This is a genomic window from Pseudomonas sp. Hz4, assembly GCF_054898165.1.
The window spans coordinates 4,472,971-4,530,012 of the sequence record NZ_CM142719.1; the positions used below are offsets into that span (position 1 = coordinate 4,472,971).

Genomic DNA, 57,042 nt, shown 5'->3' on the forward strand with positions numbered 1-57,042 from the left:
TAACGCATGCACGGTGCATTGAACGTCTGCTGCATCTCGTACTGCTTGAGCTCATCGCGCGAGAACACCACCACCCGCTTGGGCTGGTATTGCTCCAGCAAGTGGCGGATGAAATTGCGCCCGAACGAACCGGTGCCGCCCGAGATGAAAATCGATTTACCGTTGAACATGCCTTGAGTCCTTATACCTGTCATCCAGGCTTATGCGAGCAACTGCGCCCAGTCCACCGGGGCGGTTTCACCCAGGACGAAACCCTTGCCGGTCAGTGCCAGGTTGGCGTTATAGGCCTGGTCCTGAGCAAACGCGGCGGCCCATTTTTCACGCAAGGCGTCGAGCACCTGCGGCCCTTGTGGCACCACGCCCGAATGAACGACCTGGACCAGCGGTGTCCACACGGTGAGGTAGCCGGCCCGACCGGCCTTGAGGCACAGATCGACGTCACTCAAGCCTTCGGCAAATGTCACGTCATCCAGGCCACCGAGGGCGTCGAACAGCTCTTTGCGGACCATCAGGCACGCGTTCGACACCGCCGAGTAGTTCTGTTCCAGCACCAACCGCTGCAGATAACTGCTGTCAGCGTCATAGCGTTCGCCAACGAAGGCCGAACCAACGCCGCCATTGAATCCCAGAATCAGACCGGCCTGGGTGACATTACCGTCGTGATCGACCAGCTTGGCACCGACGATGCCCACTTCCGGACGCTGGGCGTGGTTGAGCAGCGATTCGATCCAGTTCGGGTTGACCAATTCACTGTCCGCGGCCAGCAGCACCAGGTACTCGCCTTGCGCTTCCTGGCTGGCGGCGTTGTACAGCGCCGTGTCGCTCAGTGACCGGTCGGCGTGCAGCACGCGGACCTTGGCATGCTGATAAGTACCCAGCCAGTCGTTGACCACGGCCGACTGATGCGGGTTTACCGCGATCAGCACTTCGTATCGGGTGTAGCGGGTACGCAGCAGCACACCTTGCAGGCACTGTTGCAGCGCAGGCAGATCATCCCCGGCTGGAACGATGATCGACACCAGCGGACGTTCGGTGTGGCGGTAATCGATCTGGTAAGTACCCGGCACTGCCGAGCTGATTTTGGCCTTGTAGCCACGGTTGCCCAAGTGGCGCGACAACGCCAGGCGTTCATGGGTATTTTCTTCGAGCGTTGGTGCCCGGGTGATCAACAATGGCTCATCCAGGTGGGCCAGACCGCTCAGGCCACCCTGCTCGATGATGCGCAGCAGAAGGTCGAATTCCAGGGCCTTGCTGAAGTCGGCCTGATAACCGCTGACTTCGTTGAACACGTCTTTGCGAATCAACCAGTGCCGCGCCATCAGCGCTGGCAGGCTTTGCAGCAGATCAAGGTTGAAGCCCGGACGGAATACATCCACCAACGCGCCTTCGGCGGTGCGCTGGATTTCGTCAGTGGCCACGGCGCGGATGTCGGGGGCCGACAACAGCTCCAGGCTGGCGCGCAACAGGCCACCGGCGGTAAAGGCTTCCCCGACCTCGGACAGCAGCAGCCAGTCGCTGGTCGATTGACGGGCGATCTGGTTCAGCTTGTCGACATAGTTGCTTTGGGTGACGCGAACAAAATGCAGCAAGTTTTGCGCGGTGGTGGCCGCTGGCGGCTCACCGGTGGTGAAGACCACCACTTTGAACGCCTTGCTGTGACCTTCGAGCAGGCTATCAAGGGTGACCTGCAATTTGTCGACGTCGTTGTCCAGGTCGAGCAAGAGAATGCCAAACTGCGGTCCGCCGTCGTTGGCCGCCAGATGCCGGGCGATTGCCTCGGCCTGTTCGGCGTCCGGTTCGCGCGGCGCCAGCCACTGAAGTAAACGACCGGACAGCATCTTGTCGAACATCTGGCGATTGTCATCGAGGGACACCGCCTCCAGCCGCGCGTTCCAGGCGTTCAGCTTCTGCGCTTCCTCGTCCTCGCCCAGGCTATCGAGTTGCGCCGCCAAGCGCTTGATGACTGCGCGATTGAACACATTGCTGTCGTGGGCCTGCCACAAGCGGTCGACAACGCTTTCGGGCGTGTCGTTGTTGCGCGCTTGCATAAGGTCCTGCTGGCGAGTCCAGATGCCTTCCAGGCCTTTCAACTGAACACGGCCGGCCGGCATGGCGTGCAGCAGGAACTCGAATTGGGTCAACTGATCGAAAAACGCCTGATTGTAGAAAGGCATTTCGACGTATTGCTTGGGACCAAAACGGCGCTGCGGGCCCGCGTCGACATTAATCCAGCCTGATTCGAAGATCAGCTCGGCGGTCAGGGCACGGCCGGTGCGCAAGCTGTCGGTCAGGGCTTCGAAGCTTTGCAGTACAAACTGCTTGCTCTGCTCTGGGTCCAGGTCCTGGATTTGCGTCGGCAACCCGGCCAGGAAACCAGCAAAGGCTTCACGCTCGGCGACCGACTTGGTGTCGGTATACGCCAGCGAGTGGAAAATCTCGGTTTTGTGATCGGAGTGCTCATAGTTGAGTTCACGTACCACATAGGCGATCGGCAGAATCCGCGCCTTGCCCCGCGCCAGCATGTAATAGGTGTGACCGACTTCCTGCCATTGGAAACTCGTCTCGTGCGGAACGACGTTGTACCAGTCGTTCAACAGTGCCGTGCGCTGTACGGCATAAAACGGCGGGAGGTACTGATACAAATAGTCCCGCACACGTGCCTCGGCATCGTCCGACGCATAGTCTTCGCAGACTTTCTTGTCACGCCGGTAATAGCTGACGCTGTTGGGCAATGTCAGGTACATCATGCTGTAGCCATGGCACAGGCTGTAGTCAGGGTTGGCAGCCATGAACGCGACGGCTTCTTGCAAGGCGTCATGCACATGGAAGTCATCGTCGGCGGCGAACACCATGAACGGCGTGCTCACTTGCTCTACGCCATAAGCCAGCTTGGCCCGAATGCCCCAGTAACCGTATTGCGGCAGGTGTTGATAATCCACATTCGGGAATTGGCCCGCCATGCCCGGCTGAGCATCAACCGAAGAGTCCAATACGAGAATCCTGCAAGGCAAGCTGCTGTAAAAACGTACCGCCCTGCGCAGAAACGCCGGCCGTTCGTGAGATATCAGCACCACGGTCAACTGTTCGTTGAGTGCCAACCCGTATTCAGAATTGTTCTTGCCTTGCATAAACTTCCCCACAACCGGCCAGTAGCCGAAAGAACCCGACGATGTTGTTGATTAACGCATGCGACGCAGGTAGCCATCCGGCGCGACGGTGATCAGCAATTTGCTGTGAATGGCCTGGTCGATTTCGAAATCACGGTTTTCTTCCAGGTAAGCCCACACGGCGGTTTTCGGGTTATCACCCTTGCCCCAAGGACGATCCGGGAAGGCGTCTTCCGGCATGTCTTCGACCACGGTATCCATCACCACGCAATAGCTGCCCACCGAGACCATCGGCGCGTAGGCCCGCAGTTCTTCGAGTACGTGCTCGTGGGTGTGATTGGAGTCCAGGACCACCAGCACTTTCTTACCGGCGATACGCTGGCGAACCTGATCGACGATGGCCGGGGCGATACTCGATCCCTGGATCATTTCGATCCGCTTGAACATCGGGTGCGCTTCGATCGCCTCGCGGTTGTGCTGACGAATATCGATATCAACGCCCAGCACTTCGCCATGGCCAATCAGTTCAAGCATCGAGGCGTAAAACACCAGGGAGCCGCCGTGGGCGATACCGGTTTCGACGATGATGTCCGGACGCAGCGACCAGATGATCTCCTGCATGGCGACCATGTCCTGGGGGAACTGGATAATCGGGCGGCCCATCCAGCTGAAATTGTAGGTGTACTTGTGTTTGGCCGTCGTACTGATCCAGTCCTGCGATGAGGCTTGCAGGGCTTTGTCCTGTTGCAGGCCTTCGATGTTCTCTTTTACTTCTTCACGAAACTGCTCATGAGGATTCATCACACACTCTCCAGAAAATAGCCGCGGTGGTTACTTGAAAACCCGACCGTCTTGAAAGGAATCAGGATTGGACTTAATGATCTTGCCGGGGTTGCCCACCACGACCGCATAATCCGCAACATCCTTGGTCACCACCGCTCCGGCGCCGATCGTCACCCAGCGGCCGATACGCGTGCGCGGCAAGATGCTCGCATTGGTGCCTATGAACGTGCCGTCGCCGATCTCGCAGCAACCGGAGACACTCACGCCATGCGCAATGAAAACCGAGTTGCCGATGTGGCTTTCATGGCCGATCAACGCGCCCATGTGAATGCTGCTGTTGTCGCCGATCGAGACTTCCGCCTGGAGGATCACGCCATCTTGCAGGTAGTTGCCGAGGCCGATGCGGGTCATCGTCAGGTCGATATTGGGGTGCAGGAAATTACCCAACTGCCCGCCTGCCTCGACGATCTGGCAGGTCGTTTCATAGCGGGTCGCCGTGCTGCCGGTGATCAGGTTGACGAAACGCACTTCGTCGCCCTTGAGTTCAGCGACGCGATCCAGGCCACCCACCACGGGCACGCCGTAGTACAAAGTGCCCTGCTTGGCCGGGTCATTGTCGAGGAACGCAAATTCCAGGTTGGGCGTGGCTCGCTGTACCGCTTGAATCATGCGGATCGATTCAGGGTTGGCCGCACCGAGTAGAAAGACTTTCACAGTTTCCCCTTCTGCATAAGAACACCGCGCACAACATCAATGACGCGACGCTGGTCCGCGTCAGTCATGTCGTGATAGCTCGGCAGGTTGATTGCACGCACGGGCAACGCGAAGGCCACCGGCGTGTTTACAGGTACGTCACAGAACATTGGCAGCGAGGACAGCGGCCAGAAAAATACCCGGGCATCGATATTGGCGGCCTGGAACGCCGCGATCAGGTCTTCGCGCGTGATGCCCGTCGTTTCATCGAACACCACCGTGGGCATCCAGTAACCGTTTTGCGAATGTTCCGGCTGCGGATTCATCGACACACCCGGCAACTCGGTCAACGCTTGAGCGTAGTTATCGAAGATCGCCCGCTTGCGCTGGATCAACTCGTCGACCCGTTCTATCTGGGCACAACCGACCGCCGCCTGGAGGTTGCTCATCTTGTACTTGTAGCCAACAAAATCAGGCCAGAACTGACGCGTACTGCCAGCAACGCGTCCATGGTTGGACAGGGTCAGGACACGTTCGTACAAAGCTTTGTCCGAGCAGACAAAGATCCCGCCCTCGCCGGTGGTCATGGTTTTGGTGCCATGGAAGGAAAAAGCGCCAAATGCGCCCAGCGACCCGGCCGGCTGGCCGCGCCATTGCGAGCCAATGGCTTCAGCGGCGTCTTCGATCACCGGCAGGTTGAACTCGCGGCCGATTTCCAGCAGTGCATCCATGTCACACAAATTGCCGTAGATGTGCACAGCAAGGATGGCTTTGGTCCTCGAGGTAATCGCCCGACGTACCTGCTCGGGGTCCAGGCACCAACTGTCGGGTAACACATCTACGAACACCGGAGTCGCCCCCAGGTACGTAATCGGTGCCGCCGAGGCAATCCAGTTGGTGTTGGCCAGGATCACCTCGTCTCCAGCGCCGACGCCCAGTGCCGCCATGCCCATGTGCAAGGCGCCGGTGCAACTGGAGGTAGCGATCGCATAGGGCACGCCCATGTGCTGCGCAAACGCTTTTTCAAAACGCGTGATGTATTCGTAGCAGCGCTCACCCCAGCCGTTCTGCACGGCATCGAGGGCGTAACGCGCTTCCAGCTCACCGACACTGGGCTTGGTGTAATGAATTCTGCTCATCGAATGATCAACTCAGGAATGGCGATGACAAAACGACCGTTCCATGCACGAATACCGGAGAAGGCCTGGGTGATCTCATCCAGCAGATTCCACGGCAACACCAGCACGTAGTCGGGTTTCTCGATTTCAATGCGTTCAGGCGACACAATCGGAATGCGGCTGCCCGGCAGGTACTTGCCCTGCTTGTGCGGGTTGGCGTCGGCAACCCAGGCCAACAGATCCGGCTTGACCCCGGCGTAGTTGAGCAGGGTGTTGCCCTTGGCCGCTGCGCCGTAACCGACCACGCGCTTGCCCTCGGCCTTGGCCTGCAACAGGAAGCGCAGCAGGCCGTGCTTGATGCGCTCGGTCGCTGGCGCCAGGGTCGCGTAGTACTCAGCGGTTTTCACACCCGCTGCCCATTCGGCTTGCAACTGTTGCTGCACTGCCGGTTGCACATCACGGCGTTCGCCATCGAGGCGCTGGACAAACACTCGCAGCGAACCGCCATGGGTCGACAACTGACTGACGTCGAACACTTCCAGGCCATTGCGCTCGCACAAGGTTTGCACGGCAGTCAGGGACAGGTAGGAGTAGTGCTCGTGATACAGCGTGTCGAACTGCTGGCCGGCCATCAGCGTCAGCAGTTGCGGAAACTCGAACGTCGCCACGCCCGTCGGTTTGAGCAAGGTCGCAAAACCGCCGAGGAAATCATTGATGTCAGGGACGTGGGCCAGCACGTTGTTGGCGGCCATCAGGTCAGCAGCCCAGCCTTCAGTGATCAATTGCACGGCGGTGCCGCGACCGAAGAACAGTTCGCGAATCTCCAGGCCTTTTTCCCGGGCCGCTTGGGCGGTGCTACGGGTCGGCTCGACGCCCAGGCAAGGAATGCCGCGCCCAGCCACGTACTGCAACAGGTAACCGTCGTTGGCGGCGATTTCCACTACGCGGCTATCAGCCGTCAGATCGAAACGTTCGACCATCTCGCCCACATAGCGCTCGGCATGGGCCAGCCAGGTGCTGGAAAACGAACTGAAATAGGCGTACTCAGCATCGAACAGGCTGTCAGCGCTGGTGTAGTCCTCGGTCTGCACCAGCCAGCACTGCTGACATACCGCCACTTTCAACGGCACCCACTGCTCGGCCTGCTCCAGTTGATCGGCGCGCACATAGGCGTTGGACGGCGGCGAGGTGCCGAGGTCGATCAGCGGCAAGGCCAGCGGCGTAGCACACCCACGGCAGTTCATAGACGCACTCCGGCGAAGTGTTCATCGAGCACGGGATGGCTGGCGTCCCGGGCTGACAGATTATTGACAGGCAACGGCCAGGCAATCGCCAGCCGTGGATCGTTCACCGACAAACCGCCCTCGTGCGCCGGCGCGTAATCAGCGCTGTGCAGGTAGAGCAACTCGGCGTCATCGGTGAGGGTCTGGAAACCGTGGGCGAACCCGGCCGGGATCAGCAAGCTGCGCCCGTCACCGGCTCGCAGGTGTTCTGCATGCCAGTGCAGGAACGTCTCGGAATCGGGGCGCAAATCCACCGCAACATCCCACACTTCACCGCGTAGGCAGGTGATCAGCTTGGCTTCCGGCGCGTTGGCATTCTGGTAATGCAAACCCCGCACACTGCCCCGGGCGCGGGTGCAGGAATGGTTGATCTGGCAGATATGAAACGCCTGGCCGAAAGCGCTCAGGCTGCCTTCGCAGAACAGCCGGGCGAAGTGTCCGCGATCGTCTTCGAAACGATTGCGCTGCACGCTGAACAAGCCGTTCAGCGGCAACGCGCTCAACAGAAATTCGCTCACAGCGCACCTCGGTACAGGTTCAACTGACCCAGCGTAATGGCGCGCATGTCATCACCGTTTTGCCACGCCAAGTGCCAGTCGAGGGTCTGGGTCAGGCACTGCTGCAACGACCAGCGCGGCTGCCAGCCGAGCAATTGACGGGCGCGGCTGCTGTCGAGGCGCAACAGGCCGGCCTCGTGCAAATCGCTCGGCTCAATGCGCAAACCGCGGGCTTGCGGCCAGCGGCTGGCCAGCCGTTCGACCACTTCTCCGACACTGCACATGTCCGCTTCGCTCGGGCCGAAATTCCATGCACCGGCGTATTCCGGGCCTTGTTCATAGAGGCCGGCGGCCAGCTGCAGATAACCGGCCAGCGGCTCCAGCGCGTGCTGCCAAGGGCGCACGGCTTGCGGGTAGCGCAAGGTCACGGGCTCGTCGGCCGACCACGCTTTGAGCACATCCGGAATCAAGCGCTCCGGTGCAAAATCGCCACCGCCCAGCACGTTGCCAGCGCGCGCCGTGGCCAGGGTCAGGCCGTGTTCGGCATGTTTGTCGGCCGGGAAGAACGACGCCGCGTAGGACTGCGCCAGCAACTCGCAGCAGGCCTTGCTGCTGCTGTAAGGATCGTGGCCGCCGAGGGCTTCGTCTTCGCGGTAGGGCCACAGCCATTCCTTGTTAGCGTAGACCTTGTCGGTAGTCACCAGCACGCAGGCACGCACACCGCCGACCTGACGAATCGCTTCTAGCAGGTTGAGGGTGCCCATGACGTTGCTGGAGTAAGTCCCCAACGGGTCGCGATAGCCTTCGCGCACCAGCGGTTGGGCCGCCAGATGCAGAACGATTTCCGGTTGGGTCTCAGCGATCAGTTCCAGCAAGGCCCCGAGGTCACGCAAGTCGCCACGCTGATCGTTGATGCCTTCGTGCACCCGCGCCAATTCAAACAGGCTCGGCTCGGTAGTCGGATCAAGGGCAAACCCGCTGACCTCGGCACCCAGGCTTTGCAGCCACAACGTCAGCCAACTGCCCTTGAAACCCGTGTGTCCGGTGACCAGAACTCGCTTGCCGTTCCAGAATTCCGGGCTCAGTCCCATTGCTTCCATGGGGCCTCCCCGGTCTGCCACAACGCTTCGAGGTGGTTCTTGTCCCGCAGGGTATCCATGGGCTGCCAGAAACCGTCGTGCTGATACGCCATCAACTCACCGCGTTCAGCCAGGCCATCCAGCGGGCCGGACTCCCACGACGTCTCATCGCCGTCGATCAAGGGCAAGACCTTGGGCGACAGGACGAAGAAGCCGCCATTGATCCAGCCACCGTCGCCACGGGGCTTTTCGGTGAACCCGAGGACGCTGTCGCCATCGCGATTCAGCGCGCCGTAGCGGCCTGGCGGCTGCACGGCAGTGACTGTCGCGAGCTTGCCGTGGTCAAGATGGAAATCCACCAGTGCGCTGATGTTCAGGTCCGAGACACCGTCGCCGTAGGTAAAACAGAAGGCTTTTTCGTCTTCGACGTACCGTCGAGCCCGGCGCAAACGGCCACCGGTCATGGTTTCTTCCCCGGTGTCGATCAGCGTGACACGCCATGGCTCACTGTAATTCTGGTGAACATCCATGCGGTTGTTGCGCATGTCGAAGGTAACGTCAGAGGTATGCAGGAAGTAGTTGGCGAAGAAGTCCTTGATCGCATAGCCCTTGTAGCCAAGGCAGATCACGAAATCGTGGATTCCGTGCGCGGAGTACTGCTTCATGATGTGCCAGAGAATTGGCTTGCCGCCGATCTCGATCATCGGCTTGGGCTTGAGGTGCGACTCTTCGCTGATCCGCGTGCCCAGGCCACCCGCCAAAATAACTGCCTTCATCCTCTTCCTCTCTTGTTCGTCACAGAGCACAGCCAAGCTGTATCAAGCTTTTGCAGGCCTTCTGGATTAAACGCTGAATGCCGCTCATGGCACCGCTGACAACGCCGCCAGTGCTCGTTTTATGGCGATATGTAGGGGGCTTGCAGGAAACGCGCCAGCTCTATCGTCTGACGGTATGTGCCGGCGCACAGGGGGAATTGGCCTGTAATCAGTGGTGCGCAGGCATAAAAAAACAGGCGACTTTAAAGTCGCCTGTCTGTGTGTGAAAAATGCTGCCTGCTGTGGTCAGTCCGCCAACCAGCCATTTTCCCAATAACGCAGGTTGTCGCCGCGCAACCTGTAGTCGCGCAAGACGATTTCACGCAATTCATCACCCATGCGGTAGCTGGCGTCCGGGTCGGCCAAGTGCATGCGGATGGCTTGCAGCCATTCATCCGTGGAGTTGGTCTTGACCCGCGTGCACGGCAGATAGCCGCGATAGGCTTCGGTGTCGGTGCAGATCACCGGATAGCCGCAAGCGCCGTATTCCAGCAAACGCAAGTTGCTCTTGCAGTCGTTGAAGATATGGAATTCCAGCGGTGCCAACGCCAGGTCGAGGTTCAGGCTGGCCAGCTTCGCCGGGTAGACATCCAGCCCGATCACACCATGAAACTCATGCATGTACGGGCGCAAGTCATCCGGGCACATGCCGAAGAACACCCAATCGACTTCATTGGCCAGTTCGCGGACCACCTCGGCAATCACCGCCAGGTCACCGTGGTGACTGGTGCCACCGCCCCAGCCGACCCGAGGCTTTTTCGAGGTGCGACGCTGGCTGCGCAACGTGCTCCACAAGTGAGTCGCCAGCATGTTCGGGACCACTCGAATGTCGTGATGCATGTCGGACAAGGCGTTGCCCAAGGATTCGGTAGACACCACCACCCGATCACACATGCCGATCGCACGCCGGACCAGTTTCTCCATCTCGTCCTTGCCCGGCATATTGCGAATATGCGCATTGCGATGGGGAACGTTAATCACAAAGTCATCCAGCTCGTAGATCCGCCGGGCGTTGGAGTATTTTTGCAGGCTTGGAATTTCACTGATCGGGCCTTCGGAATAACGCCCCTGCAAGACGATCACGTCAGGCGAAAGACGCTCGACTTCAATGATGGTCGGCAGGTTGTAGTGGATGCGCCCGTGCGCCCTGCCCGCCGCTTCCAGTTCAATCAGCGGCTGCGTCACCCGATAGTGTCCGATGGCCGACGCATTGACCGGCAAGGCGAGCACTTTCGGCAACTGGGGCCTGGAAAAAGGACTCCAGCCGGAGCGCAAGCCTGGCTCCAGGTTGAAACTCGAACCGCTGAGCCCCTGCAACGCCAGGTTAGGGTTGTAGGCAGGATCACGCGCAACGATGGGCAACCAGCGCTTGTAGAACACCTCTTGTTCCTGGCCCTGCAACGCCTGCTCATCGGCTGGCTCGCTGGCGGCCGGTTGGGCACCGAGCGCCAGTTGCGCATGAGGCGTCCAGACTACCAGGTAGCCGTTTTGACCGACCCGCAGGCAGAGGTCGACTTCATGAAGGCTGCGGGCCAGGTCTTGCTCATCCAGCCCGCCGACGCTATCAAACAGCGCTTTTCGAACCATCAGGCAATCGGCGCCCACGGCACTTAAATCCTGCGCCACCTGCGACCGGAACATATAACCGGCGGCATGCAGGGCATCGCCGTAAAACGGCAAGCCTGCCGGGCCGCGCAAGCCCAAAATCAGCCCGGCGTGCAATACCCGACCGTCCGGATTGAACAGCTTGGCACCGACTACGCCGACTTCAGGACGCTGGGCATGATTGAGCAGCTCGTGCAGCCAGTCCCCATGGGTAATCACCGCATAAGGGTTGAGGATCAACACGTACTCGCCACGGGCCTGGCCCACGGCGAAATTGCGTACCGCGGCGACGTTGCCTTGCTGCGCATACTCCAGAACCCGCACTCGGTCAGAGCCCAATTGCGCCATGCCGGCCAGCCAGGTACGGGCCTCGATGCTCTCGCTGCCATTGTCGATCAGCAGTAACTCGAATTCGTTGTAAGCGGTTTTTTCCAGCAGGCTTTCGACACACCGCTGCAAGGCAACCGTTTGATCCTTGCTGACGATGATGATCGAGACCAGCGGCTGGCTCGCGTGTACATAGTCGATGCGATTGAGCAGCGGTGCATTACCCCTTTGAATCTCATGGTCGATTCCCATGCGCAGCAGATGCGCTTGTACCAGCGGCGCGTTGCCTTCTAGTACTTCGGGCAGCGCAAGCCACTTGGACAGGTTATGCGCCGACTCCAGCAGAATCTCAGCGACATGTTCGACGACGCTTGCCCCCTGCGCCTCGACCATGCGCCAGAGCACATCGTGTGGGGCGAGTTCGCCGTGCTGCGAATCCAGGCCGCCGAGCGCCAGGAAATGTCCACGCTCGAACGCCAACGCTCGCCCGACATAGGGGTAACTGCGCAACAGGTCCAGATTGAAATCGGGCTTGAAGGCGGGCTCCGTCGATTCGCCCTGAAACAAGCCACCTTCATCGCTGTAGATGCACGACACGTTGTCCGAGACGGCGATTCGCTCCGCAAGGATCAGCAACGCCGGCTTCACCAGACGATCCCCGGCCCGCAGCAAATAGAACCAGTCAGCGCCGTCCAGTTGCGGCAAGAGTTCGTTGATCTGCTGCTGCCAGTCGTCCTGCAACGGCAAACGGAAAACGCGGCCGTCCAGCTCGGCCTCGGTGCAGTCGCTGGACAGTACCAAGGTCAACTCGGGTGCATAGAGCTGCCCGGCGAGACTCTCCAAGGTCAGGCCCAGGGCAGAACGGCTGCCGTGTTCATCGATGATGATCGGCACAATCTTCGGCTGCCAGGACCAGCTCGCCAAGGTGTCCGGCAACAGCAGCCGCTGCGGTTCGCTCAGCGTGCGGCAGGTCAGCCACTGCGCGTACAACTGAGAAAAGCTGACACTGTCGATACCGACGTGCCATTCCTGGGTACTTTGCTTGGTCCCCAAGGTTCGAGTCAGCGGCAGCTCTTCCCAGACGCGGGGCGACTCGTCGAGCCGCGTCACCGGCAGGTAGCGAACCCAGCCCGGCGCAGGCGCGGATTCGCCACTACGGGCCTTGAGCATTTGCAACAACCATGCGCGCTCGGACTCTACCGCATCCTTCATCGCCTGCTGACCGCTCAGACGTTCCGGATACAGGCGCTCGACACTCAATACGTGATTGAGAATGACCACGTTGCCGCGGCGCATCAAACACACGAACAAGGCAAAATCGAGGCTCGCGACAAAACAATGACCTGCCTGAGTCAGCGCCGGAAGCAGCTCCAGCACATCCGCACGACGGATCATGGCGTTGCTGAAACCACCCAGAATGTTGGCCGGGAAATTCTCGAAAAGCGCCAGCAGATCGTCACCCTTGAACAGCCCGCACAACGGCGACAGCGGCGTATTCTCCAGCCGCGACGGCAGCTGCATATCATCGGCGTCCCAGAACAGCCGCTGGGCCAGCACCAGGTTGACCTCAGCGCGCGCGGTCAATAGGTAGGCCTGGCGCTCGATGCACGAAGAGAACAGCTGATCATCGTCGCAGAGAAACTTGATGAACTCGCCCTGGGCCTGCTCTAGACAGGCATGCAGATTACCCACGAGGCCGAGGGTCTGCAGATTGCGCACGTAGCGCACGGCGACCCCCGTCTGCTCCACCACCTGATCGACCTGGGTCTTGATCTCGTCGCCGCGGCTGTCATCGCAGACGATGATTTCAAGATTGCCGTAGCCTTGCGCCACTGCCGAGTGCAATGCACGACTGAAAAAGCGCGGATTGATGGCAGGGATGACAATGCTGACAAGAGGGAGTGAATTCACGGCGGACTCGCAGGCGGCGAGAGCTCGCCCAGAAAAGCGAGCCCAATTAACCGCGGAAAAAGACAGTAGGTATTGGAGAGCCAGCGGTCACCGGGCGCTTGCGCGCCCCGACTGCCGTCAGATCTTGTTGAACAGGCCCAACTGCGTGATCTTGCTGAACGCCAGTTGCGCAGCTTGCAGCATGGTTTGCTGCAAGGTCAGACGGGTCATGACTTCGGCAGGGTCGGAGTCACGAATCGCCCCCTGGGTGGCGGTGTTCGCCAGGTCCAGGCTCTGGTTGGTCGTGGATTGGTCATCCAGCGACTGACCACGGGCGCCGATCGAGGTGATGGCAGAGCCCAACTGGTCGCTGGCGCTGTCCAGATTCGCGAGGCCCGAATCCATTGCCGCCAGGAATTGCTGCTTGGCGGTCGTATTGCCATCAATCGGCACGTTCATGGCAGTGACCATCTTGCCCAGGGTATCGAGCACGTTCTGGGTCTGGTGATTGTTGGACTGGATCACAAACTGGTCGCCCGCCGCCGGCGCGCCGCCGCTCAGATCAAACGTCACGCCTGCAGCGGTGGCAGTGGAGGGAGGGCCCGCCACCACGGTGCTCGACGATACAGGACGGCTGCTGGCTGTCACTGGCGCCGCGTACAGATCAAACGCGGTGGCGCTAGTGAACTTGAGGATCGCCCCGCCCGTCGGGAACGCAGCGTTGTAGGCCACCGGGCTGGTCACGGTGGAACCGGTGATGACGGCAGTGGACGGGTTGCCGGCGCTGCGCGTGGCATTGAACGTGTCCGGCTTGGCCGACAACTGGAAGGTGTGACCGGCGATAACCGTGTCCGCCACATCGCCCGACTTGAGGTTGATGTTCAAGTTCAGGTCGACGCCACGGAAGCTGACCACTTGGTTGGCGCCGTTGCTGTTGCTGACCACACCGTTCTGGCTGGCCTCGGTCGTCACGTCAATGCCCAGCGCATCGGTGATCTTCAGCTGGGTACTGCTCAGGAAGCTGACGGTGTACGGCTGGCCGCTGGCGAACTTGGCGTCGTAAGTTGCACTGCTGCCCACCTGACCATTGGACAGGACCACTCGACCATCATCTACCGCCGGAGCGGTCATGGTGGCCTGGGTGCGGCTGGTATTGATGGTCTGCTGGAATGCGTCCCAGCCGGTGGTGTTGGTGGCCACCGTCAAACCATCGCCGATGCCCAGGTTGATGCTGGTCTGGTCACCGTTGTAAGTGTAGGTGCCGTCGGAATTTTGCGAGTATGGCGCGGTGTCGCTTTTCGAACCGGAGAACAGGTAGTTGCCCGTCGAGTCCTTGGAGTTCATCAGGCCCAGCACTTGTTGCTGGATCTGGCTCAATTCCGCCGAGTAGGCGTTACGGTCATCGTCGGTGGTAATGCCGTTCTTGGCACTGAGGGCGATTTCCTTGGCGCGCTGCAAGGCCGTACCAATGGAGCTCAGCGTGGTTTCCTGCAGGCTCAACGTACTTTTGGTCGTGCTGATATTGGTGCTGTACTGGCTCAACATCGCGCTCTGCTGACCGAGCTGCAGCAAACGCCCCGCACCGAGCGGATCGTCGGCGGCGGTGTTGATGCGCACCAGGCTACTGGCTTCGTTGCTGGTTGCGATCGCCTTGTTGAAGTTGCGCTGGTAGTTGGCAGCGGTTATTTCGTAATACTGGGCGGTGGAAATGCGCATGAATTACGACTCCTTAAAGGCTGTTGATCAGCGTGCTGAAAATTTCCTGCGCAGCCTTGATGATCTGCGAAGAGGCGGTGTAGTACTGCTGGTACTTGACCAGGTTGCCGGTTTCTTCATCCAGGTCGACCCCGGAGTGCGAATCGCGGGCACCTTTGGCGTTGGCCAGGATCGCCGTGGTGGCATCGCTGTCAGACTTGCCTTGGGCCGCCTTGGTGCCGACGTTGGTCACCAGCTTGCCATAGGCGTCAGTCAGGCTGATGCCCTTGCTCGCGCTGCCGGTGTCCACGGTCTGCCTGGTTTGCAGCGCCACCAGGGATTGAGCGTTGCGGTTGTCCGAGGACGCCGCACCGATCAGGTTGATCGTGAAGCTTTCGCCGCTCGTCGGTGTGGCACCGACCGTGGTTTGCACGGTGAAGGTCTTCTGCACAGGCGGAACGACGCTGGTGTCCATGATCGCGGCACCCGTGGAATCGACCATGCCCACTTTCAGGTTCAGGGTGTTGCTCTGACCCGGAACAATAGTCCCGGTGCCCATCGGGTTGCCTTTGGCATCGACCAGGTTATAGCTTTGGCTGCCGCCGCTCGCGGCACCGAACACCAGTTTGACGGGCGTCGAGTACTTGAGCGCAGTCTGCAATTCTGCCTGGGACGCCGGGTTGTAGATGTCCAGGGTGGTGGTCAGCGTCGGCTGGGTGTAAGTGCCGGTGTTTTTGGCACTGGTCACGCCAGTCAACGGTGCCGCCGCGGCGATTTTTTTCGGGTCGGTGAGAACGGCCTGGATGCTGCTCGCAGCGCCACGAGTCGGGGTCACCTTGAACGAGTCACCGGCGCTCAACCCGCCGCCGTTGAGCTTCAGGCTGAACCCGTCAATCACCGGAGCTGGCGTGGTCGCGGTGTTGAAGGACCCCATGTCGGTACCGTCAGAACGCTTGACGCTGTAGTCGGTCGCGCTGGTGAACGTCACCTGATAGTCGCTGGTGGTGAGCTTTCCGGTGTCATTGATAGTGACATCCAGGTTGCCGGAACCCGCGCTGTTGCCAGCCTGGCCAATGCTGCGCTGACTGATCAGGGTGGCACTGTTGATGTTGTTGAAAATCGCCGCGCCGAAGTCACCGTTCTTGTCGATGCCTTGCGCCTGCTGACTGTTGATCTGATCAGCCACCACCAGAGCCACACGCCCCAGCTCATTGAGCGAAGGGTCGAGCACTTCCTTGCGGTACGTGAGCAGTCCACCGATTTCGCCGCCGGTGACCACTGAAGTGAGGTCAATGGTGCTGGAGCCACGGTTCATCTGCAGCGCCACGCGCGACGGATCATCCTTGCTTGGCACGGTTTCCAGAGTGTTGGTGGTGTTGCCGACCACCAAAGGCTGACCGCTGCCGACGTAGATGTCGTAGCTGTTGTCGCGCTCGACAACCTGCGCACCGACCAGTTCGGACAGTTGACGCACCGCTTCGTTGCGGCTGTCCAACAGGTCGTTCGGCTGACTGCTGCCGGTGGAAAGTTCGGAGATCTTCTGGTTGAGACTGGCAATCGAAGTGGCCAGCTTGTTCACCTGCGACGCCAAGTCCGACAGGCTGCCGTTGAGGTTGGTGTTCTGGTCGTTCAACTGCTTGGAAACGCTATTGAAGCGGGCGGCCAGCGCCTGGGCACCGCTCAACACAGCCTGGCGAGACGTATCGTCAGTCGCCGAAGTCGATACACCTTGCATCGACGTGAAAAATTTCTGCAGCACACCGGTCAACCCGGTATTGGTGTCAGATAGCGTGGCGTCCAGCGGAGTGGCCTGAGCCTGATACGAGGCTGCTTCGCTGTTGAGCGAGGTCGCGGTGCGCAGTTGCGAATCAAGAAAGCCGTTGTACACCCGACGGACATCAGCCAGCGTTGTGCCGGTGCCAATGAACACATTGCCATACTGAATAGAGCTTTTGGTGCCCTGCACTGTTTGCTGACGTGAGTACCCAGCGGTGTCGACATTGGCAATGTTATTACCGGTGGTCACCAACGAGGAATGGCCAGCGGCCAGCCCCGACATCCCGATGTTGAGCAAACTCATGGTTCAGACCTTATAGCTATGCCTATAGAGGCGTGGTGGTAGCGCCCGCCGCAGCGTAGTTCTGGTAACTCGTCATCTGCTTGGCTATCTGCGAAATCTTGCTTGCGTAGTCCGGGTCGGTTGCGTAACCGGCCTTTTGCAACTCGCGTACAAACTGTTCTGGGTTATCGGCCGACTTCACAACATCTTGATAGCGATTGTTGGTTTGCAGCAGCGTCACAAGGTCATGGAAGCTGTCCTTGTAAGAGCCATAGGAACGGAACTGCGCCGTCTCCTTGACCATCTCGCCATTCCTGAATTCGCTGGTGATTGCCCGCGCCGATTCGCCCTTCCAACTGCTGCTGGCTTTGATGCCGAACAGGTTGTGGCTGCTGCTGCCATCCTGGGCGCGCATGACCGATTTACCCCAACCGGTTTCCAAGGCCGCCTGCGCCACCAAATAACGCGGATCGACACCAATGCGTTCGGCGGCCTCTTTGGCCATCGGCAGCATGGTGTTGACGAATTCGTCGGCGGAACTGAACGCTTTCTTCGCCGGTGCCAGCGGTATTTGCGCCATGGCACGACCATAAACCTGCAGGCGCCCGCTGGATGTCGTATCCGTTTGCGAAGCCAGCCAATCGCCGTTGTACAGGGGGCCGGCACCGGTCTTGGTGCTCTGCGGCATTTGGATGTTGTTCTGCGCCGCCGTGGCGGTCGCGGCAGTGGTCGATGCCGACGGCACCAGCCCTGCGAGCAAGCGGTCGGCCAGTTTCGGCGGCAGCGCCAGACGTCGCTGATTGATCAACGCCATATCATTGTGATGAGCGCCCTCGCCCGCATTTGCCGGCGACTTCACCGAACGCGAAGCCCACAACGGACGCTCGCCATTGAGGCGCGACAGCGGCCCGTTGGTGGCGACCGTACCGGCGGCAATCGGCGTTTCCACGGCGGCTTTCGCGGCAGCTTGCTTGGCGGCTGACGCGGCAGCGGCCTCGCCGGGGGCCAACGGTTTATTCTTCGACATTTGACGCATCAGCACGTCAGCCAGACCGATACCACCGCCCTCACGGGACATGGAAACGGCCAACTGCTGGTCGTACATTTCCTGGTATTGCTTGGCGGCCGGCGTATTGAGCGGATTGTCCTGGCCCAGCGCGTCGGTGGCCGAGCGCATGGACTTGAGCATTTCACCAAGGAACAGCGACTCGAATTCCTGCGCAACTTTGCGCATGTTCGCGTCACTGTCCTTGTCGCCGACCTTGAGCTGGTTCAGACGATTGAGGTCCGAATAGGATCCCGAATCGTTGCTGCTGACACCCAAACCGCCCTTGCGCATATCCATGGTCGTCGTCCTCAGATCACGATCAGGTCGGCTTGCAATGCGCCGGCCTGTTTCAGTGCTTCGAGGATCGCCATCAAGTCACCCGGTGCCGCGCCGACCTGGTTCACCGCACGCACGATTTCGTCGAGGGTGGTGCCCGGACCGAACTTGAACATCGGCTTGGCTTCCTGCTGGGCGTTGACCCGCGAGCGCGGCACGACCGCCGTCTGACCATTGGACAGAGGGCCGGGCTGGCTGACGATCGGGTCTTCGGTGATGGTCACGGTCAAGCTGCCGTGGGTCACGGCGGCCGGGGAAACCTTGACGTTCTGGCCGATCACAATGGTACCTGTACGGGAGTTGATGATGACTTTCGCCACCGCCTGACCCGGGTCGACTTCTAGATTCTCGATGATCGACAAATAGTCGACCCGCTGGCTCGGATCGAGTGGCGCGCTGACACGAATCGAGCCGCCGTCGATGGCCTGGGCAACGCCAGGGCCGAGCATGCTGTTGATCTTGTCAACGATGCGCTTGGCCGTGGTGAAGTCCGAACGATTGAGGTTCAGGGTCAGGCTGTTGCCCTGGTTGAAACCGCTCGGCACCGAACGCTCAACCGATGCACCGCCGGGGATACGACCGGCCGACGGAACGTTGACGGTGATTTTCGAACCATCGCGACCTTCGGCATCGAAACCGCCGACCACCAGATTGCCCTGAGCGATCGCGTAAACGTTGCCGTCGATACCCTTGAGCGGCGTCAGCAGCAAGGTGCCGCCGCGCAGGCTCTTGGAGTTACCGATGGACGCTACGGTAATGTCGACCTGCTGACCCGGCTTGGCGAACGCCGGCAAGTCGGCACTGATCGACACCGCCGCGACGTTCTTCAACTGCACGTTGCCTGAACCCGGCGGCACCTTGATGCCGAACTGCGAGAGCATGTTGTTGAACGTCTGCAGGGTGAACGGCGTCTGCGTCGTCTGGTCACCGGTGCCGTTAAGCCCGACCACCAGGCCGTAGCCGATCAATTGGTTGGAACGCACGCCGGAAATACTGGCGATGTCCTTCAGCCGCTCGGCTTGAGCGTTGAAGGCCGCGGACAGCAACAGGGCGGCCACCATCAGGTGTTTGAAGTTCAACGTAGCCACCTAGAAAGGGAACAGCGGGCTGAGGAAGAAACGGTCGAACCAGCCTGGCTGACTCGCGTCGGCAAACGCACCGGTGCCCGAATAGGTGATCCGCGCATCGGCGACGCGCGTCGACGAAACGGTGTTGTCGGTGGCGATGTCATCGGCCCGAACAAGCCCGGCAATCCGTACCAGCTCATCGCCGGTATTGAGGGTCAGCCACTTCTCGCCGCGCACGGCGATGATGCCGTTGGGCAACACGTCCGCGACGGTCACCGTGATCGAGCCGGTCAGGCTGTTGCTCTGGCCGGACTTGCTGTCGCCCTTGGTCGCACGGTCGCCTTCGTAACCGACGTCCAGACTCAGGCTACCGCTGCCCACGGGGTCACTGGTGCTCAGGCCGCCCCCGAAAAACGAGCTCAGGCCGATGTCGGTCTTGCTGTTCTTGGCGGTTTGCGAGTTAGCGTTCTTGCTGGCCTGGGTGCGTTCGTTCAGGGTGATGGTGATGATGTCGCCCACCCGGAATGCCTTGCGGTCGCTGTACAGGTTCTGTTCAAAACCGGCCTGATAGATCGAGCCGTTATTGGCGGCAGCCGGCAACGGTGTGCGCGGCAACACCGGGGCGTAGTAAGGGTCATTGGGCTTGGGCGGCGGGGCAACGCAGCCCGCGAGCACGACGGCCCCACTCAGTGCCAGAACAGATACAAAGCGATTCATGACCCTACCTCACGGTGTTGCAGGCGACCTCATGGCCGCCTCATAGACTTGATTACAGATTCTGCGTTACGAACGAGAGCATCTGGTCGGCGGTCGAGATCACCTTGGAGTTCATCTCGTAAGCGCGCTGAGTGGTGATCATGTTGACCATCTCCTCAACGGTGCTGACGTTGGAGGTTTCCAGGGTGTTCTGCAGCGTGGTGCCGAAACCGGCCAGGCCTGGGGTGCCGACTTGCGGCGCGCCGCTGGCCGCGGTTTCCAGGAACAGGTTGTTGCCCACGGCCTGCAGACCGGCCGGGTTGATGAAGTCGGCGGTTTGCAGGTTGCCGATCACCTGGGATGCCGGGTTGCCGGCAACGGTGACGGACACGGTGCCGTCGCGACCGACCGTGAAGGTCTGGGCATCGTTGGGGATGACAATGGCCGGTTCCAGGGCGAAGCCGCTGGCGTTGACGATCTGACCGTTGGAATCCAGGTGGAAAGTACCGTCACGGGTGTAGGACGTGGTGCCGTCCGGCTGCAGAATCTGGAAGAAACCGCGACCGTCGATGGCCATGTCCAACGGCTGCTCGGTGGTTTGCAGGCTGCCGGCGGTGAAGTTTTTCTGGGTGCCGACGATGCGCACACCGGTACCCAATTGCAGACCCGACGGCAGTTCACTGTCCTGGGTCGACTGGGCGCCTGGCTGGCGTTTGATCTGGTAGAGCAAGTCCTGGAACTCGGCGCGGTCACGTTTGAAACCCGTGGTCGACACGTTGGCCAGGTTGTTGGAAATGGTCGTCAGGTTAGTGTCCTGGGCGGACAGACCTGTTTTGGCAACCCATAGAGCCGGAAGCATTCGATTCTCCTCGTGCGCCTGTTTTACGGCGCGACGTTCTGATAATTAGCTGATCTGCAAGACCCGAGCCATGGCCTGGTCATCGTCTTTGGCGGTGTTCATCATTTTGATGTGCAGTTCGAACTGCTTGGCCAAGGCCAGCACCGAGGTCATTTCTTCCACGGCATTAACGTTGCTCGACTCGAGGAAACCAGACACCAGCTTGACGTTGGCATCGGCTTGCGCCGGCTTGCCGTCCTTGGTGTGGATCGAACCGTCCAGGCCTTTGGTCATGTTCTTGAAGTCAGGGTTGACCAGTTTGATGCGGTCGACTTCGGCCATCACGCGAGGACCTTCGCCCATCGCACGAATGCTGATGGTGCCGTCCTCGCCCACTTCGATTTGCTGCTCGGGCGGCACGGCAATCGGCCCGCCGTTGCCCATCACCGGCATACCATTGCCGGCCCGCAGCACGCCCAGGGCGTCGACGTTCAGGCTGCCGGTGCGCACGTAGCTTTCGCCGCCGTCAGGGTTCTGCACGGCGATCCAGCCATTGCCTTGCACCGCGACATCGAGGTCTCGACCGGTTTCCACCAGCGCGCCCGGGGAGAAATCGGTGGCCGGACGTTCGGACAAGGCAAACGCACGCGCCGGAAAGCTGTCACCGAACACCGGCATCGAACGAGCCTGCTCCAGGTCTTTCTGGAAACCGTTGGTGGAGATGTTCGCCAGGTTGTTCGCATGAGCCTTCTGCGCCAGTGCATTCTGGCTGGCGCCGGTCATTGCCACATAAAGGTACTTGTCCACACTCTTTCCTCTGCATGCCGGACGTTTGCCGCCCACTGCTGTACTGCTAAGCGATAAGCAATTTGCAGACCAACTTTTTTCTGGCGGCGCTGGCGCCCGGCAAACAAGGGACTTGAGGGGTTTTGCGGGGATTGGGGAAATGTATCGAAGACGAAAAACCGGCGGTGTTATGCCGGTAAGTGGCAAGGATCAGCCTGGACACTGATCGTTCCAACGCTCCGCGTGGGAATGCCTCAATGGACGCTCTGCGTCCGCTCTTGGGACGCGGAGCGTCCCGGGCTGCATTCCCACGCGGAGCGTTGGAACGATCAGTCAGGTGTTGTCTTTACCGACTTCGTATTCACGCAGTTTGTTGGCAATGGTGGTGTGGGAAACACCCAGGCGCTTGCCCAGCTGCCGACTACTCGGATGCTCGGAGTACAAGCGCTCCAGCACCGCTTTCTCAAAGCGCCCGACAATCTCGTCCAACCCGCCCTCGAGCGAGAAATCGCCAAGTGGCTGACGCACGCCGTAATCCGGCAGGCGAATATGCTCGGCCTTGACCGTCCCGCCTTCGCACAGGGAAACGGCCTGGAACAGCACGTTTTCCAACTGTCGCACGTTGCCCGGCCAATGGTAGTGACTGAGCCGCTCCATCGCCGCCGGCGCCAGTTTCGGTAGCGGGCAACCGATCTGCCGACTGGCCTGATCAAGGAAGTGCTCCACCAGCGGCGTAAGCCCATCGAGGCATTCGCGCAGTGGCGGGATGTGCAGCGAAAGCACGTTCAAGCGGTGATACAAATCCTGACGAAATTCGCCGCGCGCGCACAATTCGGACAGGTCGACCTGGGTCGCGCAGATCACCCGAACATCCAGATAAACCTCTTCATCGCTGCCCACACGACGGAAGCAACCGTCCTGCAGGAAACGCAGCAATTTCACCTGCAAGCGCGGGCTCATTTCCCCGACGCCATCGAGAAACAGCGTACCGCCCGCTGTCAGTTCCAGCAGCCCGAGCTTGCCTTCTGCCCTCGCCCCTGCGAAAGCGCCGGGGCCGTAGCCGAACAGCTCCGTCTCAGCCATGGATTCCGGCAGACCGGCGCAGTTGAGCGCCATCAAGGGTGATTGCCCACGCGGACTCGCCAGGTGGCAGGCCCGCGCCAGCAACTCTTTACCCGTACCGGTTTCACCTTCTATCAATAGCGGCGCATCCAGCGGCGCCATGCGTCGGGCTTCGCGCACGACGGCGGCCATCACCTTCGAACTTTGGAAAATACTGTCGAAACCGCGCAGCTCCTGCTTGCGCACGTTATAGATGCGCTCACCGACCCGGTCGGCGCGGTGCAGCGTGAGTACCGCGCCGGCCATGGCTTCGCTGTCGTCATGCTCCGATTGCAGTGGCGCGATGTCGGCGAGAAACACGTCGCCCTTGACCTTCACCCGCAGCCCGTTGATCCGCGATTTGTTGGCGCGCACCAGTTCCGGCAAGTCGAAATCTTCGGCGTAACGCGACAGCGCAATCCCCGGCACCTCATCCACCCGCACCCCGAGCAACTGCGCCGCTGCGCGGTTGGCCGCGACGATCGAGCCGCCCATGTCGATCGACAGCACCGGAAACTCCAGGGCGCCGAGCAAGGCATTGAGTTCCATGTGCCGACGCTCGCTGGGCATCAGGCCTACGCGCTTGACGCCAAACACCCCGGCAATCGATTCAAATTTCGGACGCAAAGCCTGGAACTGAATGTTGATCAGGTTCGGGCAATGCAGGTAGATGGCATTGCCATGCTCACCGCCGACCTCGCCGCGTGCGACGTTGATCCCGTACTCCACCAGCAGGTTGAGAATGTCGCGCAGGATGCCGATGCGGTTCTGGCAGTGGACTTTGATACGCATATAAAGGCCCGAAACAGGAGTGATGAGGGCCTGAGCGAGGAATTTTCTGCGCAGGCGCCAACTTAGTCGTCAAGATTATGTGACACCTGTGCGCGTTTTCAAACCCGCAAATCTCAATAGCTGCGCGACAAGCCTCAAACCGTAACGATTACTTTACGAAAATTGGAGAATTCTCCTACACACGATGCCAATCACCTGCTGCAACGCCGCACACCTTGGCGTATTTCTAGGTCCATAGCAGGACATAACAAGAACGAAATCCCCTAGCAGGAGAGCAGCATGAAGCAGACGCAATACGTGGCTCGCGAGCCCGATGCGCAAGGTTTTATCGACTACCCCGCCGAAGAACACGCGGTGTGGAACACGCTGATCACTCGCCAACTGAAAGTGATCCAAGGGCGTGCGTGCCAGGAATACCTGGACGGAATCGAAAAACTCGGTCTGCCCCACGACCGCATTCCTCAACTCGGTGAGATCAACAAGGTCCTCGGTGAAACCACCGGGTGGCAGGTTGCCCGGGTACCCGCACTGATACCCTTCCAGACCTTTTTCGAATTGCTCGCCAACAAGCAGTTCCCGGTAGCGACGTTTATTCGTACCCGCGAAGAGCTGGATTACCTGCAAGAGCCGGACATTTTCCACGAGATTTTTGGCCACTGTCCGCTGCTGACCAACCCTTGGTTCGCCGAATTTACCCACACCTACGGCAAACTTGGCCTACAGGCTTCCAAGGAAGAACGCGTGTACCTGGCGCGTCTGTACTGGATGACCATCGAGTTCGGTCTGGTCAACACGCCAGAAGGCCTGCGCATCTACGGCGGCGGCATTCTCTCCTCGCCGAAAGAAACCGTTTACTGCCTGTCGGACGAACCTGAGCATCAGGCCTTCGATCCGCTGGAATGCATGCGCACACCGTACCGCATCGACATTTTGCAGCCGCTGTACTTTGCCCTGCCAAACCTCAAGCGCCTGTTCGACCTCGCCCACGAAGACATCATGGGTATGGTCAAGCAAGGCATGCAGCTGGGTTTGCGCGCACCAAAGTTTCCGCCAAAACCAAAAGCTGCGTGATCCGCGACTTTTACGATCAAGTGAGTCTGTCAGGAACCGACGCTTTGCTTTAGCGTGGTGAACTGGCAGCCGATTTCCAATCATTCGATTTCAGGAACCCATCATGTCCACATTGAACCAAGCCCACTGCGAAGCCTGCCAAGCCGGCGCTCCTCAGGTCAGCGACGAAGAACTGCCGGTACTGATCAAGCAGATCCCGGACTGGAACATTGAAGTGCGCGACAGCATCATGCAGCTGGAAAAAGTGTTCCTGTTCAAGAATTTCAAACATGCGCTGGCGTTCACCAACGCTGTCGGTGAAATCTCCGAGGCCGAAGGTCACCACCCAGGCCTGCTCACCGAGTGGGGCAAAGTCACCGTGACCTGGTGGAGCCACTCCATCAAAGGCCTGCATCGCAACGATTTCATCATGGCCGCGCGCACTGACGAAGTGGCCAAGGACGCCGAGGGCCGCAAATAATGCATTTCGACGCCATAGGTCGAGTACCCGGCGACCCGATTCTCGGCCTGATGGAGGCCTATGCGCAGGACCCAAACCCGCGCAAATTCGACCTCGGCGTGGGCGTCTATAAAGATGCCCAGGGCCTGACACCGATTCCCCAGTCGGTGAAGCTCGCCGAGCAACGTCTGGTGGATCGTCAGACCACCAAAACCTACATCGGTGGTCACGGCGAACCGGCGTTCGGCAAGGCCATCATTGAATTGGTTCTGGGTGCCGATTCCCCGCTGATCGCTGAACAACGGGCCGGCGCGACGCAAACGCCGGGCGGCACCGGTGCGCTGCGCTTGAGTGCCGATTTCATCGCCCAGTGCCTGCCGGGTCGTGGCGTGTGGCTGAGCAACCCGACCTGGCCGATTCACGAAACCATCTTCGCGGCGGCTGGAGTCAAGGTCAGTCATTACCCGTACGTCGGCAGCGATAACCGCCTCGACGTCGAAGCGATGCTCGCGGTACTCAACGAAGCGCCGAAGGGCGATGTGGTGCTGCTGCACGCCTGCTGCCACAACCCGACCGGTTTCGATCTGTCCCATGACGACTGGCGCCGGGTGCTGGACGTGGTGCGCAGCCGCGATCTGGTTCCGTTGATCGACTTCGCCTACCAAGGCTTCGGCGATGGTCTGGAACAGGATGCATGGTCGACCCGCTTGTTCGCGGCCGCGTTGCCGGAAGTGCTGATCACCAGTTCCTGCTCAAAGAACTTCGGCCTGTACCGCGACCGCACAGGCGCGCTGATTGTCTGCGCGAAAACCGCTGACAAGTTAGTGGATATCCGCAGCCAACTGGCCAACATCGCCCGCAACCTGTGGTCGACACCGCCGGATCACGGCGCGGCTGTGGTGGCGACCATCCTCGGTGATCCAGAGCTGAAAAGCCTCTGGGCTGACGAAGTGGAAGCCATGCGTTTGCGTATCGCCCAACTGCGCAGCGGATTGCTTGAAGCGCTTGAACCTCATGGGTTGCGCGAGCGCTTTGCGCACATCGGCGTGCAGCGCGGGATGTTTTCCTACACCGGATTGACGTCGGATCAGGTGAGACAACTGCGCGATCATCACAGTGTTTACATGGTCAACTCAGGCCGGGCCAACGTGGCCGGGATTGATGCGACGCGTCTGGATTTGCTGGCCGAGGCGATTGCCGAAGTCTGCAAATAACCTTCAAGCCCTGCACAGGCCCCCTGTGGGAGCGAGCCGGCTCGCTCTCACATTGTTTTGTGTCACTGCTACCAACCTGTCTAGACAACCCCATCCGTCGCAACAAATGGATATAAAACTCTATTTGTCATTTCTCCTGCTGTATCCTTCCCAGGCTTTTTAAAAGCGCGGATCTACCAGATCTATCAACAGACTTTGCGAGGAGCGCGATATGCACGAGATCCCTAATCTCCCCTTCCCAAGCCTGCACGAAACTGAGCAGACGCCCACGCATCAAGCCGGTGCCCAACAGCCCGAGCCGAAAGAAGCCACTGAACGCCGCAAGACCGACAGCGAAGACTGATTCACCTGCAATGCCAGACCGTGTGGAAAGCGCTAACATGCGCTTTCCACACCGCCTGAACCTCGAGTTCCACACCATGACCGACGAATTCAGCGACACCCAAGCCAGCGTACTGATCGGCACCACCGAGAAGATGATCGAGATCTGGAATCGCCTGTCCCCCGAGAAACAAGCCGCCCTCCTGGCCCGTTTCGGCAGCGAAGAAAACGCCTTGGCCGCCCTGGTCACCACGCACCTGGTTGCTCCCCCCAAACCCTGATTCACCCCACCCGGCAAATAGTTTTACTTTTTCCACGACCCGCGGCCGCTCGCGCCGCTATCATAAGCAGCCTATCTATCCTGCTTCCCCGTGGACCTTTTACCCATGTCTGAAAACCAGCGCCCCCTGGCGGTCACGCTGCAAGTCGTTTCCATCGTCCTGTTCACCTTCATCGGCTACCTGAATATCGGCATTCCCCTGGCCGTGTTGCCGGGCTACGTCCACAGCGATCTGGGCTTCGGTGCGGTGATCGCCGGTCTGGTCATCAGCGTGCAATACCTGGCCACCCTGCTCAGCCGTCCTTATGCCGGGAAAATCATCGACAACAAGGGCAGCAAACTTGCCGTGATGTACGGCCTCGCCGGCTGCGGTTTGAGCGGGGTGTTCATGCTGATTTCGGCCTGGACCCAGAGCCTGCCGACCTTGAGCCTGATCAGTCTGTTGATCGGTCGTCTGGTGCTCGGCAGTGCGGAAAGTCTGGTGGGTTCGGGTTCGATCGGTTGGGGCATTGGCCGTGTCGGCGCGGCCAACACCGCCAAAGTCATCTCCTGGAACGGTATCGCCAGCTATGGAGCCATCGCCATTGGCGCCCCACTGGGGGTGTGGCTGGTCGGTGAATTGGGTTTGTGGAGCATGGGCGTGAGCATTGTGCTGCTGGCCGTGTTGGGCCTGGCACTCGCCTGGCCGAAAACCGCCGCACCGATCGTTGTCGGTGAACGCTTGCCGTTCATGCATGTGCTGGGGCGCGTGCTGCCACATGGTTGCGGTCTGGCGCTGGGCTCGATCGGCTTCGGCACCATCGCCACCTTCATTACCCTCTACTACGCGACTCAGCATTGGTCCAATGCGGTGCTTTGCTTGAGCGTGTTCGGTGCCAGTTTTATTGGTGCGCGGCTGCTGTTCGGCAACCTGATCAACCGCCTCGGCGGCTTTCGCGTGGCGATAGCCTGCCTGTCGGTGGAAACCCTCGGCTTGCTGCTGCTATGGATGGCACCGGATGCCCATTGGGCACTGGCCGGTGCGGCGCTGAGCGGGTTCGGCTTCTCGCTGGTGTTCCCCGCGCTGGGTGTGGAAGCAGTCAACCTGGTACCAGCCTCCAGCCGTGGCGCCGCGGTCGGGGCTTATTCGTTGTTCATCGATTTGTCGCTGGGGATTACCGGGCCGTTGGCCGGGGCGATTGCTGCGGGTTTCGGTTTTGCCTCGATCTTCTTGTTCGCCGCCCTCGCCGCCCTGAGCGGTCTGGGATTGAGCGTCTACCTTTATCGCCACACCCCGAGACATCACTGATCGTCACTACACATCAACCATATTGACCGTTCAGCATGCAGAGTCTGAACGGTCAATATCCATAGCCTTGCTCCGTTTTTTCAGCCATGCAAGCGAACAATGGCAAAGCTATCGGGCGACCTGTTCGAACTGGAAACAAACACAATTTTTCGGTCACTTTGAATCGCAAGGTCATGCACAACTGTATCGCCCGCCATCGTAAACCTTCCCTCCACGCCAAATGCAGAGTCCCATCCCATATCCTGCTCGATACTGGCAATGATTGTTCGGCCTGCAGTTTCGCCAAACACCGTATTATGCCCCGCCACAACTACAGTTGATCCCGAGTTATAAAGCGCGGACTTGAATATGACAGTATCCCGCACACTAGCGTCATCACTCAGGACATCACTCCACCCTTGCGAACCAAAGTGCGCGTCCTCTTCACCATTTGATCCTCGACGCTGCAGCGTGACAAAAAGATGTTGAGAAGCTGTATTAGCTGAGGTACCAACAATATGAAATGTGCTTTTATCCTCACGATACAAAACCGCGTTTTGTACACCGGGATTACCATCATAGTAACCAGATACCGCAAATGTTTTATCCAACTTCCCAGCCTTATCGAATCTGGCAACAAACCACTCCCCCTCACCGGCAATACTTGTAGTACCCGCCACTAAAAAACTCTCACCTTGGCGCACCAGGTCTTCGGCTCTGACGGCCTTGTCACTTCGTTTTACTATCACAGATCCCTCGTCACCAAACGCCTCATCAAGGGTGCCATCCCTTTTTACCTTGACCAGATCTGTTCCATCCCATCTGTTGTCGTAACGGAGAGTGGTCAGGATCATGGCACCGCCATCGGACGTCAGTACCATTGACCCCTGATATTTAGAGTCTGCGCGCGACAACCCCGACGCGTTTTCAAAAAAAGTCCTACGTGCATTGTCAGGTACAGGACTCCACATCATGACGCCACGGTCACCAAAACTCGTATCCAGCGGTCCATTCAGCTCGAACCTCGCGAGACCGGTCCTGCGACCATATCCACCCTCACTTATAAAGAAGCCAACCACGATTTTGTTATTATCCGCATCAAACTTAATACTGTAGGGTTGCGCCGAACGCGGTTCAGAAAAATCCGATAATTTGAATCGAGAAGTACCCGCTTCGCCGAAGCTTTCATCCACAACACCACGATTATCAAGCATCACCAGATAGATCGATTCAAACTTGTCAGAGGAGGCTGTGCAGAGGATTCGTCCATCCGACAGAACACAAACGGCGCGAGGCTGTATTTGTATTTCATCCTCAACATACAGATGGACCTTTCCTTCGATCCCGAAGGAGGAATCCAATGAACCTCGAACGGGCTCTTCAATTTTTATTGAATTCGTCATGTCCGCTTTCCTTATCGAATGAAAATTGAGACCTCATTAAATATGAATTGGAAGAGCGACAAACCTGTCAAACATGACAGTGGGAAAGATCCTTTTGAAATAAGCACGATGCTTACTATTCCCGGTATTGTCCAGGCACAAGCCATCAAGACCCAAACCGCTAATTACAAGAAATTCAACGAACGATGACTGAGTGAATCAAGCTGGAAGAATTGGGCGCGCGCAGGCGCAGGTTCAGAAATCCACCTTGCCACGCCCGGCCTTGATGCTGCCGCGCTTGGTCTTTGATTCCAGCCGACGCTTCTTCGAACCGAGGGTCGGTTTGGTCGGGCGCCGTTTCTTTTCGACCTTGGTGGCGCTGAGAATCAACTCGGTCAACCGCTCCAGCGCATCGGCGCGATTGGCTTCCTGCGTGCGGTATTGCTGGGCCTTGATGATCAACACTCCTTCGCTGGTGATGCGGCTGTCCCGCAACGCCAGCAACCGTTCCTTGTAGAACTCGGGCAAGGACGAGGCTGGAATGTCGAAGCGCAGATGCACCGCGCTAGAGACCTTGTTGACGTTCTGCCCACCCGCGCCCTGGGCGCGAATAGCGGTCAACTCGATCTCGGCATCCGGCAGATGCACGTTGTTGGAAATCACCAGCATGGAAAAGCGTCCGTATTCAGAACGCGCAGGATACCCCGAATGAACTGAAAGAATGCGGTCCCCCAGGTTTTGCAGCGCACCACAAAAAACCCGGCACATTGGCCGGGTTTGTTGTTTCTGCGTACTACGCTTACTTCGCGTTTGCAGCCTGCAACGCATGCTGAGCACTGCGCTTGTTCTTGATGCCGTAGCAAACCCACATGAACGCAACCCACACCGGAATCGCATACACCGAGATCTGGATGCCCGGGATCAACAACATGACGCCCAGAATGAACACCACGAACGCCAGGCAGACGTAGTTCCCGTACGGGTACCACAGGGCCTTGAACAGTGGCGTTTGGTGGGTCTTGTCCATGTGCTGGCGGAACTTGAAGTGCGAGAAGCTGATCATCGCCCAGTTGATCACCAGGGTGGCCACGACCAGCGACATCAACAGTTCCAGCGCGTTTTGCGGGATCAGGTAGTTCAGCAACACGGCGATCAGCGTCACCGCCGCCGAAGCGAGGATCGAACGCACCGGCACGCCGCGCTTATCGATTTTCGCCAGAGCTTTCGGCGCATCGCCCTGCTCGGCCATGCCCAGCAGCATGCGGCTGTTGCAGTAGGTGCCGCTGTTGTACACCGACAGCGCGGCGGTCAGGACCACAAAGTTGAGGATGTGCGCGGCGGTGTCGCTGCCGAGCATCGAGAACACTTGCACGAACGGGCTGCCGCTGTAGGAATCACCCGACGCGTTCAGGGAAGCCAACAGGCTGTCCCATGGCGTCAGCGACAGCAGGATGACCAGCGCACCGATGTAGAAAATAAGGATCCGGTAGATCACCTGGTTGATGGCTTTGGGGATCACAGTTCTCGGTTTGTCGGCTTCCGCTGCGGTGAAACCGAGCATTTCCAGGCCGCCGAAGGAGAACATGATGATCGCCATGGCCATCACCAGGCCGCTGACGCCATTCGGGAAGAAGCCGCCGTGGGCCCAGAGGTTGGTCACCGACGCTTGCGGGCCGCCGTGGCCACTGACCAGCATATAGCTGCCCAGCGCAATCATGCCGACGATGGCCACGACCTTGATAATCGCGAACCAGAACTCGGCCTCACCGAAGACTTTGACGTTGGCCAGGTTGATCAGGTTGATCAGGACGAAAAATCCGGCGGCCGATACCCAGGTCGGGATCTCCGGCGCCCAATAGTGGATGTACTTGCCGACCGCGGTCAGCTCCGACATGCCCACCAGAATGTACAGAATCCAGCAGTTCCAGCCCGACAGGAAACCGGCGAAACCGCCCCAGTATTTATGGGCGAAGTGGCTGAAGGAACCGGCCACCGGCTCTTCGACGATCATTTCGCCGAGCTGGCGCATGATCATGAACGCAATGAAGCCACAGATGGCGTAGCCGAGGATCATCGACGGGCCGGCGGATTTCAGGACGCCGGCCGAACCGAGGAACAACCCGGTACCGATCGCGCCACCGAGGGCGATCAGTTGAATATGGCGATTTTTCAGGCCGCGTTTCAGCTCGCCTGAATGCGAGTTTTGTCCACTCATGAAAAGGGTCTCACGTTCAGCGTATTTGCAACGGTCATGCGTCACCTGTTTGTTTTTATCTGTGACGAAATCGAACCCGACACGTTTGTGACGCGGCGGAGTGAACAAGGCGGATAGCCTTGAGGTTTGCGCAGATGCGCAGGAGGTCACAGTTAAAACGCGGCGCATTGTACACCTGTAACCCCCTGCTGCCAGACACCACTGGATCAGCGTGTCGATTGCCGGGATTGCCAGTGTCCGCCTCGAGTGCCTCGGGCGACTGCAAAAATTGAGTCAGACCTTTGCAGGTCTCTGACGGGAGCAATGGAAAAATCGCCCCACGGGGAGAGATGAAGATGAGTCACGGCGTACATTGCGCCTCCTTCTTGTTATGCACCTGCACGACAGGCATGGAGCGCATCTCACCCTTCAACCGCGTCTGAAACAAGCGGGCCAGAGCCCTGCGGACGGGTTAGTTAGCTGCTGGGCGGAAGGTTTTCCTTACATCGCTTTCGCAAGCCTCAAACCAAGGGCTTTGAGGCTTGATTCCGTCAGCATTTCTTTACATGCCGTAACGTAAATTTTCCGTATCAGATCTGGATGTAAGCTGACTGTAAATTGACGGTAGGACGTTTCCTTATAAAAAGGTCGAGTTAGTTTTTTGTTTTTTATTAACAAATTGTCTCTTATAAAACAGAATAAAAAGTTCAAAAAATCTTATTTAACTATTTTTTTGCATTTCAAAAACCTCTGAACTAGGTTTTAGCGACTTGCCGAGCCGCATCGATCGGCAAGTTGTTCTTACTCAAAAGTCATCAAGGATGATTCACCATGCAAGCACTGGACAAAGACTTGGAAACTGAACTGCAGCTGGACGATTGGTTTGAAGCACCGCCCCATGAAGCCGCCGTTGAAATGATGCAAGCCGACGCGGTTGTTCCGTTCGGCACGGCGATGTGGCCTTTGTAAGAAAGGCTCGGCAGGCACGATCCGGCCGGTGGTGCCTGCCACTTTTTCTCGGTTGGTCAGGGAGGACTACATGGATAAGCAACGCGCCATCTCGCATTTCCTTTACTACCTCAAACAACACCCTGCCCTTGCCGGCATCAACCCGGCGAAGGTTTTGCTCGGCCACACGGCTGATTACGAAGCACACACCTGCGCCATCGCCGAACAGGCTGGTAACAGTCAGCCATTCAGCTTTCGCGCCATGCGCCTGGACCTCGAACCCACCGACTTGCTGGCCCAGGCGATAGCCGACGGCGATCTGTATATTTTCTTTTACGACTCTTCCACCCTGCCCAACCCACGCCCCGACGGCCCGGAATTTGTCCGCGCGCTGCAAGGCGTGATGGCCGAGAACTGGAAGAAGTCGCTGCTGTTCAAGGATTACGGCGATTACTTCTACGACACCTTCAGTGTCACCCCGCAGCGCATTGCCGGGTTGAACAGCCACTTGATCCAGCGCATGTCTCACGCCACCACGTTGAGTTTCAAAGATGATCACGGTTCATGTTCGAAACACCGTTGAGCAGCATCAAGAAGTGGACCGACATTAACGGTGTCGGCAACTTCGACCTGGCGCCCGGTGAAATTGCCACGCACAGCGAAGCCATTAACGGGCGGGTCAAGTTCATGGGGACTTTTCTCGGCACTATTCCATTCGCCCGCAAGTACGGGGTGCTGGAGTCACCGCTGGAACTGTGGATCGAGAATTCGACCATCAGCAAAATCGCCACCGAGGTGCCCGGGCTGAAACATGACTTCAACAAGTATCTGGAAGCCAATCCATCCAATCGACGGATCGAGGAGTTGGGGATCGGCACCAACGAAGGCGTGAAGACGTTGTATGCACGCAATGCCGGGTTCGAGGAACGTCATTGCGGCCTGCATCTCGGACTGGGTGGTGGCGCGAAGGGCAGCCATCATCTGGACCTGATCTTCTCCATCGGCGTGTTGGCGCTGGATGATGAGCCGGTGTTTGATGGGCGGTTTGTGTTTTAACTTCCCGACAGCCAGACCAAAAAAAACGCCAACCCGAAGGTTGGCGTTTTCTATGGGGCGCTTACCAATTACTCAGGCTTGCGACGACCGAAGCCCGGACGCTGACCCGAACCGGCTGGCGCACCACGGCGCTTGCCCGATGGCGCATCCTTGTCGACCAGAACGATGCCTGGGCGTTTCTTCGGCGCTGGCTTGGCCGGGCGCTTGGTATCAGAAGGACGGTCTGCCACTGGCGTACCACGACCAGCTGGAGCACCGCGATCGCTACGACCGCCGCTTGGCGCACCGCGACCTTCGCCACGCTCAGTGCGACCGTTGGCCGGACGCGGCGTGCGTGGACCGCGCTCGCCATCCGCACGTGGCGCTGCTGGTTTGCGGGCGGGGCGCTCGCCTTCGATTTGCGGTTCACGGGAGTCACGCGGTGTAGCAGCGGTTTGGTTACCGATGGCTGGACGCAACGAACGCACGCGCTCGGTCTTGCCCATTGGACGCGACGATTTACGCTGCATGCGATCGAGCTTATCTTTGCTCTTGGCGTTCATCTGCGGCATGGCCACAGGCGTCAGGCCCACTTCAGCACTCAGAATGTCGACTTCGTACTGGCTCATTTCGCGCCAGCGACCCATCGGCAGGTCGGAGTTGAGGAACACCGGACCGAAACGCACGCGTTTCAGACGGCTGACCACCAGGCCTTGGGATTCCCACAGACGGCGGACTTCGCGGTTGCGACCTTCCATCACCACGCAGTGGTACCAGTGGTTGAAACCTTCGCCACCTGGAGCCTGCTTGATGTCGGTGAACTTGGCCGGGCCGTCTTCGAGGACGACGCCTGCCTTCAGACGCTCGATCATCTCGTCATCGACTTCGCCACGCACACGTACCGCGTATTCACGGTCCATTTCATAGGAAGGGTGCATCAGGCGGTTGGCCAGCTCACCATCGGTGGTGAACATCAGCAGACCGGTGGTGTTGATGTCCAGACGGCCGATGTTGATCCAGCGACCTTCTTTTGGGCGCGGCATCTTGTCGAAAACGGTCGGACGGCCTTCCGGGTCAAGGCGGGTGCAGATTTCACCGTCGGGTTTGTTGTACATGATCACGCGGCGTACCGACTCGGCGGCTTCTTCGCGCTTGATCACCTTGCCATCAATGGTGATGGCGTCATGCAGGTCGACGCGCAGGCCAAGGGTGGCGTCTTTGCCGTTGACCTTGATGCGGCCGTGGCTGATCCAGGCTTCTACGTCACGGCGCGAGCCGACGCCGATACGGGCGAGGACTTTCTGCAGTTTCTCGCCTGCTGGGCCGATTTCCTGGTCGTCTTTCTGGTCTTTGATACTCATCTGGGCACCTCCCGGTGTGATCTGTTCAGGCAGCTCTGAAGTGAGGGTCCTGAAGAGTTGAAAGCTGGGTACTCGGGCGAAGGGATCGCTCGAGGGTCGCGAATCATACGCTCATGAGGGCATTCGCGCATCAGAGACTAGCTGATCAATGAAGACTTACTTGGTTTTCCGCCGACCGGTGGCGCCCAGTTTGATCAGCCTGAGCGATGCTTCGGCGAGGACCGTGCGCTTGTCGACCTTGTCGAGCTTCTTCCACGCCTTGATCTCGCGCTTGCTGCGGCCACAGCCGACACAGATGTCGTCGGTGAATTTGCAGACGCTGATGCAGGGGTCTTTGGTTGAGCTCATGTTGATCAATCGTCTTCAAATTCGCGGCGTTCGGCCTCGATCGCTTCGGCGAGGGCCCGGGCTTCGGCTTCTTCGTCGGTCAACTCGGGCGTGGGTTTCGGTTGTTCGAGAGCAGCCACAGCGGCCAGTAGTTTTTCGCGAGCTTGGGCGACGCCAAGCACATCGTCTTCCTGCTCTTCGTCGATTTCGGCTTCCGGCTCGCCCTGAAGTTCAACTTCGATTTCCGGCTCAGCCTGATCCGGGCCTTCCTCAGTCATAGTCACCGCTTCATCGCGCAACAAATCGTCGAAGTCTGTCTTGAGCCCCTCCTCCATGGTGTCCAGTTCCAGCAGCAACGTATGGAAACTGGTTTCTTCCTTCGGCTCTTCCGGTTCCGCGCTGGCGTCGGCCAATGCTTGCAGACCGACAGGCACCGGCGCGTCGTCGAAATCGAGCACCGGATCAGGTTCAAGCTCGCGCAATTCAGCCAGCGGCGGCAAATCGTCGAGGTTTTTCAGGTTGAAGTGATCGAGAAAGGCCTTGGTGGTCGCGAACATCGCCGGCTTACCCGGCACGTCGCGGTAACCGACAATGCGAATCCACTCGCGCTCAAGCAAGGTTTTGACGATGTGACTGTTAACCGCCACGCCCCGCACGTCTTCGATCTCACCCCGGGTGATCGGCTGGCGATAGGCGATCAGGGCCATGGTTTCGAGCATGGCGCGGGAATAGCGCTGCGGCCGCTCTTCCCACAATCGTCCTACCCACGGCGAGAATTTTTCGCGGATCTGCAAGCGATACCCGGAAGCCACTTCCTTCAGCTCGAAGGCGCGGCCGTCGCAAGACTTGGCGAGAATCGTCAGGGCTTTCTTGAAGACTGGCGGCTCAGGCCGCTCGCCCTCTTCGAAGAGTTCGAACAGGCGTTCAAGCGATTGCGGTTTTCCCGAGGCCAACAGAAAGGCTTCAAGCAGTGGCGCCAGCTCGCGGGGTTCAGTCAGGTTCATGATTCAACTCGTTATTCGGCTCGGGCCCGGACATGGATCGCCGCGAACGGCTCATTCTGCACCAGCTCGACCAAGGATTCCTTGACCAGTTCGAGGATCGCCATAAAGGTCACCACCACCCCCAGACGCCCTTCTTCAGCGGTGAACAGCTCGACAAACGGCACGAAACCACCGCCCTTGAGGCGTTCCAGTACATCGCTCATGCGTTCGCGCGTGGACAGCGCCTCGCGGCTGACCTGGTGGCTTTCGAACATGTCGCCACGGCGCAGCACCTCTGCCATGGACAGCAGCAGCTCTGACAGACGCACGTCCGGCAATAACTTGCGCGCCAAGGCTTGCGGGGCATCCAGCTTTGGCACCACCACATCGCGGCCCACGCGGCTCAGGCCATCGATGCCTTCGGCAGCGGCCTTGAAGCGTTCGTATTCCTGCAAGCGGCGGATCAGTTCGGCGCGAGGGTCGTCTTCTTCGGCCTCGATCGTTTCGGCACGCGGCAGCAGCATCCGCGATTTGATCTCGGCCAGCATGGCGGCCATGACCAGGTACTCAGCGGCCAACTCCAGGCGCACCGACTGCATCAACTCGACATAGCCCATGTATTGCCGAGTGATTTCCGCCACCGGGATGTCGAGAATGTTGATGTTCTGTTTGCGGATCAGGTACAGCAGCAGATCCAGAGGGCCTTCGAACGCTTCAAGGAAGACTTCCAATGCGTCAGGCGGAATGTACAGGTCCAGCGGCATTTCCATGACCGCCTGGCCATAGACCATGGCGAAGGGCAGCTCTTGCTGGGCTCCGGCCTGACTGTCGACAACGGGTTCTACTGCAGACATCTACGCCTCGGCCATGAACGGCGTAGGGTCGCCGCAACCGACGCGGATCACTTCTGGCTCGCCGTCGGCGAGGTTGATTACGGTGGACGCCTTGATCCCGCCGAAACCGCCGTCGATGATCAGTTCGACCTGATGCTCAAGCAATTGACGCATTTCGTAAGGATCGGACATCGGATCGGTGTCGCCAGGCATGATCAGCGTCACGCTCATCAGCGGTTCGCCGAGTTCCTCCAGCAGCGCCAGGGCAATCGGATGGCTCGGCACGCGCAGGCCGATGGTGCGTTTTTTCGGGTGCAACAACAGCCGCGGGACTTCGCGGGTGGCGTTGAGAATGAAGGTGTATGGCCCCGGCAGGTGAGCTTTAAGCAGGCGGAAGGTGCCGGTGTCGATCTTGGCAAACAGCCCCAGTTGCGACAGGTCGCTGCAAATCAGCGCGAAGTTGTGCTTTTCGTCCAGCTGTCTCAACCGGCGCACGCGCTCCACGGCATTCTTGTCGCCGATCTGGCAACCAATGGCGTAGGACGAGTCCGTGGGATAAATCACCACCCCGCCGTTGCGGATGATCTCGACAGCTTGTTTTATCAGGCGCGCTTGCGGGTTTTCCGGATGAATCTGGAAAAATTGACTCACATTCTCTACCTGTTCAGACGGCGGCAATAATTGGGTCATGTTTGAATCGACACCACAGTGGTGGCAGATCCTCCGGGAGCGGGCGGTATTCGCCGATCTCGGACCAGCCTCCAGGGCCATGAAAGTCACTGCCGGCGCTGACCAGCAGACCGAATTCACGGGCAAGAATCGCCAGGCTGCCCACTTGCTCGGCGGGCTGATGGCCATTGACCACTTCGATAGCGTGGCCCCCTGCTTGAATATAGTCGGCAATCAACCGGCGACGTTTACTGCGAGTGAAATCGTAATGCCAGGGATGCGCCAGGCTGACCCAGGCTTTCGCGGCTCTCAGGGTTTCGACCGTGTCTTCCAGGGTCGGCCAGTGTTGCTTGACGTCCCCCAGCTTGCCGGCGCCCAGCCATTTGCGGAACGCCTCGGCGCGATCCTTGACGAAACCTTCACGCACCATCCAGTCGGCGAAATGCGGACGGGCCGGCGCGTTGCCGCTGTCACCCAGCTCCTTTTGGATGGCCCGGGCACCTTCCAACGCTCCAGGCATGCCTTTCAACGCCAGCTTGCGGCTTATTTCTTCGGACCGGAGCCAGCGGCCGTCGTGCAATTTTGCGATTGCCTCGACCAACGGTGCGGCATTTACATCAAATCCGTAGCCCAGTACATGGATGGTCGCGCCGCCCCAGGTGCACGACAATTCGACGCCATTGACCAGTTGCATCCCCAACGCAGTCGCCGCGCTGCGGGCCTCGTCGAGGCCCTCAAGGGTGTCGTGATCGGTCAAGGCCAGGACTCGCACGCCTTTTTCGAAGGCACGCGCAACCAGAACTGCAGGCGCGAGAGCGCCGTCGGAGGCCGTGCTATGGCAGTGCAAATCAACATTCACGGGGATGTGTTACCTCAAATCAGCTGGCGCTATCGCGCGCCCATATGTTTGTTATTATGCCGCCACATCCTGCTTCTGGCTGCCACTGTGAAACAATTCATCGATTTCATCCCGCTTCTGCTGTTTTTCATCGTCTTCAAACTCGATCCACGGGTCGTCGACATCGCCGGCCATCAACTGACTGTAGGCGGTATTTACAGCGCCACCGCGATGCTGATCATCAGTTCGCTGGTGGTCTACGGCACGCTCTTCATCAAGCAGCGCAAGCTGGAGAAGAGCCAGTGGCTGACCCTCATCGCCTGCCTGGTCTTCGGCAGCCTGACCCTGGCGTTCCACAGCGAAACCTTCCTGAAGTGGAAAGCTCCGGTGGTGAACTGGCTGTTCGCCCTGGCTTTCATTGGCAGCCACTTTGTGGGTGACAACCTGCTGATCAAACGCATCATGGGCCACGCGCTGACCCTGCCGGATCAGGTCTGGACCCGCCTGAACATCGCCTGGATCGGGTTTTTCCTGTTCTGCGGTGCCGCCAACCTGTTCGTCGCGTTCACCTTCCAGAACTACTGGGTCGACTTCAAGGTGTTCGGCAGCCTGGGCATGACGCTGCTGTTCCTGGTCGCCCAGGGCATCTACCTGTCCCGCCACCTGCATGACACCGATACCACAACGCCTAAAACCGAGGACTGACATGCTTTACGCAATCATTGCCACAGACGTCGCCAACTCCCTGGAAGCCCGCCTGGCCGCACGCCCTGCACACCTTGAGCGCCTGCAAGTGCTCAAAGGCGAAGGTCGCATCGTTCTGGCCGGACCACACCCGGCGGTCGACAGCAATGATCCGGGTGCTGCGGGTTTCACCGGCAGCCTGATCGTCGCCGAATTCGATTCTTTGAGCGCCGCCCAAGCCTGGGCCGACGCTGATCCGTATATCGCCGCAGGCGTCTACGCCAACGTTTCGGTCAAGCCGTTCAAGCAAGTCCTGCCATAGTGTCTTGTCTCGCAAGTACTGTTCCTTTTTTGACGGTGTCTGTTGCCGTCATGCTGCGTTGCCGCTCCTCGCCATAGCGGGCTATGACTCGTCGCGGCGCCTTGCCTGACAACAACAGCCACTCGCCAAAAAGAGGAACGTACTTGTGAGACAAGACACTAATCCCCTGGCGCGGTGAACCTGATCGGTTCATCGCGCTCTCAACGCTCATTATTCTCGTTTACCGGCCGACAACCTGCCCAATACTCGTATTGGAATCAGGAGTCGCGATGCGCAAAGGTCCGTTGTGTCTGATGTTGGTGACGTTGTCGATCATGGCCCCCGCCCACGGTGAAGAAGGCGCTGCAGGCGGTAGTTCGACGCCGCTGTCCTTGAGCGCCGGCAGCCAGATCACCGATTTGCAGCAACGCTTGAAGGTAAGCGAGCAGCAACGAGAAGAACTGAGCAAACAACTGCAGAATGTCGATGGCGAACGCGAAAGCGTTCAACTGAGCCGGTTGCGCCAGGAGAACCAGCGTCTGAAGCTGCAACTCAAGGAAGCCCAGGCCAGCAGCCCGCTGCCGCGCTTGCTGACTGATCAGCAGCAGTGGTTCGTCATCGGGGCCGGAGTAGCGCTATTGGCGCTGCTCTGCGGTATCTTCGCCAGTGGTGCCACCAGAAAACGTAGGCAATGGCTAAATTGAGTGAGTCATGAGCGAGCTGTTATTAATTGATGATGACCAGGAGCTGTGTGAGCTCCTGAGCAGTTGGCTGAGCCAGGAAGGCTTCCAGGTCCGCGCCTGCCACGACGGTCAGAGTGCCCGTCGCGCACTGGCTGAAACATCGCCGGCAGCCGTGGTACTGGACGTGATGCTGCCGGACGGCAGCGGCCTGGAGTTGCTCAAGCAATTGCGCAACGACCATCCGGACTTGCCGGTGCTGATGCTCTCGGCCCGCGGCGAGCCGCTGGACCGCATCCTCGGCCTGGAACTCGGCGCCGACGATTACCTGGCCAAACCGTGCGACCCACGGGAACTGACAGCCCGCCTGCGCGCCGTATTGCGCCGCAGTCATCCGACGGCGGTGTCCAGCCAGATGGAACTGGGCGACCTGTGTTTCAGTCCGGTGCGTGGCGTCGTCAGCATCGATGAACAGGAATTTACCCTCACCGTTTCCGAAAGCCGTTTGCTCGAAGCCCTGCTCAAGCAACCCGGCGAACCGCTGGACAAACAGGAACTCGCGCAAATCGCCCTCGGCCGCAAGCTGACGCTGTACGACCGCAGCCTGGACATGCACGTCAGCAACCTGCGCAAAAAGATCGGCCCGCACCCCGACGGCCGCCCTCGCATCGTGGCCCTGCGCAGCCGTGGTTACTACTACAGCCTGTAAGTTTTGTCAGGTCGGCAAGAGATCGACTTTACCCAAGCTTTACGCTCCGCTGACCGCCGCTGACCTTGATCTCCGTAATCTGCACACATCCGGAACGTACCGGGAACGAGACAAGGAGATTCACCATGCGCAAGACTCTTATCGCTCTGATGTTCGCTGCCGCCCTGCCAACCGTTGCCATGGCCATGCCTGAAGGTGCCGGCCCGATGGACGGCTCACGCCATGGCGGTCAGATGCACGGCATGCACGGCAAAGGCCCGTACAGCCAGCTGGACCTGAGCCGCGAACAGCGCGAGCAGATCCGCAAGATCATGGGCGAGCAGATGCATGAGCGTAAGCATGTGGTCGACAAGTACCTGGAAAAACTTTCGCCAGCCGACCAGAAAGCCATGAAAGATGAAATGGCGGCCAACCACAAGAAAGCTGAAGCCGACGTGCGGGCCTTGCTGAAACCGGATCAACAGAAGCAATTCGACGAGATCCAGAAGAAAAAGGCCGAGCGTCGCGCCGAATGGGCCGAGTTCAAGGCCTGGAAAGCGCAACAACCGCAAAAAGCGCAATAATGTTTTAGCGACACTCTCCAGCCCAACGGTTAATCGCCGTTGGGCTTTCTTTGTTTGAGGATTTTCTGTGCGCTCATTGTTCTGGCGTATTCTGGCCAGCTTCTGGCTGGCTATCGCTCTGGTTGCAGGGCTCTCCATTCTGCTCGGGCACATGCTCAACCAGGACGCGTGGATTCTCAGTCGCCACCCGGGCCTCAACACCCTCGCCGAACAGTGGACGCAAACCTACGAGTCGCAGGGTGAAGAAGCGGCCCAGGACATTCTGGAACAGCGCAAGCGCGAGCATCACATCGACGTTCAAGTACTCAACGAGAGCGGCGATCCGGTGGTGCGCGGCACCTTCCCACGTCGTGCGGCAGCCTTCGAAGCGCGGCAGAACAACGACGACCGTCGCCTGCCATGGCGTCGTCTGACCGATGAATACACCAGCGCAAAAACCGGCGACACCTACCTGCTGATCTACCGCATTCGGCACCCGGAGCTGGACGCGTGGCACCGCGAAAGCCTGCTATGGCCGTTGAGTGCGCTGGGTATCGCGCTGGTGGTGCTGACCTTGTTCAGCTTGTTGGTGACGTTGTCCATTACTCGCCCACTCAACCGTTTGCGCGGCGCGGTGCATGATCTGGGGCAAACCACTTACCAGCAAAACAGCTTGGTAAAACTGGCCAACCGGCGCGATGAGTTCGGCGTGCTGGCCAACGACTTCAACCGCATGGGCGCGCGCCTGCAAAGTTTGATCGGCAGTCAGCGGCAGTTGCTGCGGGATGTGTCCCACGAATTGCGCTCCCCCCTCGCCCGGCTGCGCATTGCGCTGGCACTGGCCGAGCGGGCCAACCCTGAAGAACGAGAAAAACTCTGGCCGCGCCTTACCCGTGAGTGCGACAGACTGGAAGCGTTGATCAGCGAAATCCTGGTACTGGCACGGGTCGATGCCGACAACGCCAGCGCCGAAGAAGTTGATCTCAATGCGCTGCTCTACACCCTGCAGAAGGATGCTCAATTGAGCTCACCCGAGCAGAACGTGCGCCTTGAGGCCGAGCCGCAGCTGAATCTCAAAGGCTGGCCGACGATGATCGAGCGCGCCGTGGACAACTTGCTGCGCAATGCTCAGCGGTTCAACCCGCAGGGGCAATCCATTGAAATGCAGGCGGTGCGTCAGGGTGAGCGGATTGTGGTCAGTGTGCGTGACCATGGGCCGGGTGTAGAGGCTGCACATTTGAACCAGTTGGGTGAGCCGTTCTATCGGGCGCCTGGGCAGACGGCGGCAGGGCATGGTTTGGGACTGGCTATTGCGCGTCGGGCTGCGGAGCGGCATGGCGGTAGTCTGGTGCTGGCCAATCACCCGGAGGGTGGATTCATCGCCAGCCTTGAATTGCCGTTGGTGCCGGGAGTCGCCTCTTAGATGATCATTCCCACGCTCTGCGTGGGAATGCAGCCCGGGACGCTCTGCGTCCCAGTGGAACGCGGAGCGTCCCTTGAGGCATTCCTTTGCTGCGCGTGGGAACGATCCTTACTTACCTACCGGGCCAGGCGCTGACGAATTCAGTGAGGTCTACCTTCTCCGCCACCCGCGGTTCCTTCTGCGGCGTACCCAGATAAAGAAACGCAATCACCTCTTCCCCTTCCGCCAAACCCAACCCTTTGGCCACAAGCGCCGAATATGCCAGCTCTCCCGTGCGCCACACCGCGCCAATCCCTTGCGCATAAGCCGCCAGCAAAATCCCGTGAGCCGCGCAGCCCGCCGCCAGCAGTTGTTCGGACTTCGGATATTTGACGTGATCCTGCAACCGCGCGATCACCACAACCACCAGCGGCGCACGTAGCGGGCCATTACGCGCCTTGTCCAATGCGGCATCGGACACCTCACTGTCTTGCAGCTTCGCCGCGTCGGCCAGCAACTCGCCCATTTGCTCACGCGCCGCGCCTTCGACTGTCAGGAAGCGCCAAGGCTGCAAGTGACCATGGTCTGGCGCTCGCATCGCGGCGGCAAACAGCACTTTGCGTTGTTCTGCGGTCGGTGCTGGTTCCAGCAATCGTGGAACGGAAACACGGTTGAGCAAAGCGTCGAGAGCCTGCATCGGCCACCTCCTGAAAAAAATGTGAAGCTATTCTAAAGCCTGCCATCAATTATTGCCTGCGCCGCGTTGTCGCCTGGAAGCGGGTCAGGCAAGACGCAGTCCGCCGGTAATGGTCGTTCCCTTGCCAAGGACTGCAACGCAGCCTGGCCCGCTTCCAGGCACAACCCGAAGGGCCGGTTTACATAGCGGGCCCCGCAGGTAGAATGGCGCCCTTCCCTATTTCAGCCCGAGCGGACTTCATGGCGTTGCCGACCTTACGGATTATTGGTTTCATCATCGGCATCTTCCTGATCACGCTGGCCATCGCCATGGTCGTGCCCATGGCCACGCTGGTGATTTTCGACCGCACCAGCGACCTGCCGTCGTTCCTCTGGGCGAGCATGATTACCTTTGTCGCCGGCCTCGCGCTGGTCATCCCCGGTCGCCCCGAACACATACACCTGCGTCCGCGAGACATGTACCTGCTGACCGTCAGTAGTTGGGTGGTGGTGTGCATCTTCGCTGCGCTGCCGTTCCTGCTGACCCAGCGCATCAGCTACACCGACTCGTTCTTCGAAAGCATGTCCGGCATCACCGCCACCGGGGCGACGGTGCTCACGGGCCTGGACACCATGTCCCCCGGCATCCTGATGTGGCGCTCGTTGTTGCACTGGATCGGCGGCATCGGCTTTATCGGCATGGCGGTAGCGATTCTGCCACTGCTGCGCATCGGTGGCATGCGGCTGTTTCAGACCGAGTCGTCGGACCGTTCCGAAAAAGTCATGCCCCGTTCGCACATGGTGGCGCGTTTGATCGTTGCGGCCTACGTCGGCATCACCATTTTCGGTAGCCTGGCGCTCTGGTGGGCCGGTATGAGCCCGTTCGATGCGATCAACCACGCGATGTCGGCGATTTCCACCGGCGGTTTTTCAACGTCCGATCAGTCTCTGGCCAAGTGGACGCAGCCGGCGGTGCATTGGGTGGCGATCGTCATCATGATCCTCGGCAGTTTGCCGTTCACCCTGTATGTAGCGACTTTGCGCGGTAACCGCAGGGCCCTTATCAAGGATCAGCAGGTTCAAGGTTTGCTTGGCATGCTACTGGTGACCTGGCTGGTGCTCGGCACCTGGTATTGGTGGACCACCCAGCTGCATTGGCTGGAGGCCCTGCGGCATGTGGCGCTGAACGTGACCTCGGTGGTAACTACCACAGGATTTGCGCTGGGGGACTACAGCCTCTGGGGCAATTTCTCGCTGATGCTGTTCTTCTATCTGGGTTTTGTCGGCGGCTGTTCGGGCTCGACCGCTGGCGGGATCAAGATTTTCCGCTTCCAGGTCGCCTACATTCTGCTCAAGGCCAACCTTAACCAATTGATTCACCCGCGCGCGGTGATCAAACAGAAGTACAACGGTCACCGCCTCGACGAAGAGATCGTGCGTTCGATTCTGACCTTTACGTTCTTCTTCGCCATCACCATCTGTGTGATCGCGCTGCTGCTGTCGCTGCTCGGCGTGGACTGGATGACCGCCCTTACCGGCGCGGCCAGCACAGTGTCCGGCGTCGGTCCCGGACTGGGCGAGACCATTGGCCCGGCGGGTAACTTCGCCACCCTGCCGGACGCCGCCAAGTGGATTCTCTCGTTCGGCATGCTGCTGGGCCGACTCGAGATCATTACGGTGTTTGTTCTGTGTATTCCGGCGTTCTGGCGTCACTGACGGGCGCCGGCGCGTTTAGCAGCCGCATCCGGTACTCGCCGGGGGTGGCATCGAACCAGCGGCGGAAAGCACGGAAGAAGTTGCTCGGATCGGCGAACCCCAGCAGGTAGGCAATTTCCAGCAGGGTCATGGTCGGCTGCGCCAGGTATTGCTCGGCCAGTTCACGTCGAGTGTCGTCGAGCAACGTCTGAAAACTCGTGCCTTCTTCCTGCAAGCGTCGCTGCAAGGTACGTTGCGACAGGTGCAGCGTCTGCGCCACGGTATCGCGTTTGGGTTCGCCTTGGGGCAGCAAACGGCACAGCACCTGTCGCGCCTTGTGGGTCACGCGACTCTCGGAAAACCGCGCCAGGTATTCACCGGCAAACCGGTCATGCAACAGCGCCATCGCCTCATTGGCGGTAGGCAGCGGTGCCTCCATGTCAGCGCGCTCGAAGATCAAGGCGTCATAAGGCGCGTTGAACACCAAAGGTGCATGAAAGGCTTGTTTGTAGGGTTCGAGATCGACGGGTTGATCGCCCTGCAGCAGCACCTTGCGCGGTTGCAGAGTGCGCCCGGTCAACCAGCCGCACAGCGCCAGGGCACAGGCCAGTGACGCTTCGGCGCTCTGCCGGGTCGGTGGCAAGTGGTCGCCGTGGACCGTCAGAATCAGCGCATAACCCTCCTCCAATAACCGGAAGCTCAGGTCGGCACTTTCCGCAATAATCCGCTGATAGCGCACCAGGCGCTGAAAGCCTTCGGCCAGGGTCTGGCTGGACATCAAGGCGTAGCCTGCCACATGAAAGGAAGCCGGTCGCACCACCTTGCCCATGTTCAGGCCAATCGCCGGGTTGCCGGACAGCTCAACCGCGCGCTGCCACAGTCGTGTCATGGAATCTTGCGGGAAGCGCGCATCCGGATCATCCAGTGCCGCGTAGTCGAGCCCCAGCTGCTTGAACAGCACCCGGCAATCCAGGCCGTCCATCTCCAGTGCTTTGACAATCCCCATCGCCCAGCTTGCAGAAGTCGTTCGTTCGCTCATGTCGTCCACTTACATGATGAGCCGCATGCTACGGCCAATTTCCGAAGGATACTAAAGTGGCGCCTATTGTCACTGGCTGATGCCAATGATCACTCTAGACTCAAATAAGCTACCCGCAGAACAACTTGCAGTCAGAACAATAACCACAGAGATCGCAGTCGTGGAAAACGTCAAACGTTTCAACAGCTTCGCTGAGTTCTACCCGTATTACCTCGGCGAACACAGCAACAGTACCTGCCGACGATTGCACTTTATCGGCACGACGCTGGTTATTTTCATTCTGGCCCTCACCATCGGCAACGGCGCCTGGCTGCTGCTGTTGGCGCTACCGCTGGCGGGTTACAGCTTCGCCTGGGCGGGACATTTCTTCTTCGAGAAGAATCGTCCTGCGACCTTTCAACATCCGTTTTACAGCCTGCTGGGCGATTTCGTCATGTACCGAGACATGATTCTGGGTCGCGTGCCGTTCTAGGCGCGGCCGCTATTTAGAGAGATAAGCAAAGAGAGATCAGCCGATGAATGCCAACGCCCGTTTCACCCACATGCAGGACGGCACACAGGAAGACTGGGCGATCATCGCTGCGGACTTCAGTGCCTACGCCCGACAATTACCGACACGGATTGTGGCGCACCTGAAATTACTGGAGGGTGATTTTGGCGGTTTTCCAGTGGATCGTCTGACCCATTCCCTGCAAACCGCCAGCCGTGCCTGGCGCGATGGCCGCGATGAAGAATATGTGGTCTGCGCGCTGCTTCACGACATTGGCGACACCCTGGGTTCTTACAACCACCCGGACATCGCCGCAGCGATCCTCAAGCCGTTCGTCAGCGCCGAGAACCTGTGGATGGTCGAGCAACACGGGATTTTCCAGGGATACTATTTCTTCCATCATTTGGGCATGGACCGGCATCTGCGCGAGCAATTCAGCGGCCATCCGCAGTATCAGGCGACCATTGAGTTCTGTGCCAAATATGACGCCGCGGCGTTTGATCCCGCGTATGACCCGCTGCCGCTGAGCTTCTTCGAACCGATGATGGATCGGTTGTTTGCGCAGCCGAAGAATTCGATCTACAAGGCCGCGATGGAGGAAAATGCGCCAGGCTGATAATTCCAGCGGGACCGGCTCAAACACCCAAAATGTTAGGCCGGCTCTGCGATTTTAATGGCTTTCAACTCCGCCTCCCGCGCCTGGGCATCAGCCAATCGATACAATTCGATCGACCCGTCCCAATGCTCGATCAGCGCTGTGCACGACTCCACCCAATCCCCGCAATTGAGATAATCCACCCCGCCGACCTTGCGAATCTCGGCATGGTGAATGTGCCCGCACACCACGCCGTGCAACTCGCGTTTGACGCATTCGTGAGCGATAGCTTCTTCGAAATCGCTGATGAAGCTGACCGCGGTTTTGACCTTGTGCTTGAGGTAGGCAGACAACGACCAGTAACCGTAGCCATAACGGGCGCGCCAATGGTTGAGCCAGCGGTTGAGAGTCAGAGTGAATTCGTAGGCTGAGTCGCCGAGAAAGGCCAGCCAGCGGTGATACCGCGTGATCACGTCGAACTGGTCGCCATGAATGACCAGCAGATGGCGGCCATCGGCGGTCACGTGCACGGCTTCATCCACCAATTGGATATTGCCCAGAATCAGCTTCGAATAGCGGCGCAGGAATTCGTCGTGGTTGCCGGTGACGTAGATCACCTCGGTGCCGCGCTTGCTCATGGTCAGCAAGCGGCGGATCACATTCGTGTGCGCCTGAGGCCAGTACATGCCGCCGCGCAGCTTCCAGCCGTCGATGATGTCGCCGACCAGGTAAATCTTGTCCGCGTGGTAGCCCTTGAGAAACTTCGACAAGTGTTCGGCCTGGCAATCCCGGGTGCCCAGATGCACGTCGGAAATCCACAAGGTCCGCACACGTTGCTTACGACTGGGTTTGGCGAGCTCGGCGCTGGTCATGGGCAACCCTCTGCAAAAGTTTTTGCAACTTTGCGCCGGTCGGGTTAATTGCCCATGACAGTGGCGAGTCAGTCCTGTGACAGCGCCCCACGATGGCCCTCGGTGTAGACTGCTGGCCAAGCCCTGGAGACCTGCGATGAGACCGATCCTCACGCTACGCCACTACACTCATGACCTGATCGTCCACAGCCACGACCACGCGCAGCTGGTGTTCGGGCTGTCGGGTGCGCTGGATTTCGAGGTCGACGGGCGTGGCAGTCAGGTGGTTCAGCAGAGTTTCGTGGTGGTGCCGTCCGGTTCCCATCACGCCTGCGGTAGCGTCAATGGCAGCCGTTGCCTGGTGCTGGATGTGCCCAGCGACCCATGGGTTTCTCAGTCCCTTGGTGATCACGCGGAGGCCAGCCGTCGTTTGCTCGACAACGCCGGTCGCCTGCCGCTGGATGCCGGGCAAAGCCAATTGGTCAGTTGGTTGGCGGGCAGTCAGGTCAGCGATCCACTGATCGCGCAACAGGGCGCAGTGTTGTTGCTGGCCAGCCTCAACAACACCAAACCCGAGGTCGTCGGCGGTCGGCGCCTGCCTTATGCAGCGCTGAATGCACACATCGATCAGTACGCAGCCTATCCACTTCAAGTCTCCGATCTGGCGCGCATCGCCGGTCTGTCCAACGCTCGATTGCATGCGCGGTTCGTTGCTGAATGCGGGCAGACGCCGATGGATTACATCCGCAGTCGACGTTTGCACATGGCCATGGGCTTGTTGCGAGATTCGGCGCTGCCGATCGGCGAGATTGCCAGTCGGGTCGGTTACAGTTCGCAGAGTGCCTTCGCGGCCACGGTGTTGCGGGAGTTCGGTGCCTCCCCCGGCAAATTGCGGCGCGAGGTTGGCGACAAAAGGCAATAGTTTACCGACAGACACAACAGGGGTTATCACGGTTCAATGCAGGCGCTGCCGAAGGCTGCTCCTACCTCTCTGTTCGCTTGTTGTTAAGGATTGCAATGACTCCCCGCACCGCCCTTGGCGCCCTGCATATCGGCGCACTGATGTTCGGCTTGACCGGTGTGTTCGGCAAACTGGCTGCTGCCTCCCCCGCCATTATTGTTTTTGGTCGTGCCGCGTTCGCGGTGCTGGCGTTAGCCGTTTTTGCGCGGTTCGCCAGCAATACCCGTTGGCAGAAACTCGAGGCGGTGGACTGGCGCCGACTGTTGCTCAGCGGTTTGCTGCTGGCCGGGCACTGGGTGAGTTTTTTCATTGCGGTGAAGGTTGCAGGCGTGGCAATCGCGACGTTGGGTTTCGCCAGCTTCCCGGCGTTTACCGTAATCCTTGAAGGGTTGATCTTCCGCGAGCGAATTCGCGCCAACGAAATCCTGCTGGTGGTGCTGGTCAGTGTCGGGCTGGTGCTGGTCACCCCTGATTTCGACCTGGCCAGCGGCGCCACCATTGGTCTGCTGTGGGCGGTGGGCTCAGGTTTGCTGTTCTCTCTGCTATCACTGACCAACCGCGCCAGCTCCGGGCGAATCCCGGCGGTGCAGGCTGCCCTGTGTCAGAACGTGGTAGTCGCGTTATGCCTGCTGCCCGTGGCGGCACCGCAGTTGAGCGCAGTGAGCGCCATCGACTGGCTGTGGATCGGTTTGCTCGGGGTGTTCTGCACCGGCGTCGCTCACAGTCTGTTTGTCGCCAGCCTGGCAGTGATCAAGGCGCGGACTGCGGCAGTGGTTTTCGCCCTGGAGCCGGTTTACGGCATCACCGTGGCCTGGCTGCTGTTTGATGAAAACCCGACACTGCGCATGCTGATCGGTGGCGCGTTGATCCTCGTGGCGATCGTGGTTTCCAGCCGACTCTCGGGCGGCTCAAGCAAGAAAACCGTTGCGGCAGAAGCCGCCTCTCACTGAGTGCGGTCGTTGTGCCCCAGGTCGCGGTCCGGATCAATTTGATCGCGGACCCGCTGCTTCAGCACTTTAGCCTCCGGGAAACCGCCATCAGCCTTGCGCTCCCAGATCTGCACATCGTCACAGAAAATGTGAAACACCCCACCGGTGCCAGGCACCAGCGACACTTTGCCGAGGTCGTCACCAAAGGTGCTGAGCAGTTCCTGGGCCAGCCAGGCAGCACGCAACAGCCACTGGCATTGCGTGCAATAAGTGATGATGATTTCCGGTTTGCGTGCAGTCATGATCGGCGAAACTCCTGAGCCAGAGGTCGCCGCTATGATAGCCCGGCGAGCAGGTTCCGCGCTGTCTGCTTAAGCGGCTCGTTACCTTCCTTGAGCAACTCGTTGAGCAATTCGATGGCACTGTCCAGATCGCCGTCATCAATGCAGGTCTGGGCTTGTTCCAGTTTGCCGGCGCTGCTCGGCTCGGCCGGTTCCAGGTTCAACGGTTCCAACACCAGCGACTGGCCGGGATCGCTGAACTCGTTGAGAAAGGTGTCATCCAGAGACTGCGAGTCAGGCTCGGCGACCCATTCAAGTTCGGGCTCTTCCAGCGTCGAGTCGTCAGGCATTTCAAATACCTCGGGCAAGACGTGCAGGTTCGAGATGAACGGCGGCTCGACCGGCGCGGATTCGCTCGATGGCTTCGCGGCAGACGGCGAGTGTTCAAAAGGACTGATCAGGTCCCAACTCGAATCCATCGACAGGTCATCCAGGTTCAACTGGAACTCATCGTTGGGCACTGTTTGAGGTATTGAAGGCTTGGGGGGAGTGATTGGCGCTGCGACGGCCAACGGTACCGCACTGCTCAGTTTCGGGTGTTGGGCACGAATAGTCTGAAGTTTTTGCAGGTCGTATCCGGCGTCACGCAGGTTGTTTTCCTGTGCTTCGTAGGCGGGTACGTCACCCTGTTTACCCAGGACTTCCAACAACTGTACGGCCAGATCCGTGCGTTGTGGCTCCTTGATCAGCGCTTCGCGCAACAAACCGGCCGCTTCGGAAAAACGGCCATAGGCCAGATAGATACCCACCCCTTCGAGCACATCGCCTGCGGGCGTCTCTTCACCCGATTCGGTTGCTGGTTGCACGACCGGTTCTGCAGCGCGATTGAGCACCACCTCATGCAGTAATGGCAAAATAGGTAAAACGTCGGGCAATGCCTGAACCTGTTGTCGTTGGCGACGAACGAACAGCCCCAGCAAAACCATAGCTACCAGCGCCAGCAACCCTAAGATCAACAACCAGTGAGTAGGCTCAGGCTCTTCAACCGTGGGCGGCGCCGGAGCCACCACAACGGGCGCAACCGGCTCCACCGACGCTTGTTTGATTTCCGCCAATTGGGTTTGCAGTTCAGTCACCTGTTTTTTCTGGCCGGCGACCTGCTCCTCCTGAGCTTGAAGTTTCGCATTCAACCCATCGATGGTTGCTTGAAGCTGCTGGTTTTGCAGCACGCTGGCCGCCAGTTGTTCCGTAATCGGGTCACTCACAGGCGTGGCAGGAGGTTGATCGACGCGAGGGACTGGCGGCTTTTTGCCCTTCGCCGCAGGTGGCTGCGCAACGGCCGGCTCAACCGTCGGGAATCCAGAGGACTGAACGTCGGTGACCGGTTCGTCAGTGACGGGAACAATCCCCGGTGAACCCGGCGGATCGATCAGCACCGTGTACTCGCGCAGCACGCGCCCGTTGGGCTGATTGAGCTGTACCAGGAAATTCAGGAAGGGTTCATTGACTGGCTTGTTGGAGCTCACCCGGATCAGGCTGCGGTTACCGCGCAAGATCGGTGTGAATTTCAGATTGTTGAGGAAGAACACCCGATCGACACCGGCGCGGCTGAATTCATCCGGCGTTGCCAGACTGACCGAGAGCTCGCCCTCCTCCAGACCTGCGGCATCCACCAGGGCGATGTCGGCGCGCAACGGCTGATTCAGCGCCGAATGCAGGGTGATATCACCCAGGCCCAACGCGGGCGCCAATGCCGAGTAAGTGACAGCACCACCGACCAGAAACAGCCTGGCGCAACACCGCAAAACCACGTGCCAACTCTCGAGCATGAGCATCCCTTAGATAACCATAACCATCTTGTACGCGTTCGCACATCCGGTACGAACACGATATTGCCAAGTAGTTCTTTATAGTCTGCCCAACGGGGTATCTCAAAAGTCTGGCGCGCGGTTATGCCTCAAGATTTTTCCAGGTTGGCCAGAATATGCCCGTGGACACGCATGCAAACCTTCAAGTCCGCCTCATCGACGCCTTCGAACAACTCGTGGCGCAGTTGGGTGGCAATGGTTTCAATTTGTTCGATCAAGGGACGCGCCGGAGCACAGAGGACGATTTTCTTGGCCCGGCGGTCTTCCAGCACCGATTGACGTTGCACCAGTCCCTGGTTTTCGAGGCTGTCGAGCAGTCGCGCCAACGTCGGCCCTTCAACGCCGACGCTTTGCGCCAGTTCACGTTGAGTCGGGGCATCCTCGAAACGCGCCAGGTGCAGCAGCACCAGCCAGCGCGCCTGGGACAGACCCAGGCCAGCCAGACGGCGGTCCAGTTCGGCACGCCAGCCGCGCGACATCTGGGCCAGCTGCATGCCAAAGCGGTGTTGGTCGGTTAACGGCATAAAACACTCATGATTAGACTGAAATAGAGAAAAACTAATTATTAGTCAGCTAAGCATGGCCATTGGCTTGAGGCAAGGCTTGCTCTGTAGTGAATCGTTACATCACCGTAACAGGTCACTTAAACTTCAAATTCTGATTGCAGCGCCGCTCGAACACAGTACAAAACACCTTCCGGCACTCTCCCTGCGAACAGTGCCGCAATCTCCGACACGGGCGGCAACTCGCCCTCGCCGTCGAGGAACGCGTCCTGGACTTCGCCCATCAACTCTTCGGGCAGATCCAGCGCTTGCTCCAGCGACAACTGTTGCTTGCCAATCGCTTCGGCGAGCAGGGTGTAGACATTTTTTTCCGAGCATTGCAGCTGGCCGGCGATTTGCAACGGCGTCATGCCCGCTCGGGCCAGGGTGATCAGTTCGTGGCGCAAGTCGGCCACCACTTTCGGCGCCTCGACCTGCCCACCGAGGACTCCAAGGAAGGCCTCGCCATAACGCTCCAGTTTGCGCGCGCCAACACCACTGACCGTGGCCATTTCCGACAACGAGGTCGGCTGGCTGCGAAGCATTTCCAGCAGCGTCGAATCGGGAAAGATGACGTACGGCGGCACGCCATGCTCTTCGGCGAGCTTGCGACGCAAGGCGCGCAAGGCTTCCCACTGTTCGCGTTCTTCGCCGCGAACCAGTTGGCTCGCCTGGCTCTTGCTGCTTTTGGCAGTGGTTTGCGGCTTGAGGTCGCGGCGCAGTTCCAGGGTCACTTCACCCTTGAGCAATGGCCGACAGGTATCACTCAGACGCAGGCCGCCGTAACCTTCGAGGTCGATGTCCGCCAGACCTCGGGCAACAAGCTGTCGGAACAAGGAGCGCCACTCGCTCTCCCCCATCGCCTTGCCGACACCGTAAACCGACAGATGCTGATGGCCGAAGCTGCGGACCTTTTCGTTGTCCTTGCCCAGCAACACGTCCACCAGATGCCCGACGCCGTAGCGCTGGCCGGTGCGGTAGATCGCCGAGAGCGCCTGACGGGCCGGCTCGGTGGCGTCCCAGGTCTGCACGCCATCGACGCAATTGTCGCAGTGGCCGCAGGGCTCGGGCATGTCTTCATCGAAGTAGGCGAGCAGCGTTTGACGACGGCAACGGGTTTCTTCACAGAGCGAGAGCATGGCGTCGAGTTTGTGCTGTTCCAGTCGCTTGTGGCGCTCGTCGCCCTCGGAGTTCTGCAACATCTGCTTGAGCATCACCACGTCTTGCAGGCCGTAAGCCATCCAGGCGTCCGCCGGCAAACCGTCACGGCCGCCGCGACCGGTTTCCTGGTAGTAAGCCTCAAGGGATTTTGGCAAGTCGAGGTGAGCGACAAAGCGCACGTTGGGCTTGTCGATGCCCATGCCGAACGCCACGGTGGCGACCATGATCAGGCCTTCCTCGTTGAGGAAGCGCTTCTGGTGGTGAGCCCGGGTATCGTTGGGCAGACCCGCGTGGTACGGCAGCGCCGGGAAGCCTTGTTCGCTGAGGAACACCGCGACTTCGTCGACTTTCTTGCGCGACAGGCAATAGACGATACCGGCATCACTGCGCCGTTCGGCGAGGAACGCCAGCAATTGCTTGCGTGGCTGCTCTTTGGGCACGATGCGATAGAAGATGTTGGGGCGGTCGAAACTCGACAGGAAACGCTCCGCATCCTGAAGATGAAGGCGGTCGACGATTTCTTCCCGGGTGCGCTTGTCGGCGGTCGCGGTCAGGGCGATACGCGGAACGTTGGGGAACAATTCCGCCAACTGGCCCAGTTGCAGGTATTCGCGGCGGAAGTCGTGGCCCCATTGGGACACACAGTGGGCTTCGTCGATGGCGAACAGGGAGATTTCAAGGCTTTGCAGGAAAGCCAGCATCCGTGGCTGAACCAGACGCTCAGGCGCGAGATAAAGCATTTTCACTTCACCGCGCTTGATCCGCGTGGCCAGATCACGTTGCTGCTCGGCGCTGAGCGTAGAGTTCAATGCAGCGGCGGCGACACCCAGCTCTTCGAGGGTGGCGACCTGGTCGTCCATCAGGGCGATCAACGGCGACACCACCACCGCCAGGCCTTCGCGCAACAGCGCCGGCACCTGGAAGCACAAGGACTTGCCGCCACCGGTAGGCATCAGCACCAGGGCGTCGCCGCCACTGGCCACGCGCTCAATGATTGCACCCTGACGGCCACGGAAACTGTCGTAGCCGAAGATGTCCTTGAGGACGCGTTGAGCCTGTTCGAGCATAGAAACTCCAAAAATCACAAAAACATCCCTGCAAGGCTGGTTCAGAACCACGAAGGCTGCGCCGACAAATCGTAAGTGCGCATTGCATGACGCTTCACATTTCAGCCGCGACGCCGGCAGGGCATCACAAAACGCGCGAGTATACCCGACCCCTGTCCGGCAAAGGGCGCCGCTGATAAGAGGCCTGTGGGCGCAAATATGCCGCGCGGCTGGCCTGAGTGCTCAAGAAGGCCTAGAATTCGCGCATCTGTTTAATTCCCAAGGTAGCCCTTTAATGTCCTTCGCTGAGCAATTAACCCGCCTGCAAGTCTTCCTCGACGCCGACGAACTGCATGACGAGGCGCTGGACTACGTGGCCGCCCACGGCTACCTCACTGCGCTGTCGATCTGTTCCGAAACCGTTCCCGACCGAGAATGGATCGACGCCCTCTTCGCCGAAGAGCCGCATTACGCCGACGACACCGAGCGTGAAGCGATTGAATCCACCCTGCTGCTGCTCAAGGCTCACATCGCCCGCCAATTGGCTGCCGATGAAGAATTCGAGCTGCCATGCGACCTGGACCTGGGCGAGGAGCCGGACGATTCCGACCTGCGCGGCTGGTGCATCGGTTTCATGGAAGGCGTGTTCCTGCGCGAAGCGGCCTGGTTCGAAACCGCCGAAGACGAAGTCAGCGAAATGCTGTTGCCGATCATGGTCGGTTCGGGTCTGTTCGACGAACAGCCCGAGTTCGAAGACATCGCCAAAGACGCCAACCTGATGGACGACATGATCGTGCAGATCCCGGAAGCCCTGACCGCGCTGTACCTGCTGTGCAACGCACCTGACGAAAAACCGGCGATCCTCAAGCCTCGTCACCACTAAGGTTTTGCCTATGGACAACCCCATAGGCAACCGCTCCCTGATGTTGCGTTACGTGCTGCTGGCCATCGGCTGGCTGAGCGTAGCGCTGGGGGTGATCGGGATTTTCCTGCCGGTGTTGCCCACCACGCCCTTCCTGCTGCTGGCGGCCGCTTGCTTCGCCCGCAGTTCTCCACGCTTCTATCATTGGCTGGTTGAGCATCCACGGCTTGGGCCGTGGGTTCGCGATTACCTGAGTGGCAACGGCATCCCGCTTAAAGGCAAGGTCTACGCCATCGGGCTGATGTGGGCGAGCATCCTGCTCTCCTGCTATTTGGTGCCCCTGCCTTGGGCGCGGGGTTTCATGCTCACCAGCGCCGTTTTGGTGACCGTCTACATCCTCAAACAGAAAACCCTGCAAAAGCCCTGAGCCCTGATCGTTCACTCCGCGTGGGAACGATCATGCCGCCTCGGTCCGACGATCAACCCTACCTTTCAAAAAACACCGCCTAGACTTCAGGCATCTGCACCCGAGCAGCCAGACATGTCCCGCAGTCCGCGTAGTCCTGGAGGGTCAACGCTCCGACTTCGGCTCGGCGGATGGCTGTTGCTGATCACTTTTCTATTGGCCGGGCTGGGCAGTGTCTGGGCCAACTGGGATTTTGCGCAGATTCTGCAAACCGCAGAAAAACGCTACGGCACCCTCGACCCGGAACGGGGACGGATCAAGGCCTGGGGTCAGATGCTGCAAAGCGAAGTCAATGCCCCCGAGCGCGAGCAACTGAACGCGGTCAATCGTTTCTTCAATCAGCAACTGAGCTTTCTGGACGACACCCGCATCTGGCGTGAGACCGATTACTGGGCCACGCCCGTCGAATCCCTGATCAAGGGTGCCGCTGACTGCGAGGACTACGCCCTGGCGAAATATTTCAGCCTGCGCCACCTCGGGATTCCC

The 57,042-nt window shown here is 59.4% G+C and carries 55 protein-coding genes and 1 pseudogene (2 of these 56 cut by a window edge); 22 read left to right on the plus strand and 34 right to left on the minus strand.

The window, feature by feature from the left end; translation table 11 throughout:
• The 18 genes from pseB to ACYZTR_RS20495 all read right to left on the minus strand — a co-directional run.
• Positions 1 to 170, minus strand: the 5' portion of a protein-coding gene (pseB, locus tag ACYZTR_RS20410) for a UDP-N-acetylglucosamine 4,6-dehydratase (inverting) (protein ID WP_461973513.1). 832 nt of this gene lie to the left of the window's left edge; 170 of the gene's 1,002 nt are visible here — the first part of the coding sequence; the start codon lies at positions 168 to 170; its stop codon lies beyond the left edge, outside the window.
• 30 nt (positions 171 to 200) lie between these two features.
• Positions 201 to 3,128, minus strand: coding sequence for a glycosyltransferase family 2 protein (locus ACYZTR_RS20415; protein WP_461973514.1), 2,928 nt, complete (start codon positions 3,126 to 3,128; stop codon positions 201 to 203).
• Positions 3,129 to 3,179: 51 nt separating this feature from the next.
• Positions 3,180 to 3,908: a cephalosporin hydroxylase family protein gene (locus ACYZTR_RS20420; RefSeq protein ID WP_461973515.1), complete on the minus strand. Its 729-nt coding sequence runs from the start codon at positions 3,906 to 3,908 to the stop codon at positions 3,180 to 3,182.
• Positions 3,909 to 3,938: 30 nt separating this feature from the next.
• On the minus strand, positions 3,939 to 4,604 hold the full coding sequence (locus ACYZTR_RS20425) for a DapH/DapD/GlmU-related protein (RefSeq protein WP_461973516.1): 666 nt from the start codon (positions 4,602 to 4,604) through the stop codon (positions 3,939 to 3,941).
• Positions 4,601 to 5,722, minus strand: coding sequence for a DegT/DnrJ/EryC1/StrS family aminotransferase (locus tag ACYZTR_RS20430; RefSeq protein ID WP_461973517.1), 1,122 nt, complete (start codon positions 5,720 to 5,722; stop codon positions 4,601 to 4,603). The genes ACYZTR_RS20425 and ACYZTR_RS20430 overlap by 4 nt, the downstream gene beginning before the upstream one ends.
• Positions 5,719 to 6,945, minus strand: a complete 1,227-nt coding sequence (locus ACYZTR_RS20435) for a methyltransferase domain-containing protein (protein ID WP_461973518.1) — start codon at positions 6,943 to 6,945, stop codon at positions 5,719 to 5,721. The genes ACYZTR_RS20430 and ACYZTR_RS20435 overlap by 4 nt, the downstream gene beginning before the upstream one ends.
• On the minus strand, positions 6,942 to 7,502 hold the full coding sequence (locus ACYZTR_RS20440) for a dTDP-4-dehydrorhamnose 3,5-epimerase family protein (RefSeq protein ID WP_461973519.1): 561 nt from the start codon (positions 7,500 to 7,502) through the stop codon (positions 6,942 to 6,944). The genes ACYZTR_RS20435 and ACYZTR_RS20440 overlap by 4 nt, the downstream gene beginning before the upstream one ends.
• Entirely contained in the window at positions 7,499 to 8,581 is a 1,083-nt protein-coding gene (gene rfbG / locus ACYZTR_RS20445; protein WP_461973520.1) for a CDP-glucose 4,6-dehydratase, read from the minus strand. The genes ACYZTR_RS20440 and rfbG overlap by 4 nt, the downstream gene beginning before the upstream one ends.
• Positions 8,563 to 9,336: a glucose-1-phosphate cytidylyltransferase gene (gene rfbF, locus ACYZTR_RS20450; RefSeq protein ID WP_461973521.1), complete on the minus strand. Its 774-nt coding sequence runs from the start codon at positions 9,334 to 9,336 to the stop codon at positions 8,563 to 8,565. The genes rfbG and rfbF overlap by 19 nt, the downstream gene beginning before the upstream one ends.
• A 285-nt stretch (positions 9,337 to 9,621) precedes the next feature.
• Entirely contained in the window at positions 9,622 to 13,218 is a 3,597-nt protein-coding gene (locus ACYZTR_RS20455; RefSeq protein ID WP_461973522.1) for a glycosyltransferase, read from the minus strand.
• Between the two features lie 117 nt (positions 13,219 to 13,335).
• On the minus strand, positions 13,336 to 14,913 hold the full coding sequence (locus ACYZTR_RS20460) for a flagellar hook-associated protein 3 (RefSeq protein ID WP_461973523.1): 1,578 nt from the start codon (positions 14,911 to 14,913) through the stop codon (positions 13,336 to 13,338).
• Positions 14,914 to 14,926: 13 nt separating this feature from the next.
• A complete protein-coding gene (gene flgK, locus ACYZTR_RS20465; RefSeq protein WP_461973524.1) occupies positions 14,927 to 16,972 on the minus strand; it encodes a flagellar hook-associated protein FlgK in 2,046 nt (681 codons plus the stop codon).
• 22 nt (positions 16,973 to 16,994) lie between these two features.
• On the minus strand, positions 16,995 to 18,296 hold the full coding sequence (gene flgJ / locus ACYZTR_RS20470) for a flagellar assembly peptidoglycan hydrolase FlgJ (protein ID WP_461973525.1): 1,302 nt from the start codon (positions 18,294 to 18,296) through the stop codon (positions 16,995 to 16,997).
• A gap of 11 nt (positions 18,297 to 18,307) precedes the next feature.
• Entirely contained in the window at positions 18,308 to 19,396 is a 1,089-nt protein-coding gene (locus tag ACYZTR_RS20475) for a flagellar basal body P-ring protein FlgI (RefSeq protein WP_461979816.1), read from the minus strand.
• Between the two features lie 27 nt (positions 19,397 to 19,423).
• Entirely contained in the window at positions 19,424 to 20,119 is a 696-nt protein-coding gene (gene flgH, locus ACYZTR_RS20480) for a flagellar basal body L-ring protein FlgH (protein ID WP_149418667.1), read from the minus strand.
• Positions 20,120 to 20,171: 52 nt separating this feature from the next.
• Positions 20,172 to 20,957 (minus strand): flagellar basal-body rod protein FlgG, encoded by a 786-nt coding sequence (flgG, locus tag ACYZTR_RS20485; protein ID WP_461965232.1) that lies wholly within the window; start codon positions 20,955 to 20,957, stop codon positions 20,172 to 20,174.
• Between the two features lie 45 nt (positions 20,958 to 21,002).
• Positions 21,003 to 21,743, minus strand: a complete 741-nt coding sequence (locus ACYZTR_RS20490; RefSeq protein WP_008146778.1) for a flagellar basal body rod protein FlgF — start codon at positions 21,741 to 21,743, stop codon at positions 21,003 to 21,005.
• Between the two features lie 312 nt (positions 21,744 to 22,055).
• Positions 22,056 to 23,615, minus strand: coding sequence for a sigma-54-dependent transcriptional regulator (locus tag ACYZTR_RS20495; protein ID WP_461973526.1), 1,560 nt, complete (start codon positions 23,613 to 23,615; stop codon positions 22,056 to 22,058).
• A gap of 279 nt (positions 23,616 to 23,894) precedes the next feature.
• Between ACYZTR_RS20495 and phhA the strand changes: the two genes are divergently transcribed.
• From phhA to ACYZTR_RS20525, 6 genes are all read left to right on the plus strand, one after another.
• Positions 23,895 to 24,686 carry a phenylalanine 4-monooxygenase gene (gene phhA / locus ACYZTR_RS20500; RefSeq protein ID WP_461973527.1) on the plus strand — a complete coding sequence of 264 codons (792 nt, stop codon included), beginning with the start codon at positions 23,895 to 23,897 and terminating at the stop codon, positions 24,684 to 24,686.
• A 103-nt stretch (positions 24,687 to 24,789) separates the two neighbouring features.
• On the plus strand, positions 24,790 to 25,146 hold the full coding sequence (locus ACYZTR_RS20505; RefSeq protein WP_461951352.1) for a 4a-hydroxytetrahydrobiopterin dehydratase: 357 nt from the start codon (positions 24,790 to 24,792) through the stop codon (positions 25,144 to 25,146).
• The gene (locus ACYZTR_RS20510; protein WP_461973528.1) at positions 25,146 to 26,339 is read left to right on the plus strand and encodes an amino acid aminotransferase; all 1,194 of its coding nucleotides are present in this window, start codon (positions 25,146 to 25,148) and stop codon (positions 26,337 to 26,339) included. Before ACYZTR_RS20505 ends, ACYZTR_RS20510 begins: the two co-directional genes overlap by 1 nt.
• 211 nt (positions 26,340 to 26,550) lie before the next feature.
• On the plus strand, positions 26,551 to 26,682 hold the full coding sequence (locus tag ACYZTR_RS20515; protein WP_461973529.1) for a hypothetical protein: 132 nt from the start codon (positions 26,551 to 26,553) through the stop codon (positions 26,680 to 26,682).
• Positions 26,683 to 26,758: 76 nt separating this feature from the next.
• On the plus strand, positions 26,759 to 26,941 hold the full coding sequence (locus ACYZTR_RS20520) for a hypothetical protein (protein ID WP_461979818.1): 183 nt from the start codon (positions 26,759 to 26,761) through the stop codon (positions 26,939 to 26,941).
• Positions 26,942 to 27,046: 105 nt separating this feature from the next.
• A complete protein-coding gene (locus ACYZTR_RS20525) occupies positions 27,047 to 28,228 on the plus strand; it encodes an MFS transporter (RefSeq protein ID WP_461973530.1) in 1,182 nt (393 codons plus the stop codon).
• An 80-nt stretch (positions 28,229 to 28,308) separates the two neighbouring features.
• Here ACYZTR_RS20525 and ACYZTR_RS20530 read toward each other — a convergent pair whose 3' ends face one another.
• From ACYZTR_RS20530 to ACYZTR_RS20540, 3 genes are all read right to left on the minus strand, one after another.
• Entirely contained in the window at positions 28,309 to 29,610 is a 1,302-nt protein-coding gene (locus tag ACYZTR_RS20530; RefSeq protein WP_461973531.1) for a hypothetical protein, read from the minus strand.
• A 234-nt stretch (positions 29,611 to 29,844) separates the two neighbouring features.
• Entirely contained in the window at positions 29,845 to 30,258 is a 414-nt protein-coding gene (gene arfB / locus ACYZTR_RS20535) for an alternative ribosome rescue aminoacyl-tRNA hydrolase ArfB (protein ID WP_008010994.1), read from the minus strand.
• Positions 30,259 to 30,388: 130 nt separating this feature from the next.
• A complete protein-coding gene (locus ACYZTR_RS20540) occupies positions 30,389 to 31,804 on the minus strand; it encodes an amino acid permease (RefSeq protein ID WP_461973532.1) in 1,416 nt (471 codons plus the stop codon).
• Between the two features lie 810 nt (positions 31,805 to 32,614).
• On the opposite strand from ACYZTR_RS20540, the gene ACYZTR_RS20545 reads away from it, so the two are divergent.
• Positions 32,615 to 32,752: a hypothetical protein gene (locus ACYZTR_RS20545; protein WP_461973533.1), complete on the plus strand. Its 138-nt coding sequence runs from the start codon at positions 32,615 to 32,617 to the stop codon at positions 32,750 to 32,752.
• Between the two features lie 70 nt (positions 32,753 to 32,822).
• Positions 32,823 to 33,787, plus strand: a pseudogene (locus ACYZTR_RS20550) (M29 family metallopeptidase).
• Positions 33,788 to 33,855: 68 nt separating this feature from the next.
• On the opposite strand, the gene rluB reads toward ACYZTR_RS20550, so the two are convergent.
• The 6 genes from rluB to ACYZTR_RS20580 form a co-directional block, all read right to left on the minus strand.
• Complete coding sequence (gene rluB / locus ACYZTR_RS20555) at positions 33,856 to 35,127, minus strand: 23S rRNA pseudouridine(2605) synthase RluB (RefSeq protein ID WP_461973534.1); 1,272 nt, start codon at positions 35,125 to 35,127, stop codon at positions 33,856 to 33,858.
• 156 nt (positions 35,128 to 35,283) lie between these two features.
• Positions 35,284 to 35,475, minus strand: a complete 192-nt coding sequence (locus ACYZTR_RS20560) for a DUF1289 domain-containing protein (protein ID WP_461973535.1) — start codon at positions 35,473 to 35,475, stop codon at positions 35,284 to 35,286.
• 5 nt (positions 35,476 to 35,480) lie between these two features.
• Positions 35,481 to 36,458, minus strand: a complete 978-nt coding sequence (gene scpB, locus ACYZTR_RS20565; RefSeq protein ID WP_461973536.1) for an SMC-Scp complex subunit ScpB — start codon at positions 36,456 to 36,458, stop codon at positions 35,481 to 35,483.
• Positions 36,459 to 36,469: 11 nt separating this feature from the next.
• On the minus strand, positions 36,470 to 37,168 hold the full coding sequence (locus tag ACYZTR_RS20570; protein ID WP_282380816.1) for a segregation and condensation protein A: 699 nt from the start codon (positions 37,166 to 37,168) through the stop codon (positions 36,470 to 36,472).
• A gap of 123 nt (positions 37,169 to 37,291) precedes the next feature.
• A complete protein-coding gene (locus tag ACYZTR_RS20575; RefSeq protein WP_461973537.1) occupies positions 37,292 to 37,921 on the minus strand; it encodes an L-threonylcarbamoyladenylate synthase in 630 nt (209 codons plus the stop codon).
• Between the two features lie 13 nt (positions 37,922 to 37,934).
• Positions 37,935 to 38,798 carry a PHP domain-containing protein gene (locus ACYZTR_RS20580; RefSeq protein ID WP_461973538.1) on the minus strand — a complete coding sequence of 288 codons (864 nt, stop codon included), beginning with the start codon at positions 38,796 to 38,798 and terminating at the stop codon, positions 37,935 to 37,937.
• Between the two features lie 87 nt (positions 38,799 to 38,885).
• On the opposite strand from ACYZTR_RS20580, the gene ACYZTR_RS20585 reads away from it, so the two are divergent.
• The 6 genes from ACYZTR_RS20585 (at position 38,886) to ACYZTR_RS20610 (ending at position 43,116) form a co-directional block, all read left to right on the plus strand.
• Positions 38,886 to 39,482, plus strand: coding sequence for a septation protein A (locus ACYZTR_RS20585; protein WP_461973539.1), 597 nt, complete (start codon positions 38,886 to 38,888; stop codon positions 39,480 to 39,482).
• A gap of 1 nt (position 39,483) precedes the next feature.
• Positions 39,484 to 39,783: a YciI family protein gene (locus tag ACYZTR_RS20590; RefSeq protein WP_008156126.1), complete on the plus strand. Its 300-nt coding sequence runs from the start codon at positions 39,484 to 39,486 to the stop codon at positions 39,781 to 39,783.
• A gap of 269 nt (positions 39,784 to 40,052) precedes the next feature.
• Positions 40,053 to 40,466, plus strand: coding sequence for a translation initiation factor 2 (locus ACYZTR_RS20595; protein WP_461973540.1), 414 nt, complete (start codon positions 40,053 to 40,055; stop codon positions 40,464 to 40,466).
• Positions 40,467 to 40,473: 7 nt separating this feature from the next.
• Complete coding sequence (locus tag ACYZTR_RS20600; RefSeq protein WP_282380720.1) at positions 40,474 to 41,151, plus strand: response regulator transcription factor; 678 nt, start codon at positions 40,474 to 40,476, stop codon at positions 41,149 to 41,151.
• A gap of 125 nt (positions 41,152 to 41,276) precedes the next feature.
• The gene (locus ACYZTR_RS20605; protein ID WP_461973541.1) at positions 41,277 to 41,714 is read left to right on the plus strand and encodes a Spy/CpxP family protein refolding chaperone; all 438 of its coding nucleotides are present in this window, start codon (positions 41,277 to 41,279) and stop codon (positions 41,712 to 41,714) included.
• Between the two features lie 67 nt (positions 41,715 to 41,781).
• The gene (locus tag ACYZTR_RS20610) at positions 41,782 to 43,116 is read left to right on the plus strand and encodes a sensor histidine kinase (RefSeq protein ID WP_461973542.1); all 1,335 of its coding nucleotides are present in this window, start codon (positions 41,782 to 41,784) and stop codon (positions 43,114 to 43,116) included.
• Positions 43,117 to 43,228: 112 nt separating this feature from the next.
• Here ACYZTR_RS20610 and ACYZTR_RS20615 read toward each other — a convergent pair whose 3' ends face one another.
• A complete protein-coding gene (locus ACYZTR_RS20615) occupies positions 43,229 to 43,792 on the minus strand; it encodes an NAD(P)H nitroreductase (RefSeq protein ID WP_461973543.1) in 564 nt (187 codons plus the stop codon).
• Between the two features lie 239 nt (positions 43,793 to 44,031).
• On the opposite strand from ACYZTR_RS20615, the gene ACYZTR_RS20620 reads away from it, so the two are divergent.
• Positions 44,032 to 45,486, plus strand: coding sequence for a TrkH family potassium uptake protein (locus ACYZTR_RS20620; protein WP_461973544.1), 1,455 nt, complete (start codon positions 44,032 to 44,034; stop codon positions 45,484 to 45,486).
• On the opposite strand, the gene ACYZTR_RS20625 is transcribed toward ACYZTR_RS20620, so the two are convergent.
• Entirely contained in the window at positions 45,443 to 46,504 is a 1,062-nt protein-coding gene (locus ACYZTR_RS20625) for an AraC family transcriptional regulator (RefSeq protein ID WP_461973545.1), read from the minus strand. The genes ACYZTR_RS20620 and ACYZTR_RS20625 overlap by 44 nt on opposite strands.
• A 160-nt stretch (positions 46,505 to 46,664) precedes the next feature.
• Between ACYZTR_RS20625 and ACYZTR_RS20630 the strand changes: the two genes are divergently transcribed.
• Positions 46,665 to 46,976 carry an Mpo1-like protein gene (locus tag ACYZTR_RS20630; protein ID WP_461973546.1) on the plus strand — a complete coding sequence of 104 codons (312 nt, stop codon included), beginning with the start codon at positions 46,665 to 46,667 and terminating at the stop codon, positions 46,974 to 46,976.
• A gap of 43 nt (positions 46,977 to 47,019) precedes the next feature.
• Positions 47,020 to 47,610 (plus strand): HD domain-containing protein, encoded by a 591-nt coding sequence (locus tag ACYZTR_RS20635; protein ID WP_461973547.1) that lies wholly within the window; start codon positions 47,020 to 47,022, stop codon positions 47,608 to 47,610.
• 35 nt (positions 47,611 to 47,645) lie between these two features.
• On the opposite strand, the gene ACYZTR_RS20640 is transcribed toward ACYZTR_RS20635, so the two are convergent.
• Positions 47,646 to 48,461: a UDP-2,3-diacylglucosamine diphosphatase gene (locus ACYZTR_RS20640; RefSeq protein WP_309677549.1), complete on the minus strand. Its 816-nt coding sequence runs from the start codon at positions 48,459 to 48,461 to the stop codon at positions 47,646 to 47,648.
• Positions 48,462 to 48,597: 136 nt separating this feature from the next.
• On the opposite strand from ACYZTR_RS20640, the gene ACYZTR_RS20645 reads away from it, so the two are divergent.
• Positions 48,598 to 49,362, plus strand: a complete 765-nt coding sequence (locus ACYZTR_RS20645; protein WP_461973548.1) for a helix-turn-helix transcriptional regulator — start codon at positions 48,598 to 48,600, stop codon at positions 49,360 to 49,362.
• 95 nt (positions 49,363 to 49,457) lie between these two features.
• Positions 49,458 to 50,351, plus strand: a complete 894-nt coding sequence (locus ACYZTR_RS20650; RefSeq protein WP_461973549.1) for a DMT family transporter — start codon at positions 49,458 to 49,460, stop codon at positions 50,349 to 50,351.
• Here ACYZTR_RS20650 and ACYZTR_RS20655 read toward each other — a convergent pair.
• The 4 genes from ACYZTR_RS20655 to recQ form a co-directional block, all read right to left on the minus strand.
• A complete protein-coding gene (locus ACYZTR_RS20655) occupies positions 50,345 to 50,632 on the minus strand; it encodes an Rdx family protein (RefSeq protein WP_033055915.1) in 288 nt (95 codons plus the stop codon). The genes ACYZTR_RS20650 and ACYZTR_RS20655 overlap by 7 nt on opposite strands.
• Before the next feature lie 32 nt (positions 50,633 to 50,664).
• Entirely contained in the window at positions 50,665 to 52,440 is a 1,776-nt protein-coding gene (locus ACYZTR_RS20660) for a FimV/HubP family polar landmark protein (RefSeq protein WP_461973550.1), read from the minus strand.
• A gap of 128 nt (positions 52,441 to 52,568) precedes the next feature.
• Positions 52,569 to 53,003, minus strand: a complete 435-nt coding sequence (locus tag ACYZTR_RS20665) for a MarR family transcriptional regulator (protein WP_461973551.1) — start codon at positions 53,001 to 53,003, stop codon at positions 52,569 to 52,571.
• 119 nt (positions 53,004 to 53,122) lie between these two features.
• Positions 53,123 to 55,249 (minus strand): DNA helicase RecQ, encoded by a 2,127-nt coding sequence (gene recQ / locus ACYZTR_RS20670; RefSeq protein ID WP_461973552.1) that lies wholly within the window; start codon positions 55,247 to 55,249, stop codon positions 53,123 to 53,125.
• A gap of 274 nt (positions 55,250 to 55,523) precedes the next feature.
• Here recQ and ACYZTR_RS20675 point away from each other — a divergent pair, with 274 nt between their 5' ends.
• The 3 genes from ACYZTR_RS20675 to lapG all read left to right on the plus strand — a co-directional run.
• On the plus strand, positions 55,524 to 56,111 hold the full coding sequence (locus tag ACYZTR_RS20675) for a UPF0149 family protein (RefSeq protein WP_461973553.1): 588 nt from the start codon (positions 55,524 to 55,526) through the stop codon (positions 56,109 to 56,111).
• 10 nt (positions 56,112 to 56,121) lie between these two features.
• Positions 56,122 to 56,517 carry a YbaN family protein gene (locus ACYZTR_RS20680; RefSeq protein WP_282380752.1) on the plus strand — a complete coding sequence of 132 codons (396 nt, stop codon included), beginning with the start codon at positions 56,122 to 56,124 and terminating at the stop codon, positions 56,515 to 56,517.
• Positions 56,518 to 56,631: 114 nt separating this feature from the next.
• Positions 56,632 to 57,042 carry the 5' portion of a cysteine protease LapG gene (lapG, locus tag ACYZTR_RS20685; protein ID WP_461973554.1) on the plus strand. 297 nt of this gene lie beyond the right edge of the window, so the window shows 411 of its 708 coding nt (coding positions 1-411); it begins with the start codon at positions 56,632 to 56,634; its stop codon lies off the right edge, out of view.

Excerpts from the sequence above, each read along its gene's own strand:
- ACYZTR_RS20675 (WP_461973553.1), top strand. The coding sequence starts at position 55,524 with ATGTCCTTCGCTGAGCAATTAACCCGCCTGCAAGTCTTCCTCGACGCC.
- ACYZTR_RS20475 (WP_461979816.1), bottom strand. The coding sequence starts at position 19,396 with ATGGTGGCCGCCCTGTTGCTGTCCGCGGCCTTCAACGCTCAAGCCGAG.
- ACYZTR_RS20545 (WP_461973533.1), top strand. The coding sequence starts at position 32,615 with ATGCAAGCACTGGACAAAGACTTGGAAACTGAACTGCAGCTGGACGAT.
- ACYZTR_RS20680 (WP_282380752.1), top strand. The coding sequence starts at position 56,122 with ATGGACAACCCCATAGGCAACCGCTCCCTGATGTTGCGTTACGTGCTG.
- flgH (WP_149418667.1), bottom strand. The coding sequence starts at position 20,119 with ATGAATCGCTTTGTATCTGTTCTGGCACTGAGTGGGGCCGTCGTGCTC.
- ACYZTR_RS20640 (WP_309677549.1), bottom strand. The coding sequence starts at position 48,461 with ATGACCAGCGCCGAGCTCGCCAAACCCAGTCGTAAGCAACGTGTGCGG.
- ACYZTR_RS20460 (WP_461973523.1), bottom strand. The coding sequence starts at position 14,913 with ATGCGCATTTCCACCGCCCAGTATTACGAAATAACCGCTGCCAACTAC.
- ACYZTR_RS20495 (WP_461973526.1), bottom strand. The coding sequence starts at position 23,615 with ATGCGTATCAAAGTCCACTGCCAGAACCGCATCGGCATCCTGCGCGAC.
- ACYZTR_RS20520 (WP_461979818.1), top strand. The coding sequence starts at position 26,759 with ATGACCGACGAATTCAGCGACACCCAAGCCAGCGTACTGATCGGCACC.
- ACYZTR_RS20625 (WP_461973545.1), bottom strand. The coding sequence starts at position 46,504 with ATGAGCGAACGAACGACTTCTGCAAGCTGGGCGATGGGGATTGTCAAA.
- ACYZTR_RS20605 (WP_461973541.1), top strand. The coding sequence starts at position 41,277 with ATGCGCAAGACTCTTATCGCTCTGATGTTCGCTGCCGCCCTGCCAACC.
- ACYZTR_RS20650 (WP_461973549.1), top strand. The coding sequence starts at position 49,458 with ATGACTCCCCGCACCGCCCTTGGCGCCCTGCATATCGGCGCACTGATG.
- ACYZTR_RS20595 (WP_461973540.1), top strand. The coding sequence starts at position 40,053 with ATGCGCAAAGGTCCGTTGTGTCTGATGTTGGTGACGTTGTCGATCATG.
- phhA (WP_461973527.1), top strand. The coding sequence starts at position 23,895 with ATGAAGCAGACGCAATACGTGGCTCGCGAGCCCGATGCGCAAGGTTTT.
- ACYZTR_RS20660 (WP_461973550.1), bottom strand. The coding sequence starts at position 52,440 with ATGCTCGAGAGTTGGCACGTGGTTTTGCGGTGTTGCGCCAGGCTGTTT.
- ACYZTR_RS20505 (WP_461951352.1), top strand. The coding sequence starts at position 24,790 with ATGTCCACATTGAACCAAGCCCACTGCGAAGCCTGCCAAGCCGGCGCT.
- ACYZTR_RS20540 (WP_461973532.1), bottom strand. The coding sequence starts at position 31,804 with ATGAGTGGACAAAACTCGCATTCAGGCGAGCTGAAACGCGGCCTGAAA.
- ACYZTR_RS20525 (WP_461973530.1), top strand. The coding sequence starts at position 27,047 with ATGTCTGAAAACCAGCGCCCCCTGGCGGTCACGCTGCAAGTCGTTTCC.
- ACYZTR_RS20515 (WP_461973529.1), top strand. The coding sequence starts at position 26,551 with ATGCACGAGATCCCTAATCTCCCCTTCCCAAGCCTGCACGAAACTGAG.
- flgJ (WP_461973525.1), bottom strand. The coding sequence starts at position 18,296 with ATGGATATGCGCAAGGGCGGTTTGGGTGTCAGCAGCAACGATTCGGGA.
- ACYZTR_RS20430 (WP_461973517.1), bottom strand. The coding sequence starts at position 5,722 with ATGAGCAGAATTCATTACACCAAGCCCAGTGTCGGTGAGCTGGAAGCG.
- ACYZTR_RS20665 (WP_461973551.1), bottom strand. The coding sequence starts at position 53,003 with ATGCCGTTAACCGACCAACACCGCTTTGGCATGCAGCTGGCCCAGATG.
- ACYZTR_RS20560 (WP_461973535.1), bottom strand. The coding sequence starts at position 35,475 with ATGAGCTCAACCAAAGACCCCTGCATCAGCGTCTGCAAATTCACCGAC.
- ACYZTR_RS20615 (WP_461973543.1), bottom strand. The coding sequence starts at position 43,792 with ATGCAGGCTCTCGACGCTTTGCTCAACCGTGTTTCCGTTCCACGATTG.
- flgK (WP_461973524.1), bottom strand. The coding sequence starts at position 16,972 with ATGAGTTTGCTCAACATCGGGATGTCGGGGCTGGCCGCTGGCCATTCC.
- arfB (WP_008010994.1), bottom strand. The coding sequence starts at position 30,258 with ATGCTGGTGATTTCCAACAACGTGCATCTGCCGGATGCCGAGATCGAG.
- ACYZTR_RS20530 (WP_461973531.1), bottom strand. The coding sequence starts at position 29,610 with ATGACGAATTCAATAAAAATTGAAGAGCCCGTTCGAGGTTCATTGGAT.
- ACYZTR_RS20420 (WP_461973515.1), bottom strand. The coding sequence starts at position 3,908 with ATGAATCCTCATGAGCAGTTTCGTGAAGAAGTAAAAGAGAACATCGAA.
- rluB (WP_461973534.1), bottom strand. The coding sequence starts at position 35,127 with ATGAGTATCAAAGACCAGAAAGACGACCAGGAAATCGGCCCAGCAGGC.
- flgG (WP_461965232.1), bottom strand. The coding sequence starts at position 20,957 with ATGCTTCCGGCTCTATGGGTTGCCAAAACAGGTCTGTCCGCCCAGGAC.
- ACYZTR_RS20645 (WP_461973548.1), top strand. The coding sequence starts at position 48,598 with ATGAGACCGATCCTCACGCTACGCCACTACACTCATGACCTGATCGTC.
- ACYZTR_RS20620 (WP_461973544.1), top strand. The coding sequence starts at position 44,032 with ATGGCGTTGCCGACCTTACGGATTATTGGTTTCATCATCGGCATCTTC.
- rfbG (WP_461973520.1), bottom strand. The coding sequence starts at position 8,581 with ATGGAAGCAATGGGACTGAGCCCGGAATTCTGGAACGGCAAGCGAGTT.
- recQ (WP_461973552.1), bottom strand. The coding sequence starts at position 55,249 with ATGCTCGAACAGGCTCAACGCGTCCTCAAGGACATCTTCGGCTACGAC.
- ACYZTR_RS20600 (WP_282380720.1), top strand. The coding sequence starts at position 40,474 with ATGAGCGAGCTGTTATTAATTGATGATGACCAGGAGCTGTGTGAGCTC.
- rfbF (WP_461973521.1), bottom strand. The coding sequence starts at position 9,336 with ATGAAGGCAGTTATTTTGGCGGGTGGCCTGGGCACGCGGATCAGCGAA.
- ACYZTR_RS20635 (WP_461973547.1), top strand. The coding sequence starts at position 47,020 with ATGAATGCCAACGCCCGTTTCACCCACATGCAGGACGGCACACAGGAA.
- scpB (WP_461973536.1), bottom strand. The coding sequence starts at position 36,458 with ATGAACCTGACTGAACCCCGCGAGCTGGCGCCACTGCTTGAAGCCTTT.
- ACYZTR_RS20510 (WP_461973528.1), top strand. The coding sequence starts at position 25,146 with ATGCATTTCGACGCCATAGGTCGAGTACCCGGCGACCCGATTCTCGGC.
- ACYZTR_RS20590 (WP_008156126.1), top strand. The coding sequence starts at position 39,484 with ATGCTTTACGCAATCATTGCCACAGACGTCGCCAACTCCCTGGAAGCC.
- ACYZTR_RS20415 (WP_461973514.1), bottom strand. The coding sequence starts at position 3,128 with ATGCAAGGCAAGAACAATTCTGAATACGGGTTGGCACTCAACGAACAG.
- ACYZTR_RS20655 (WP_033055915.1), bottom strand. The coding sequence starts at position 50,632 with ATGACTGCACGCAAACCGGAAATCATCATCACTTATTGCACGCAATGC.
- ACYZTR_RS20435 (WP_461973518.1), bottom strand. The coding sequence starts at position 6,945 with ATGAACTGCCGTGGGTGTGCTACGCCGCTGGCCTTGCCGCTGATCGAC.